This is a genomic window from Streptomyces sp. NPDC006384, assembly GCF_042870695.1.
Taxonomy (GTDB): Bacteria; Actinomycetota; Actinomycetes; order Streptomycetales; family Streptomycetaceae; genus Streptomyces.
In genome coordinates this window covers 53,863-111,533 of record NZ_JBIAHR010000010.1, presented here as the reverse complement: position 1 = coordinate 111,533, position 57,671 = coordinate 53,863, and the positions used below count along the sequence as shown (strand labels likewise).

At 74.1% G+C, this 57,671-nt stretch carries 43 protein-coding genes and 1 pseudogene (1 of these 44 running past the window's edge); 26 read left to right on the top strand and 18 right to left on the bottom strand.

The window, feature by feature from the left end:
• Together ACFYOJ_RS15880 and ACFYOJ_RS15875 are read left to right on the top strand one after the other, a co-directional pair.
• Nucleotides 1–713, top strand: partial view of a SpoIIE family protein phosphatase gene (locus tag ACFYOJ_RS15880; protein WP_356556794.1) — the 3' end only. Its footprint begins 1,351 nt before the window's first position; 713 of the gene's 2,064 nt are visible here — the last part of the coding sequence; its start codon lies beyond the left edge, outside the window; its stop codon occupies nt 711–713.
• Nucleotides 714–902: 189 nt separating this feature from the next.
• The gene (locus ACFYOJ_RS15875) at nt 903–2,954 is read left to right on the top strand and encodes a SpoIIE family protein phosphatase (RefSeq protein ID WP_356556793.1); all 2,052 of its coding nucleotides are present in this window, start codon (nt 903–905) and stop codon (nt 2,952–2,954) included.
• A 58-nt stretch (nt 2,955–3,012) separates the two neighbouring features.
• On the opposite strand, the gene ACFYOJ_RS15870 is transcribed toward ACFYOJ_RS15875, so the two are convergent.
• Complete coding sequence (locus tag ACFYOJ_RS15870) at nt 3,013–4,353, bottom strand: APC family permease (protein ID WP_356556792.1); 1,341 nt, start codon at nt 4,351–4,353, stop codon at nt 3,013–3,015.
• Nucleotides 4,346–5,275, bottom strand: coding sequence for a carbon-nitrogen hydrolase family protein (locus tag ACFYOJ_RS15865; protein WP_356556791.1), 930 nt, complete (start codon nt 5,273–5,275; stop codon nt 4,346–4,348). The genes ACFYOJ_RS15870 and ACFYOJ_RS15865 overlap by 8 nt, the downstream gene beginning before the upstream one ends.
• A 329-nt stretch (nt 5,276–5,604) precedes the next feature.
• On the opposite strand from ACFYOJ_RS15865, the gene ACFYOJ_RS15860 reads away from it, so the two are divergent.
• Nucleotides 5,605–6,246: a helix-turn-helix domain-containing protein gene (locus ACFYOJ_RS15860; protein ID WP_356556790.1), complete on the top strand. Its 642-nt coding sequence runs from the start codon at nt 5,605–5,607 to the stop codon at nt 6,244–6,246.
• A gap of 170 nt (nt 6,247–6,416) precedes the next feature.
• Nucleotides 6,417–7,646, top strand: a complete 1,230-nt coding sequence (locus tag ACFYOJ_RS15855; protein WP_356556789.1) for an amidohydrolase family protein — start codon at nt 6,417–6,419, stop codon at nt 7,644–7,646.
• A gap of 33 nt (nt 7,647–7,679) precedes the next feature.
• Here the strand turns inward: ACFYOJ_RS15855 and ACFYOJ_RS15850 are convergent, their stop codons facing one another.
• Nucleotides 7,680–9,497: a thiamine pyrophosphate-dependent enzyme gene (locus ACFYOJ_RS15850; RefSeq protein WP_356556788.1), complete on the bottom strand. Its 1,818-nt coding sequence runs from the start codon at nt 9,495–9,497 to the stop codon at nt 7,680–7,682.
• A gap of 262 nt (nt 9,498–9,759) precedes the next feature.
• Between ACFYOJ_RS15850 and ACFYOJ_RS15845 the strand changes: the two genes are divergently transcribed.
• On the top strand, nt 9,760–10,134 hold the full coding sequence (locus ACFYOJ_RS15845; protein ID WP_356556787.1) for a VOC family protein: 375 nt from the start codon (nt 9,760–9,762) through the stop codon (nt 10,132–10,134).
• A gap of 66 nt (nt 10,135–10,200) precedes the next feature.
• On the opposite strand, the gene zwf is transcribed toward ACFYOJ_RS15845, so the two are convergent.
• Complete coding sequence (gene zwf / locus ACFYOJ_RS15840; protein ID WP_356556786.1) at nt 10,201–11,640, bottom strand: glucose-6-phosphate dehydrogenase; 1,440 nt, start codon at nt 11,638–11,640, stop codon at nt 10,201–10,203.
• A gap of 54 nt (nt 11,641–11,694) precedes the next feature.
• The gene (locus ACFYOJ_RS15835) at nt 11,695–13,143 is read right to left on the bottom strand and encodes a sugar porter family MFS transporter (RefSeq protein WP_356556785.1); all 1,449 of its coding nucleotides are present in this window, start codon (nt 13,141–13,143) and stop codon (nt 11,695–11,697) included.
• A 409-nt stretch (nt 13,144–13,552) separates the two neighbouring features.
• On the opposite strand from ACFYOJ_RS15835, the gene ACFYOJ_RS15830 reads away from it, so the two are divergent.
• On the top strand, nt 13,553–14,635 hold the full coding sequence (locus tag ACFYOJ_RS15830; RefSeq protein WP_356556784.1) for an FUSC family protein: 1,083 nt from the start codon (nt 13,553–13,555) through the stop codon (nt 14,633–14,635).
• A 346-nt stretch (nt 14,636–14,981) separates the two neighbouring features.
• Complete coding sequence (locus ACFYOJ_RS15825) at nt 14,982–16,013, top strand: DUF4073 domain-containing protein (RefSeq protein ID WP_356556783.1); 1,032 nt, start codon at nt 14,982–14,984, stop codon at nt 16,011–16,013.
• Between the two features lie 67 nt (nt 16,014–16,080).
• On the opposite strand, the gene ACFYOJ_RS15820 is transcribed toward ACFYOJ_RS15825, so the two are convergent.
• Entirely contained in the window at nt 16,081–18,516 is a 2,436-nt protein-coding gene (locus ACFYOJ_RS15820) for a polysaccharide lyase 8 family protein (protein WP_356556782.1), read from the bottom strand.
• 240 nt (nt 18,517–18,756) lie between these two features.
• Between ACFYOJ_RS15820 and ACFYOJ_RS15815 the strand changes: the two genes are divergently transcribed.
• Both ACFYOJ_RS15815 and ACFYOJ_RS15810 read left to right on the top strand, forming a co-directional pair.
• Entirely contained in the window at nt 18,757–18,957 is a 201-nt protein-coding gene (locus ACFYOJ_RS15815) for a DeoR family transcriptional regulator (RefSeq protein ID WP_356556781.1), read from the top strand.
• Nucleotides 18,958–18,983: 26 nt separating this feature from the next.
• Entirely contained in the window at nt 18,984–20,747 is a 1,764-nt protein-coding gene (locus ACFYOJ_RS15810) for a beta-galactosidase family protein (protein ID WP_356556780.1), read from the top strand.
• A 58-nt stretch (nt 20,748–20,805) separates the two neighbouring features.
• On the opposite strand, the gene ACFYOJ_RS15805 is transcribed toward ACFYOJ_RS15810, so the two are convergent.
• The 6 genes from ACFYOJ_RS15805 to ACFYOJ_RS15780 form a co-directional block, all read right to left on the bottom strand.
• Nucleotides 20,806–22,077, bottom strand: coding sequence for an alpha-L-fucosidase (locus ACFYOJ_RS15805; RefSeq protein WP_356556779.1), 1,272 nt, complete (start codon nt 22,075–22,077; stop codon nt 20,806–20,808).
• A 44-nt stretch (nt 22,078–22,121) separates the two neighbouring features.
• Nucleotides 22,122–23,723, bottom strand: a complete 1,602-nt coding sequence (locus ACFYOJ_RS15800; RefSeq protein ID WP_356556778.1) for a beta-N-acetylhexosaminidase — start codon at nt 23,721–23,723, stop codon at nt 22,122–22,124.
• Nucleotides 23,724–23,775: 52 nt separating this feature from the next.
• Entirely contained in the window at nt 23,776–24,642 is an 867-nt protein-coding gene (locus ACFYOJ_RS15795) for a carbohydrate ABC transporter permease (RefSeq protein WP_356556777.1), read from the bottom strand.
• Entirely contained in the window at nt 24,639–25,631 is a 993-nt protein-coding gene (locus ACFYOJ_RS15790) for a sugar ABC transporter permease (protein WP_356556776.1), read from the bottom strand. Before ACFYOJ_RS15790 ends, ACFYOJ_RS15795 begins: the two co-directional genes overlap by 4 nt.
• Nucleotides 25,628–26,998 carry an extracellular solute-binding protein gene (locus tag ACFYOJ_RS15785; RefSeq protein WP_356556775.1) on the bottom strand — a complete coding sequence of 457 codons (1,371 nt, stop codon included), beginning with the start codon at nt 26,996–26,998 and terminating at the stop codon, nt 25,628–25,630. Before ACFYOJ_RS15785 ends, ACFYOJ_RS15790 begins: the two co-directional genes overlap by 4 nt.
• A gap of 97 nt (nt 26,999–27,095) precedes the next feature.
• Nucleotides 27,096–28,256 (bottom strand): ROK family transcriptional regulator, encoded by a 1,161-nt coding sequence (locus ACFYOJ_RS15780; protein ID WP_356556774.1) that lies wholly within the window; start codon nt 28,254–28,256, stop codon nt 27,096–27,098.
• Nucleotides 28,257–28,493: 237 nt separating this feature from the next.
• On the opposite strand from ACFYOJ_RS15780, the gene ACFYOJ_RS15775 reads away from it, so the two are divergent.
• Nucleotides 28,494–28,844 (top strand): tetratricopeptide repeat protein, encoded by a 351-nt coding sequence (locus ACFYOJ_RS15775; RefSeq protein ID WP_356556773.1) that lies wholly within the window; start codon nt 28,494–28,496, stop codon nt 28,842–28,844.
• Nucleotides 28,845–28,938: 94 nt separating this feature from the next.
• On the opposite strand, the gene ACFYOJ_RS15770 is transcribed toward ACFYOJ_RS15775, so the two are convergent.
• Entirely contained in the window at nt 28,939–30,372 is a 1,434-nt protein-coding gene (locus tag ACFYOJ_RS15770) for an NAD(P)/FAD-dependent oxidoreductase (RefSeq protein WP_356556772.1), read from the bottom strand.
• A gap of 119 nt (nt 30,373–30,491) precedes the next feature.
• Between ACFYOJ_RS15770 and trxA the strand changes: the two genes are divergently transcribed.
• A complete protein-coding gene (gene trxA / locus ACFYOJ_RS15765) occupies nt 30,492–30,893 on the top strand; it encodes a thioredoxin (RefSeq protein ID WP_356556771.1) in 402 nt (133 codons plus the stop codon).
• Between the two features lie 118 nt (nt 30,894–31,011).
• On the opposite strand, the gene ACFYOJ_RS15760 is transcribed toward trxA, so the two are convergent.
• Nucleotides 31,012–31,704, bottom strand: coding sequence for a helix-turn-helix domain-containing protein (locus ACFYOJ_RS15760; RefSeq protein ID WP_356556770.1), 693 nt, complete (start codon nt 31,702–31,704; stop codon nt 31,012–31,014).
• Nucleotides 31,705–31,861: 157 nt separating this feature from the next.
• On the opposite strand from ACFYOJ_RS15760, the gene ACFYOJ_RS15755 reads away from it, so the two are divergent.
• From ACFYOJ_RS15755 to ACFYOJ_RS15745, 3 genes are all read left to right on the top strand, one after another.
• Nucleotides 31,862–32,425 carry an NAD(P)H-dependent oxidoreductase gene (locus ACFYOJ_RS15755; RefSeq protein WP_356556769.1) on the top strand — a complete coding sequence of 188 codons (564 nt, stop codon included), beginning with the start codon at nt 31,862–31,864 and terminating at the stop codon, nt 32,423–32,425.
• Between the two features lie 205 nt (nt 32,426–32,630).
• Nucleotides 32,631–33,845: a polysaccharide pyruvyl transferase family protein gene (locus ACFYOJ_RS15750; RefSeq protein WP_356556768.1), complete on the top strand. Its 1,215-nt coding sequence runs from the start codon at nt 32,631–32,633 to the stop codon at nt 33,843–33,845.
• Nucleotides 33,846–33,859: 14 nt separating this feature from the next.
• Entirely contained in the window at nt 33,860–35,302 is a 1,443-nt protein-coding gene (locus tag ACFYOJ_RS15745; protein WP_356556767.1) for an FAD-dependent oxidoreductase, read from the top strand.
• A 256-nt stretch (nt 35,303–35,558) separates the two neighbouring features.
• Here the strand turns inward: ACFYOJ_RS15745 and ACFYOJ_RS15740 are convergent, their stop codons facing one another.
• Complete coding sequence (locus ACFYOJ_RS15740) at nt 35,559–37,568, bottom strand: BTAD domain-containing putative transcriptional regulator (RefSeq protein ID WP_356556766.1); 2,010 nt, start codon at nt 37,566–37,568, stop codon at nt 35,559–35,561.
• A 199-nt stretch (nt 37,569–37,767) separates the two neighbouring features.
• Between ACFYOJ_RS15740 and ACFYOJ_RS15735 the strand changes: the two genes are divergently transcribed.
• The 5 genes from ACFYOJ_RS15735 (at nt 37,768) to ACFYOJ_RS15715 (ending at nt 45,348) form a co-directional block, all read left to right on the top strand.
• Nucleotides 37,768–38,646: an alpha/beta hydrolase gene (locus ACFYOJ_RS15735; protein WP_356556765.1), complete on the top strand. Its 879-nt coding sequence runs from the start codon at nt 37,768–37,770 to the stop codon at nt 38,644–38,646.
• Nucleotides 38,647–38,863: 217 nt separating this feature from the next.
• Complete coding sequence (gene lanKC / locus ACFYOJ_RS15730; protein ID WP_356556764.1) at nt 38,864–41,479, top strand: class III lanthionine synthetase LanKC; 2,616 nt, start codon at nt 38,864–38,866, stop codon at nt 41,477–41,479.
• Between the two features lie 32 nt (nt 41,480–41,511).
• Entirely contained in the window at nt 41,512–41,640 is a 129-nt protein-coding gene (locus tag ACFYOJ_RS15725; RefSeq protein ID WP_003972313.1) for a SapB/AmfS family lanthipeptide, read from the top strand.
• A 142-nt stretch (nt 41,641–41,782) separates the two neighbouring features.
• Nucleotides 41,783–43,558: an ABC transporter ATP-binding protein gene (locus tag ACFYOJ_RS15720; protein ID WP_356556763.1), complete on the top strand. Its 1,776-nt coding sequence runs from the start codon at nt 41,783–41,785 to the stop codon at nt 43,556–43,558.
• Complete coding sequence (locus ACFYOJ_RS15715) at nt 43,555–45,348, top strand: ABC transporter ATP-binding protein (protein ID WP_356556762.1); 1,794 nt, start codon at nt 43,555–43,557, stop codon at nt 45,346–45,348. Before ACFYOJ_RS15720 ends, ACFYOJ_RS15715 begins: the two co-directional genes overlap by 4 nt.
• 29 nt (nt 45,349–45,377) lie before the next feature.
• On the opposite strand, the gene ACFYOJ_RS15710 is transcribed toward ACFYOJ_RS15715, so the two are convergent.
• On the bottom strand, nt 45,378–45,974 hold the full coding sequence (locus ACFYOJ_RS15710; RefSeq protein ID WP_356556761.1) for a response regulator transcription factor: 597 nt from the start codon (nt 45,972–45,974) through the stop codon (nt 45,378–45,380).
• 574 nt (nt 45,975–46,548) lie between these two features.
• Entirely contained in the window at nt 46,549–46,974 is a 426-nt protein-coding gene (locus ACFYOJ_RS15705) for a PPOX class F420-dependent oxidoreductase (RefSeq protein ID WP_356556760.1), read from the bottom strand.
• A gap of 396 nt (nt 46,975–47,370) precedes the next feature.
• Between ACFYOJ_RS15705 and egtA the strand changes: the two genes are divergently transcribed.
• The 4 genes and pseudogenes from egtA to egtD all read left to right on the top strand — a co-directional run bounded on the left by egtA (nt 47,371) and on the right by egtD (nt 51,885).
• On the top strand, nt 47,371–48,666 hold the full coding sequence (egtA, locus tag ACFYOJ_RS15700; protein ID WP_356556759.1) for an ergothioneine biosynthesis glutamate--cysteine ligase EgtA: 1,296 nt from the start codon (nt 47,371–47,373) through the stop codon (nt 48,664–48,666).
• Nucleotides 48,663–50,057: an ergothioneine biosynthesis protein EgtB gene (egtB, locus tag ACFYOJ_RS15695; RefSeq protein ID WP_356556758.1), complete on the top strand. Its 1,395-nt coding sequence runs from the start codon at nt 48,663–48,665 to the stop codon at nt 50,055–50,057. The genes egtA and egtB overlap by 4 nt, the downstream gene beginning before the upstream one ends.
• Nucleotides 50,057–50,755 (top strand): annotated as a pseudogene (egtC, locus tag ACFYOJ_RS15690) (ergothioneine biosynthesis protein EgtC); the annotation flags it as partial. The gene egtB and the pseudogene egtC, both read left to right, overlap by 1 nt.
• Nucleotides 50,668–51,885, top strand: a complete 1,218-nt coding sequence (gene egtD, locus ACFYOJ_RS15685; protein ID WP_388597137.1) for an L-histidine N(alpha)-methyltransferase — start codon at nt 50,668–50,670, stop codon at nt 51,883–51,885. The pseudogene egtC and the gene egtD, both read left to right, overlap by 88 nt.
• 189 nt (nt 51,886–52,074) lie before the next feature.
• Here egtD and ACFYOJ_RS15680 read toward each other — a convergent pair whose 3' ends face one another.
• Nucleotides 52,075–53,340 (bottom strand): extracellular solute-binding protein, encoded by a 1,266-nt coding sequence (locus tag ACFYOJ_RS15680; protein ID WP_356556755.1) that lies wholly within the window; start codon nt 53,338–53,340, stop codon nt 52,075–52,077.
• 266 nt (nt 53,341–53,606) lie between these two features.
• Between ACFYOJ_RS15680 and ACFYOJ_RS15675 the strand changes: the two genes are divergently transcribed.
• From ACFYOJ_RS15675 to ACFYOJ_RS15665, 3 genes are all read left to right on the top strand, one after another.
• Nucleotides 53,607–53,822 carry a dodecin gene (locus ACFYOJ_RS15675; protein WP_356556754.1) on the top strand — a complete coding sequence of 72 codons (216 nt, stop codon included), beginning with the start codon at nt 53,607–53,609 and terminating at the stop codon, nt 53,820–53,822.
• Nucleotides 53,823–54,096: 274 nt separating this feature from the next.
• Nucleotides 54,097–55,116, top strand: coding sequence for an LLM class flavin-dependent oxidoreductase (locus ACFYOJ_RS15670; protein ID WP_356556753.1), 1,020 nt, complete (start codon nt 54,097–54,099; stop codon nt 55,114–55,116).
• Between the two features lie 92 nt (nt 55,117–55,208).
• On the top strand, nt 55,209–57,671 hold a 2,463-nt coding region (locus ACFYOJ_RS15665; protein ID WP_388597037.1), incomplete at its 3' end, for an ATP-binding cassette domain-containing protein.

Below are 57,671 nucleotides of genomic sequence, written 5' to 3'. Positions count from 1 at the left end.
ACGACGCCAAGGACCACCTCGCCCACCGCCTGCAGTCCGCCCTCCTGCCGCACACGCTGCCCCGGGTCCCCGGTCTGAGGGTCGCCGCCCGCTATCTGCCGGCCGCCCGGGGCCTGGGCATCGGCGGCGACTTCTACGACCTCATCCGCCTCGACGCGCGCACGGCCGGTGCCACCATCGGCGACGTGCAGGGGCACAACGTGGACGCCGCGGCCCTCATGGGGCAGGTCCGTACCGCCGTGCACGCGCACGCCACCGTGGGCGTCTCCCCCGACCACGTCCTGGCACGCACCAACCGCCTGCTCACCGACCTCGACCCCGGCCTGTTCGCCAGCTGCGTCTACGTCCACCTCGACCTGGCCTCCCGCCGCGCCTGCCTGGCCACCGCCGGGCACCCGCCGCCCCTGCTGCGGCACGCCGACGGGCACACCGAACTGCTGCGGGTCGCGCCCGGCCTGCTGCTGGGCATCGAGCCGGACGCCGTCTACCCGGCCCTGGAGTTCCCGCTGCCGCCCGGGTGCGTGCTCGCCCTCTACACCGACGGGCTGGTCGAGGCTCCCGGCGTGGACCCGGACGACGCGACGGAAGCCCTCGCCGGACTCCTCGAGCACGCGGACCCGGCCGACCTGGACGCCATGGCCGACACCCTCATCCGGCACGCTCCCGCCCCCGGCGACGACATCGCCCTGCTCCTGATCGGCCCCGCGGACTGACGGGACCCGGCCTCCCCGCACTCCCCCGGCCGGCCCGCGCTCCGGCGGGCCCGTGCCGTGCGGGAGGACGTCCTCCGGCGGCCGGTGCGGCATATGTCGCATATGTTGGCCGAGGCGGGGGCCACGCGGTACGGAGGCGGATCGCCGGTGAGGGGTCCGGCGAGGCCGGTAGGCGCCGGAGGGTGCGTGATGGGTGAGGAGCCACAGCGTCTGGTGAGCGGGATCGGGCTGGACGTCTTCGACGCGGCCCCCGTGGGGGTCCTCGTCTCCCGCGGCCCCGAGCACCGGCTCGCCTACCTCAACACCGTCTACCGGGGCATCTTCGGCGACCGGCCGCTGGGCCGTCCGCTGCGCGAGGTGTTCCCCGACCTCGCGCAGACCGGCTACTTCGACATCTTCGACCGCGTCCTCGCCACGGGGCGCGCGGAACGGCTCTCCACCGCCCCCGTCGACGTGGCCTACCCGGGCTCGGCGGCCGGACGGACCCGCTACTTCGACTTCAGCGTCTCCCGGGCCACGCTCGGGGCCGGCGAACGCGGTGTGCTGGCCGTCGTGGTGGAGGTCACCGAACAGGTCGAGTCGGCGGAACGCATCCGGGTCCTGGCCGAGCAGCGCCGCCGTGCGCTGCTGCGCTACCGCAGCCTGGTCAACGCCGGTTCGCAGATCGTGTGGGTGACGGGTCCGCGGGGCGGGGTGATCGAGCCGAGCCCCGCCTGGGAGCGGGTGACCGGGCAGACCTGGGAGCAGTTCCGCGGCGAGGGATGGCTCGACGCCGTCCACCCCGACGACCGGCAGGCGACCGCCCGGGCGTGGCAGCGGGCGCTGGCCGAGGTGCCGACGGACTTCACCTGTGTCTACCGGCTCCGTCTGGCCGACGGCCGCTACCGGCACTTCGCGATCTACGCCGCCCCCGTCCACGACGGTGACACGCTGGTCGAATGGGTGGGCACCTGCGCCGACATCGAGCAGGAGTGGCAGGCCGGCCGCCGGGAGGAACTGCTGGCCCGCGCCACCGACGCCACGGCCGACACGGCCGGCCTGGAGGAGATGCTCGACGCCCTCAGCCATGTGATCGTGCCCGACATCGCCGACACCTGCTGCCTCTATCTCCTGCCCCAGACCCTGGAACGGCCCCCCGGGGCCGCGCTGACCGCGGAACGCCTCGTCGCCGTCACCCGCCCCGGTCTGCCCGACCTGGCCCCCCATCACGAGGAACACCTGCGGCCGGGCACACCGCTCGCCCGCGCCGTGGAACAGGGCCGCCCCGTGCTCTCCGTGTTCCCGCCCGGCGAGCCGCCCCCGGACCTCGCCGCGGCGGGGACCGCTCCCTGGCTGCCCGAACGGGCCAACAGCGTGGTCCTGTTCCCCGTCGTCGCGGACGGCTCGACCGTCGCGCTGCTCGTCGTGGCGACCAGCGGCGACCGGCCCCCGCTCGACCGCCCCGACATCGACCTGCTGCGCGAGCTGGCCGACCGGGTCCACACGCCCCTGCACAACGCCTTCGAGTTCCAGCGCACCCGGCACACGGCGCTCGCCCTGCAGCGCAGTCTGCTCACGTCCCCGCCCGACGTGCCCGGGGTGGAGATCGCGGTCCGCTACCGGCCGAGCGCCGCGGGCGCCGAGGCCGGCGGCGACTGGTACGACGTCTTCGTGCTGCGGGACGGGGCCACCGTGCTGACCGTCGGCGACGTGGCCGGGCACGATCTGTCCGCCACCGTCACGATGGGCCAGGCGCGCAACATGCTCCGGGGGCTGGCCCTGGACCGCGAGGAGCCGACCTCGGCGATCCTCCACCGCCTGGACCAGTCCCTGCAGCTCCTCCGGCCGGACACCACCGCCACCTGCGTCCTGGCCCGGCTGGAACAGCGGGCGACCGGCCGCTTCCGGCTCCAGTACTCCGTCGCCGGGCATCCGCCGCCCCTGCTCGTCGGCCCCGACGGCACGGCCCGCTTCCTGTCCGGGGCGCGCGGCCCCCTCATCGGCGTCCTCCCCGACCCCGGGTACACCAGCGCCCGCGAGCCGCTGCCGCCGGGCTCCACCCTGCTCCTCTACACCGACGGGCTCGTGGAGCGCCGGGACGAGGACATCGGGACGGGGCTGGAACGGCTGCGCCGCCGGGCCGCCGAAGCGGCCCGGCGGCCTCTCGAAGTGTTCTGCGACGACATCCTGGCCGGCATGCTCCCCGCCGGCGGTGACGACGACGTGGCCATGCTCGCCGTGCGCGTGACCACCGGCCGGTGACACCCCTCCCCCGCGCTCCGGGCGGCGGCACCGCACACGCCGGCCGGCGCGTGCGGTGTCACCCCGCCGGTACCGGCTCCTCCTCCGGCTCGAGCCCGGGGGTCGGGCGGCGGAATCCGCGGGTGAGCCAGAACAGGTAGCCGCAGCCGGCCGCGAGCCACACCAGGCCGATGGTGAGCGCGTCCGCGCTCAGCCGGGTGAGCAGGTAGACGGTGACGCAGGCGCCGAGCGACGGCACGACGACGTACCCGAGGACGCCGCCGCCGGCGGCCTCACGGTTGCGGAGGTAGAAGACCACGACGCAGACGTTGACCGCGGTGAACGCCGTGAACGCGCCGAAGTTGATGAACGACGTCGCGGTCTGCAGGCCGATGTCCAGCCCGGTCAGGCACATCGCCCCCGTCAGGAGGAGGCTGAGCACCGGTGTCCGCGTGCGGGGGTGCAGCGCGCCGAAGAACCGCCGCGGCAGGACGCCGTCCCGGCCCATGCTGTACAGCAGGCGGCTGGAGCTGAGCTGCACGGCGAGACCCGAGGCGAAACCGGCGATGATGGTGGCCATGTTCGTCCAGTCGGCGAAGGTCTGACCGCCGACCTGCACGGACATCGTGTACGAGACGATGTCCGGGTCCGTGAACCGGCCGCCCGGGTGCACGAGTTGCATGATGTAGGCGACCGCGGCGAACAGCAGGCCTCCGATCGCGACGACGAGGACGACGGCGCGGGGGATGGTGCGCCGCGCGTCACGGGTCTCCTCGGAGAGCGTGGTGACGGCGTCGAAGCCGAGGTAGGAGTAGGCGGCGACGGCCGCGGCGGCCGATATGCCGGCGAGCCCGCTGTCCGCGTTCCACAGCGGCGCCGTGTACGACCGCGGCTCGTGGTCCGTGAGGTGGACCAGGCAGTAGGCGACGAACAGCAGCACCAGGAGGACCGCGAACCCGGTCAGGAGCTTGTTGACACGGTCGGCCAGCGAGACGCCGATGATGTTGACCAGGGTGGTCAGTCCGGCGTTCAGGAGCATCCACGCCCAGACCGGGACGGCCGGGAACTGCGCGTTGAGGTACACGGACTGGACGAGCCAGGCGACCATCGGCAGGAACAGGTAGTCCAGCAGGACGAGCCAGCCGACGAGGAACCCGGCCCGCCCGCCCAGCACCTTGCGGGCGTAGCCGTACGCCGATCCGGAGACCGGGAAGTGCCGGGCCATCTTGGCGTAGCTGAGGGCGGTGAGGCACATCGCGCCGGTGGCCACGAGGAACGCGGTCGGGGCGGTGCCCGCGCTGGCCGCGGCGATGACGCCGAACAGCACCATCACGAGGCTGGGCGCCATGTAGGCGAGCCCGAAGGTCACCACGGAGGCCAGTGACAGTCTGGGGGCGAGCCCCGCGGAGGTCTCACTCACGGCCGGCACCGTCCTGGGCGGTGCCGGCCTGGGCGGCGGGGCGCGGCGCGGCGGCCGCCTCGGGCGCGACGGCCGGGCGCCAGGTGGCCGGGTCGATGTAGCCGTTGTACAGCGGGAGTTCGAGGCGGCTGTCGCCTTCCCGGAAGTGTTCCCAGGGCCAGGAGTCACCGCTCGTGCCGTGGGTGCGCGCCGCGCCGACCCGGTCGAAGTCGACGACGCCCACGAAGGTGGCGTCCTCCATGCCGGCGGCCGGGATCTGGAAGTGTCCCTCCGGGTCCACGAGCAGGGTCCCGCCGTGGGCGGTGGGGGACGCGCCGTTGACGCTGGCCACCCAGATCTGGTTGACGATGGCGTTCGCCTGGTTGAGGGGGATCTCCTGCGTCCGGCCCGTCGTCGGGGTCTGGACCAGGTTGATCACCAGTTCGGCGCCCATCCACGCCAGATGCCGGGTGACCTCCGGGTACCAGCTGTCGTAGCAGATCGACAGGCCCACCCGGCCGTGACCGGGCATGTCGAACACGACGAACTCGCGGCCGACGCAGAACGGCTCGTAGGGGCGCCAGGTGAAGATCTTGCGGTAGGCGGCGACCCGCTCCCCGTCCGGGTTGTAGACCACCGCGGTGTTGTACACAGAGCCGTCCTCCGCGCGTTCCAGGACCGTTCCGGGGACGAGCCAGACGCCCAGTTCGCGGGCGAGGGCGCCGAGCGCCCGGCCGCGCGGGCCGTCGAGCGGTTCCGCGTACAGGCCGATGGCCTCCTGCTCGGACATCGACTCCACGCCCAGTGAGCACAGGTGCAGTTCCGGATAGACGACGAGCTGGGCGGCGTTGGGGGACTTCATGCGCCGGCGCAGTCCGTCGGCGAAGTCCTCGAGGGACTCCGCGGACGTCTGGACGAGGGCGATGCGCAGATACCGGCTCATGGGGACTCCTGGGACGACGGACGGGCCGCGGCGGACGGGCCGCGACGGAAAACGGGAACGCGCAGGGGCTGCCGCTCGCGGCCGGGCCCGGCGGGCGAGGCCGGCGGCGGCGCGACCTGCGACACGGAACCCGATTCGCCACCCTGTTGTCAACGGTGTTGGCAACAGAGTTTCCGGCCCGTTGGTAAGGTCGTCACCCGGCCCCCGACCGAGAAGACCGAGTCCCCATGGCGAAGAACACGGCATCCACGTCCCCGGCAGCGCCCAGGACGGGCACCGCCCGCAGGAGCGGGCCGCGCCAGCGCAGAAGCGTGCGGCGGGAAGCCGCCGTGAACGCCGCGTTCCAGCTCGCCGAGCGGGAGGGCGCGGCCGGTCTGACCATGCGCAGGCTGGCCCAGGAGCTCGACGTGGACGTCTCCGTCCTCTACCGGCTCTTCCGCGACAAGGACGAACTCGTCCTCGCCCTGTGCGAGCGGACGATCGAGATCGAACTCGACGAGATCGGTGACGTGCCCGAGGAGGAGGCCTGGCAGGACACGCTGCGCCGCATCGCCGACGTCACCTGGGCCTACCAGACCCGTTTCCCGGCCATCACCCTGCTCAGCTTCGCCCGCACCACCGGCGGTCCCGCCGAGCAGCGCATGGTGGAGCTGCTGCTCTCCGCCTTCGAACGCGCCGGTCTGCCGCCCGCCCGGGCCGTGCTCTTCTACCGCACCTTCATCGACACCGTCCTCGGCCTGTGCGCCCACTCCGCCTCGCTCGGCTCGCTCGCCCCCGAGGACCGCGAGAAGGACGACTCGGCCTGGACCCGCGTCTACTCCCGCCTGTCCGAGAGCCGGTACCCGGCGACGGCGAAGCACGCCGGCGAGCTGACCGCCGTGTCCCAGAAGGCGATCTACACGTCCGCCGTCGAGGCGATCCTCTCGGCCGCCGCACAGGCCGCGGCCGAGCACGCGCCGGCTCCCCGCTGACCCTTCGCCGGGGAATCCGCGGGCAGTGGGCACCGCACCCGTTCCGCCCCGGCTTGCCGACGGTGGCGGGCGGTGTCCTGATGGAAGTGGGGGAAGCCGTTGGTGCCGGGCGCTCCGACGGGCGGCTCGCCGTCCCGCCGACCGTACGGCCCCGTACGGAAAGGACTGCGATGACCACACTGCTGACCGGTGCCACCGTGTGGGACGGAGTGAGCGACACGCCCGCCGGGGTCCGCGACGTCCTGGTGGAGAAGGGCCGGATCTCCAGGATCGACGAGAGGATCCCGGACCCCGGCGGCGCCACGGTGATCGACCTGACCGGGCACACGGTGACCCCCGGGTTCATGGACTGCCACACCCATGTCACCGTCGACCCGTCGATCTTCCCGGTCCTGACCCGCTCGGCCACGGCGACCGCGCTGGCGGCGATCCCGGTGCTGAGGACGATGCTGCTCAACGGGTTCACCACGGTCCGGGACCTGATGACCGCCGACACCGGGTACAACACCGTCGATCTGCGCGACGCGATCGCCGCGGGACTGATCGAGGGCCCGCGCATGCTGGTGGCCCCGCACCTGATCTCCGCGCGGGGCGGGCACGGCGACTTCTCCGGTGTGCTGGACGGCCAGTACCAGGGCCGGCACCGGCTGATGGAACTGGCCTCGGCCGACGGCTGCGACGAGATCCGCAGCCGGGTCCGCACCGAGATCCGCGCCGGTGCCGACTGGATCAAGTTCGGTGCCACCGGCGGGTTCTCCAGCCCCTCCGACGATCCGGCGCAGACGACGTACAGCCAGGAGGAGATGGACGCCCTGGTCGCGACCGCCCGCGATCTGGGCCGGCACGCGACCCCGCACTGCTACGGCGACGAAGGCGTGCGCCGGGCGGTGCGCGCCGGGGTGCGCAGCATCGAGCACGGCAATCTCGCCACCGCCGAGACACTGCAGATCATGATCGACAAGGGCGTCTACCTGGTGCCGACCCAGTTCACCACCCTCGACGACGCCCGCCACGTCGACGACGACGCCTTCTGGGCGGACCAGCCCGCCGTGAAGCGCCACAAGTACAGGGTCCATCAAAAGGCCCTGCTGGACGGCGCGGACCATGTCGCGGACTCCGACGTCAAGGTCGCCTTCGGCACCGACGCCGGCATGTTCCCGCACGCGGAGAACTGGAAGGAGTTCCCCACCATGGTCTCCACCGGCATCACCCCGGTCCGCGCCCTGAGGGCCGCGACCAGTGTCGCCGCCGAGCTGCTGGAACTCGACGACCTCGGCGTGCTCGCGCCGGGCCGGAGAGCCGACGTCGTCGCCATGCCCGGCGACCCGTTCAGCGACATCGCGGTCACCGGCAGGGTCGACTTCGTGATGAAGGAGGGCGTCGTCCACAAGCGCCCGTGAGCGGGAGGCTGGCTCGGCGGCCGGTCAGCGCGGTCAGCGGTAGCGGGCGAGGTCGTCGTGGTGCTGCTGGAGGGCCGGGGAGAGGGCGACACGGCCGGGTTCGAGCAGGTTGCGGGCCATCGCCCGGGCGGCGGGCTCGCCCCGGCCGAACGCCTGGGCGATGTGCTGGGCGTGGGTGGGCTGGAGGCTCTCACCGAAGGGGGCCTCGTAGGGGTCGGTGACGCATTCGATCAGGCAGGGACCGTCGGTCGCCATCGCTTCGGCGAACACCCCGGCGGCCTGCGCGGGCTCCTCGATGCGGAAGGCGCGCAGCCCGCACGCCCGGGCGACGGCGGCGAAGTCGACGGGGTGCAGCCCGCACTCCGACTGGGGGTTGCCCAGCAGAGCGGTCTGCTCCCACACCTCCAGCGCCAGGGCGTCGTTGCGCAGGACGACCACCTTGACGGGCAGGTTGTACTGGGCGAGGGTGGCCAGCTCGCCCAGGCCCATGCTCATCGAGCCGTCGCCGGTGAAGGCGACGACCGGCCGGTCCGGGTGGGCGCACTGGGCGCCGATGGCGTAGGGCAGGGCCGAGCCCATGGTGCACAGGGTGCCGGAGAAGGAGTACTGCATTCCCCGGCGCAGCCGCAGCCGGCCGCCCCAGGCGGTGACCGTGCCGGCGTCGCCGGTGACGATCGCCCGGTCGGGGAGCGCCTTCGACAGTTCCCAGGTGACCACCTGCGGCCGCATGGGGGTGCCGGAGCTCGCGGCCTGCTCGCCGATCAGCTCCCACCACCGCCGGTAGGTCTCCTGCGCGGTGTCGAGGAACGAACGGTCGGTCTTGCGTTCCAGCAGCGGCAGCAGGCGCTCCAGCACGCCCCGGGCGTGTCCGACGAGGCCGGCCTCGACGGGGTAGCGCATGCCGATGCGGTCCGCGTTGAGGTCGATCTGCACCCCGCGGGCCTGGCCCGGCTTCGGCCAGAACTCGTAGTAGGGGGTGGAGGAGCCGACGATGAGGAACCCGTCGCAGGTCTCGAACGCCTCGTGGGAGGCGCGGGTGCCGATGAGCCCCATGCCGCCGGTCGTATAGGGGCTGTCGTCCGGTACGCAGTCCTTGCCCAGTCCGGCCTTGACGATCGGCGCCCCGAGCACGTCGGCCACCCGCTCCAGCACCTCGCCGGCCCCGCGGGCGCCCGCCCCCGCGCAGATCGCGACGCGCTCGCAGCCGTTGAGGACCTCCGCGGCGGCACGCAGCTGTTCCTCGTCGGGTACGACCGTGAAGGGCTGCGGGGCGAGCGAGAGGTGGCCGGCCACGTTCTTCGGGGACGCCGTGTCCTGTCCGAGGGTGAAGGACTGGACGTCGATGGGGACGGCCAGGTGCGAGGGCGTGCGGTTCATCATGGCGCTGCGCACGGCCAGGTCGGTGGCGGTCTGCGCGTGGGCGGGGCCCATGACGCGCTCGGAGAACAGGCAGGCGTGCTCGAGCAGCCGGTCGGAGGGGAGGTCCTGCAGGAAGTGGGCGCCGATGGTGTCGTGGTAGGACAGTCCGGTGATCGCGATCACCGGCGCGCCGTCGATCCGGGCGTCGTACAGGCCGTTGAGCAGGTGCACCGCGCCGGGGCCGGCGGTGGCCACGCACACGGCGGGCCTGCCGGTGAACTTGGCGTAGCCGACGCAGGCCAGTGCCGCGTTCTCCTCGTGCCGGACGTGGACGAACCGCATCCGCGGGTGGGTGCGCAGCGCCTCGAAGAAACCGTTGATCTGGTCACCGCAGATGCCGAAGCAGGTGTCGATGCCCCAGTCGAGCAGTCGTTCGACGATCAGGTCGGACGTCGTCCTGGCGGCCGATCCGGTAGTGGGCCTGTCGCCCATGAGGAGCCTCCCGTTCCGTGGCACGTCTCGAGGGTCCGCGCCGGTGCCGACGCGGATCCCGCTACCGGGGCGTACCCCTTCCGTCCCGGGCAGGTCGGCTCCCCCGCCGCCTTTCATCAGGTCGGCCCATCCCCCGCGTCCGCCGCCGCACGCCGTGCGGGCGGGGCCGGGCGTGTCGCCGCGCATGTCCGGCGCGGTGGCGGGTACGCCCCCTGCGGTACGGGGCGTCGCGCGAGCGGCCGAAGAGCGAGAGGTGTCGGAAGTGATCCGAAAACTGCAGGCGGTGGCGCTGGACTGCGCCGACCCGGTCCGGCTCGCCGGGTTCTACGCGGAGCTGCTCGGCGGCCGGGTGGTCCCGGACCCGGACGATCCCGACTGGGTCGAGGTGCACGGTTTTGAGGGGACCCCGCTGGCCTGCCAGCGGGTGGACGGCTACCGGCCGCCCGAATGGCCCGGGCAGGAGCGCCCGCAGCAGCTCCATCTGGATTTCGACGTGGACGACCTCGACGCCGAGGAGAAGCGGGCGCTCGCTCTCGGCGCGAGCGTGCTGGAGCGGACGGACCAGCTCCGCGCGGAGGCCAACTGGCGGGTCTACGCGGACCCGGCCGGTCATCCGTTCTGCCTCTGCCTCCACTGAGTCCGCCGGACCGCCTCCCCTCGCCCGGCTCGGTGAGGGGCGGCGGTCCGGGCGCGGCGAGGGCGTTCAGGTGGCAGGGGGCAGGTGCCGGGGGAAAAGGGTCGGGCCCAGGGGGTGCCAGCCGGAGGGGCCGGGCAGGTGCGCCGCCGGCTCCGGGCCCCATGTGCCCGGGTCGTACGGCAGCGGCGGCTCCTGCGGTGCGAGCAGCGGTTCGACGATGCGCCAGCATTCCATGATCGTCGGGTAGAAGGCGAAGGACTCCGGGTCGCCGTTCACGGCGTTCGCGAGGATCGTCTCGTAGGGCTGCTCCAGCCGGCCGGGGAGCTTTCCGTAGTCCACCCCGACCGGTGCCAGGGACGGGACTCCGTCCGCCTCGGCCTTGCGGACGAGCAGGTCCGTGCGGATGCCCATGTCCCCGTCGATCCGGAAGCGCACCAGATTCGGCGGCACCTGGCCGTGACGGCCCCGGAACAGCTCCAGCGGTGGCTGCTTCAGCTCGACCACCACCTCGGTGGCCGACACCGCCAGCGCCTTCCCGCTGCGCAGGTGGAACGGGACGCCCGCCCAGCGCCAGTTGTCCACGTACAGGGTGGTGGCCAGGTAGGTCTCGGTGCGGGAGTCCGGGGCGACGCCCGGCACGTCGAGGTAGCCGCGGTACTGGCCCCGCACCGTCACCGCCGGGTCCATCGGCCGCACCGCGTGCAGCACCCGCCATTTCTCCAGGCCCTGCGCGGTCGGGGTGGCCGTGCTGGGCGGGTCCATCGCCAGCAGTGCCAGCACCTGGAGCATGTGGTTCTGCACCACGTCCCGCAGGCAGCCGACCGCGTCGTAGAACGAGCCGCGGTCCGCGACGTCGAAGTCCTCCGCGAGACTGATCTGCACGTTGTCGACGTACGAGCGGTGCCAGACCGGTGCGAGCAGCGTGTTCGCGAAGCGCACGACCATCAGCGACTCCACCGCCGCGTTGCCGAGGAAGTGGTCCACCCGCAGCAGGTGGTCGTCGTCGAAGTACTGATGGAGTTCCGCCTGCAGGGCGCGTGCCGACGCCCGGTCGTGTCCGAACGGCTTCTCCACCACCAGCCGGGCGTTCCGGTTCAGGCCGGTGCGGCCCAGTGCCGCGGCGACCGTGGTGAACAGGCCCGGCGGGACGGCCAGGTAGTGGGTGACGAAACCGAGTCCGGTCACCTTGTCGCGCAGTTTCCCGAACGTGGCGTCGTCGGCGAGGTCGCCGGTGACGATCGACAGTCCGGCGGCGAAGCGGGCGAAGGCCTCTTCGTCGACGGCCGTGCCGGTGGCGGTGACCGCCTCACGGGCCCTGGTGCGCAGCGTCTCGTCGTCCCAGTCGACGGCGGCCACCCCGATCACCGGCACGGTCAGCCGGCCGGCGGCGCTGAGCTGGTAGAGCGCGGGCAGCAGCATCTTGCGGGCGAGGTCCCCGGAGATGCCGTACAGCACCAGGGCGTCGGAGGGTTCCAGGTCGGTCGGGGGCAGTGCGGTCTCGGTCATGTCGGTTCGGTGTTCCGTTCCGGGGGTCGGTGCCTGATGAGGGGTCGGGGGACGTCAGGTGGGGTTCGCCGTGACCGGTGGCTTTGGGTCCCGGCCGAAGCGCCGGTCCAGGTCCCGCTCGATCTCCTCCGGTCCGCGGCCCCGCGTCTCCGGCACGAAACGCGCCACGAACACGCAGGCCAGCGTGCAGATCCCGGCGAAGATCCAGAACGTCTCGCCCTGTCCCAGCACGTTCGCCAGCGGCAGGAACATGAGGCTGACGACGAAGTTGGAGATCCAGTTCACGGCGGTGGAGGCGCTGGAGCCCTCCGCGCGGACCGACGGCGGGAAGATCTCACCGATCAGCGTCCAGAACACCGGTCCCAGCCCGCCGGCGAACGCCGCGATGTAGACGACCATGAACAGCAGGGTGAGCCCCGAGGACAGCTCCGCCACGAAGGCCAGGCCCAGGAGGAACACCGACACCGCCATGACGGCCAGCGAGACCAGCACCATCGGCCGGCGTCCGGCACGGTCGACCAGTCTGAGGGCCACCAGGGTCATCACCAGGTTGATGACTCCGATCGCGACCGAGTAGAAGATCGAGTTCGAGGCGGTCAGTCCCGTCTGTTCGATGATCGTCGGCGCGTAGTAGATGATCGTGTTGATGCCGCCGAACTGCTGCACCGCCGCCAGCGTGAGTCCCACCACCAGCGCCGGGCGGACGTCCGGCGCCCACAGCCGCCGCCCCCGGTGCGACGAGGACCGCTTCGACTGCTTCGCGCGTTCGTCCGCGATACGCCGCCGGGCCTCCTCCACGACCCGGTCCGCCGTCGCGGCGTCGGTCACCGACGCGATCGCGGTCCGTGCCCGGCCGGCCTGTCCGTGCGTGATCAGCCACTGCGGCGACTCCGGCAGGAACCACAGGGCGGCGGCCAGCAGGACGACCGCGGGCACGGCGCCGCAGGCGAACATCTGCCGCCATCCGCCGCTGCCGGCGAACAGCAGGTTCACCAGGTAGGCGACCAGGATGCCCACCGTGATCATGAGCTGGTTCAGCGTCAGCAGCTGACCGCGGACCTGCTTCGGCGAGATCTCCGACAGATACACCGGCACCAGCGCGGAGGCGACGCCCACCGCGAGGCCCAGCACGACCCGCCCGGCGAGCAGCATCGCGTAGCCGGTCGCGAAGACGGCCAGTGCCGTTCCGGCCAGGAACACCGCGCCGGCCACGCCCAGCAGCCGGCGGCGGCCCCAGCGGTCCGCGAGTCTCCCCTCCGCCATCGCCCCGATCACGGAGCCGATGAGCAGCACGCTGACGACGCTGCCCTGCTCGAAGGAGTTCAGGCCGAGGTCGTCGCGGATGTACAGCAGCGCCCCCGAGACCACACCCGTATCGAAACCGAACAGGAATCCGCCCACGGCGATCGTGATCGCCCATCGTCTGATCTTCCGGAGGCCGGCCGCGGGCACTGCTGTCAACGGCCCCTGCGTCCCCGGCTCGCGGGAGTACCCCTGCACCATGTCGTGTCCTCGCGCTTCGTGTGGACATCCGGCCCGGCCGGGCCGGGTCCGCGTCAGCCGCCGCCGTCACCCCCGGCTGCCCGTGCACGGCCTCTGCGGTGCCGGCAGCCTCGCGTCGGTGCCGCATGGCCGTGCGGTGATGCATAGCCCTGCGCGCACCGCTCCTCACCGGCTCGCACGAGCCGTCGGCGGGTCGGGTGAACGGCTTGGCCCGTCCGGTCCCCGGCCCGCACGTCCGGGGATGCGGATGCGGCAGGCTTCGGGGCGGGAGATCCGTCCCCTGTCCGCGGAGGCCGGAAGGTCCCCGCGGGAGCCGGGAGCCGGAAGCCGGGAGCCGGATGCCGGGAGCCGGAGGGCCGCCGCGGAGGCCGGGACAGAAGTGCGGACGGGCACAGGACCGGAGGGCGCGATGGTCGCCGGGGCATGGCAGCGGGCGCGCGGGCAGATGTGGCCCCTCGTGCAGCAGGCGGTGGCCTGCGGTCTGTCGTGGTGGGTGGCCCGGATCCTGTTCGACCACCACGTGCCCCTGTTCGCACCGGTCTCCACGCTGGTGGCGCTCAACTCCCCCCTCGGCGGCCGGGGCAGCAACGCGGTCCGGGTGGTCATCGGCGTGGTGTGCGGTGTGCTGATCGGCCAGGCCGCCTACGAGGTGCTCGGTCACACGGCGGGATCCCTGGCAGTGGGCTGCGCCGTGTGGGCCGCCCTGCTGGTCGCCCTGGTCCTCGACGGCGAACGGGTGACCATGGCGCAGGCCGGCGTGAGCGCGGTGATCGCGGTCGCGTCCGGGAGGCTCGCCGGGATCGACCGGATCCTGGACGTGCTGGTCGGCGTCGCGGTCGCGCTGGTCTTCAGCCAGCTGTTCTTCCCCGTCCATCCGCTGAAGCTGCTGCGGCGCGCCGAGGCCGCCGCGCTGGAGGGGGTCGCCAGGATCCTGCTGCTGGCGACCCGGACGCACGGGAGCGACCCCGGGCAGCTCCTGCCGCTGGAGACCCGCTCGCTGTACCAGCTGCTGCACGATGTGGACCAGGCCCGTACCGACATGGTGAGCGTGGCCCGGCGCACGCCCCGCTGGCGTCTGCGCCGGGGCGTGGTCCAGGAGATGAGCGATGCCGCGCTGCGGCTCGGGATGCTCGGCAACAGCTGCCTCACCCTGGCCCGGCTGACCGCCGACGCCTCTGCGGACACCGTGCGGCCGTCCGGCGCCGGGCCGCGGCCGGACGCGAGCGCCAAGGCGCTCGCCGACGCGCTGGAGACGTACGCGGCGTCCCCGCCCGACGTCGCCGCGCGCCGCCGGTGCGTGCGCACCGCGCTCGCCGTCGCGGCGCGCGTCCCGCCGGCGGAGGAGACGGGGCCCGAGGCGGAGGCGGTACGGCTCGCCGTGGAGCTGACGGTGCGGGACCTGCTCGTCGTCGTCGGCGTCGCGGCCGCCGACGCGGACCGGGCCGTGCGCGAACGCGCCCCGGACGCACCCCTGACAACCGCTCACGTGTGAAGGCCGGCCGCCGTGGACCATGGCCGTGGCACCGGACGCCGCCTACGCTGTCACCCCGGCGGCGGACGGCGCCGGCCCGGCCGGGGGCTACGGGACCACCGCGGAGGATCACGACGACAACCGCACGTCGACGACCGGCGCCGGGTTCCCGGACGACGGTTCCGCCTGGCGGCCCGGGCCGGCCGGTCCGCCGCAGCGCGTACGGGCCGGATGCGGGGAGGGCGGCCGGGCCCGCACGTTCATGTCCGGTACACGGACGTGTCCTTCGCAGATGGGACGGAGTGCACCCGACGGCGTGATCTTGATCGTTCGCACACCCGCACGCTTCACGGACACGGAGTCGCAGATGGACCGCAGATCTCTCCTCGCCGCCGCGGCCGGCGGCACCCTGGTGACCGCCGCCGGCACCGCACAGGCGCACGCCGCTCCGGCCGCCGCGCCCGAGGCCCTCGCACAGCGGCCGCACGGGCGGGACGTCGTACGGTTCAACGTCATCAGCGACATCCAGGGAGACCTGCGCGACTTCGGCCGGGCCCTGGACGACATGGCGGCCGTCAACCCGCGCAGCGCGGGGCTCGCCGTCGCCGGTGACATCACACCGCGCGGCTACGACTTCGAGTACGCCGAGGTCACCGCCGAACTGCGGCGCCACTCCCACCCCTCGCAGGTGGCCTGGGCGATCGGCAACCACGAGTTCTACGTGCCGAAGTGGCGCGACCCGGACACCCTGTCCCAGGAGACCTGGCCCAACGGCACCACCGAGGAATCCCTCTTCCGCAGCTTCTACCGCTTCGCCCGGCGCGGCCGTGTGTACGAGGAGAGGTCCTTCGGCGGCGTCCCCGTCCTCACCCTCGGCACCGAGCGCTACTCGCACTACCACGACGCGAAGCTCTGGGACGAGGTGTGGATCAGCGACGAGCAGTTCGCGTGGCTGGAGGACCGTCTGTGGTACTGGTCGCGCCGCCGCAGGCCGGTCATGGTGATCACCCACCACCCGCTGCCCAACACGGTCTCCGGCACCCGCAACAAGCTCTACACGGGCGACTACCTGCAGGCCGACCGTCTCCTGGGCCTGCTCGGCCGCCACCCCGACGTCTTCCTCTTCTCCGGCCACACCCACTGGGACCTGGACCTCTCCGACTGGGTGGTGCGCCGTGTCGTGCCCGGCACGGCGAACCTCAGCGGGTTCACCGTCGTCAACACCGGGGCCATCCAGACCGGTTACCGGGACGACGGCAAGGGCGGCGAGGTCGCCGTCGGCGGTGCCTTCAACCAGGGCCTCCAGGTCGAGGTGGACCGCGACAGCGTCGTGATCAAGGCCCGCGACTTCGCGCGCGGCGCCTGGCTGAAGGAGATCACCGTGCCGCTGGCACGCTGAGGCCCCGACGCGCCGGGCGGTCCTCGGCGGTACGGCCCCACCGGGCCCCCGGGCGGCGGCTCCGCCGTCAGCCCAGGGTGAGCGTCGCCCTGTGCGTGGCGCCCAGGGTGCCGGGGGTGATGCGCAGTTTCACCGCCGCGCCGGTGGACAGCACCTGGACGGTGGGGTCCTTCGAGGTGACCGCCGAGACCGCCCGGTTCCAGGTGAGGTCGATGGCCGCCCCGTCCCGCAGCGGCCCGGAGACGCACACCGTGGCCGTGGCCCCCGAGACCCGGATCATCACGGCGGCGGGGGCGCCGGCCGTCACGTCGCCCACCGTGCCCGCGAACCAGAAGTTGACGCCGGTGAAGCCCAGCGACGGTACGAAGACCCCTTGCTGGTTGTCGGTGTTGGCGAGGACGCACAGCCAGCCGGGGTCGGCGGCGCGGGCCGCGGTCCGCGCGGCGGAGGCGCCGGGCATCAGGACGTACGCGTAGCCGGCGGCGGTCGGGTCGGTGCCGTGGGCGAACCACAGGGTCAGGTAACGGCGGGTGATCGCGTCGGTGGTGCCGCCGGTGTTGATGCGGGACCAGGAGCCGGTGCGCGCCTCGCGCAGCGCCCTGAGCGGGGCGCCGCCCGGGAAGACGTAGCCGCCGTGGCCGTCGATGTGCGCCCACCCGGCCGCGCCGAAGGCGGCGGTCCAGCCGAGGGTGCCGGGCTGCGCGGTGCCGTCGACGGTGAGCGTGTGCGTACCGCTGTCGCCGAGGTTGCGGTTGTCGACGACCGACTCGACGCCGGCGCCGTCGCGGCAGTGGATGCCGGCGCCGAGGCAGACGATCGCGTCGTCGAGGAAGAACCAGGACTTCTTCGCCCGCAGCGTGGAGGACAGTCCCTTGAGGTACTGGCCGACCGCGGCGAAGGTGCCGTCGGTGGTGCCGCCGACCCAGCGCACGTCGGGCCGGGGTGCGCCCCAGGCGCCGCCCTCGCCGTCGGCGAGGGGCTTCCTCGAGGCGGTGGTGCCGGGCAGCCGGTAGGGGTCGACGGTGGGCCAGAAGCTGTCGCTGTACTGGTCGTTCGCGAAGTCCCCGCCCCACCAGTAGAGCATTCCGGAGCCGCTGTGCCAGGCGCGCAGGTTCTCGCCGTTGCCGTTCTCGTAGAAGGTGATGCGGTTCGAGGCCATGGAGACGTTCGCGGCCCAGCCGGGGCGGCGGTGGACCGCCCTGTCCATGCCGGGGAAGAGCCTGTGTCCGGTGGGCTCCGGCACGGCCGCCGCGCCGCCGTCGGCCACCGCCTTGAGGCGGGCGAGCTGGGCCACGCTCAGCAGCGGGTCGCCGAGGACCGGGCTGACCGAGTCGCGGGCGATCCAGCCCTTGACCATGCCCTCCCAGCGGGTTCTCTCCGTGTCCGAGGCGCTCCGGGCCAGCAGCGCGACGGCCGCGATGATGCCGTGACCGCGCAGGTGGTCGTCCTGGCGGATCCTGCGGGTGTCGCCCTTCTGCACGCCTCGGCTGGGGGCGCGGCCGGAGACGCTGTCCATGGCCAGGCCGTTGAAGAGGAAGGGCGCGTACGCCTTCTCGACCGAGTCGAGGACGATCTGGCGGTTCGGGTCGGTGATCTCCCAGTCGGATCCCCTCAGCAGGGCGAGGAGGAGGGAGAGCCCGCCGAGCATGACCGCGCCGTAGGAGCCCGCGTACGGCACGTGGGTGTGCTGGATGAACGAGCCGTCCGCGTACAGTCCGTCGCCCGAGGTGACGTACGGGAAGACCGGCGAGAGCGCGTCGCGGGCGAGGGCGAGCTTGGCGGGGTTCTTCCCGACGACGCCGCGCAGGGCGAGGACACGGCACAGGTCGACGCGGTTGGCGCCGGTGGAGGTGCCCGTGTAGGAGGCGACGGCGCTGTCGGGCACGAAGTGGTCGATAGCGGCGACGTGGTCCGCGATCCGCGTGGCGCCGAGGTCGTCGTAAAGGTGCGCGCAGATGTCGAGGAGGGCCTGCGGGATGCCGATCTGCCAGTCGTACCAGTTGCCGTACCGGGTCCGGCCCGCGTGGTACGCCTCGTCGTGGAGCCGGTCGAGGCCGGCCAGGATCTCGGTCAGCAGGGTGCGGTTCCCGGTGAGTCCGGTGCCGGGCTGGACGTACGCCTCGGTGAGGGTGCGCAGCCGCTGGTGGCTCACGGCCAGGTGGCCCGAGTACGCGTAGGACTCGGGGTCGGTGTCCGGGTCGGGGTCGGTGTAGGGCAGGTCGGGCCACAGCGATCCGGTGGTGGGGGCCATGGCCGAGCGCAGGGCGGTCGCGGTGGTGCCGAGGGCGGCGAGCTTGCCCCGGTACGGTTCGGCGGCGGCGTCGAAGCCCGAGCCGAGGGTCAGGTCGCGCCACCGGGAGCGGAGGGTGTCGTACGCGTCGGCCGCGACGGCGTCCGGGGCGGCGAGCGCGGTCAGGGAGGCGGCGGTCGTGGCGGCCGCGAGTGCGCGCAGCAGGGCGCGGCGGGACGGGAAGGCGGGGCCGGCGGCAGGTGTGGGGGGCACGGGGGAGGTACCTCCGGGGGAAGAGGGGACGCGTCGTCGCATCCGGTCCGGGCGGGGCGTCGGGGGGACGCCGGTCACGGGAATCGCGCTCGGTGGTGGGTTTTTCGCACAAACGAAAGACAACGTCAACACTTCGCTCATTAACACAGAAAATTGATCGTACGTTCAGAACCGTTCACGAACGATCCGTCGGTCACTACACTCCGGCTCAGGCCGGAACCGGGAGAGGGGACACTCCGCATGCACGCCGGGGAAAGGCACCGGGCGATACTGCGCCGGCTGCGTGAGCACGGCTCGCTGCGGGTCGCGGACCTCGCCGATGAGCTGAGCGTGTCGGCCGTCGCCGTCCGCCGCGACGTGGCGGCGCCGGCCGGTCCGCCGGGGCCCGGCCACCGGCTGTCCGTCCTGTCCGAACCGCGCGTCAGGGACTCCACCGCCTGACGCCGGGCCACCACCGGGAGAAGCCCGTGTTCCAGATATCGCCCGAGGGTTTCGTGCTCGACGGCCGTCCGCTGCGGATCCTGTCCGGGGCCATGCACTACTTCCGGACGCTGCCCGCCCAATGGCCGCACCGGCTGCGCCAGTTGCGCGCCATGGGGCTCAACACCGTGGAGACCTACGTCCCGTGGAACCTGCACGAGCCGAGGCCCGGGACGTACGACTTCACGGGCCCGGCCGATCTCGACGGGTTCCTGCGCGCCGCGCGCGAGGCCGGCCTGTACGCGATCGTGCGCCCCTCCCCCTACATCTGCGCCGAGTGGGAGAACGGCGGTCTCCCCTGGTGGCTGCTGTCCGACCGGGGAGCGCGGCTGCGCTGTTCGGACCCGGGGTTCCTGGACCGTGTCGACCGCTGGTACGACCGGCTGGTCCCGCTGATCGCCGGGCACCAGGTCACCCGGGGCGGCCATGTGCTGATGGTGCAGATCGAGAACGAGTACGGCTCGTACGGCACCGACACCGCCTACCTGGAGCACCTCGCCGGCGCCCTGCGCGCCCGGGGCGTCGACGTACCGCTGTTCACCTCCGACGGCCCGGAGGACCACTTCCTCACCGGCGGCACCGTCCCCGGCCATCCGGCCACCGTCAACTTCGGCAGCCGCGCCACGGAGGCGTTCGCCGAACTTGCCCGGATCCGTCCGGACGACCCGCCGATGTGCATGGAGTTCTGGTGCGGCTGGTTCGACCACTGGGGCGAGAAGCACACCACGCGCGAGCCCGCCGACGCCGCCGCCACCCTGCGCGAACTGCTCGGCACGGGCGCCTCGGTCAACCTCTACATGGCGCACGGCGGCACCAACTTCGCCACCTGGGCCGGGGCCAACACCGGGAACCCGGTCACCGGTGAGCCCTACCAGCCGACCGTGACCTCCTACGACTACGACGCGCCCCTCGACGAACGCGGCGCGCCCACGGCCAAGTTCTGGGCCTTCCGCGAGGTCCTCGAGCAGTACGCCGAAGGGCCGCTGCCCGACCCCGAGCCGCTGCCGCCGCTGCTGCCGCCGGGCCGGGTCCGCCTCACGGAGTCCGTCCGGCTCCTCGACGCGCTGGACCGGCTGTCGCCGGGCGGGGCCGTCCGCTCCCCCGAGCCGCCCTCCTTCGAGGAACTCGGCCTGGAGCACGGGCTCGTGCTGTACGAGACGCGCGTCCCGGGCCCGCGCCGGTCCCGCCCCCTGACCGTGCCGCGCCTGGCCGACCGGGCCCATGTGTTCGTGGACGGCACACTCCTCGGCGTACTCGAACGCGACGGGGGGACGGACGCCGTGGACATGGCGGTCGAGGGCGCCGGGGCGCACCTGGCGCTGCTCGTGGAGTCGATGGGCCGGGTCAACTACGGGGCGGCGATCGGCGACCGCAAGGGCGCCGGGCCCGTCCTGCACGCCCAGCAGACGCTGCACGGCTGGTCGGCGCGGACCGTGCCGCTCACCCACGGCACGCCGGACGGACTGCCGTGGACGACGGGCGCGGAGGGGCCCGGGCCGGTGTTCCACCGCGGTTTCCTGGACGTGGCGGAGCCCGCCGACGGCCATCTGGCGCTGCCCGGTTTCACCAAGGGCTATGTGTGGGTCAACGGCTTCTGCCTGGGTCGCCACTGGGAGGCGCGCGGCCCGCAGCGCACGCTGTACCTGCCGTGGCCGCTGCTGCGTGCGGGCCGCAACGAGATCGTGGTCCTGGAGCTGGACGGCTGCCTCACGCCGGTCGTGGAGGTGCGCGAGGAGCCCGACCTGGGCTGAGTCGCGCCCGTCCGCGGTGACGAGAACGTGCCGGGCGCGGTGCCCGGCACGGTGGAGGTCACGTGGCTTCTCGTCCGTCCGTCTTTTCGGTCATGAAGGCGGGCTGGTCCTCCAGTGCGGGCGGCGAGGTGTGTCCGGTGCGGAAGGCGCGCACGGACCGGATCGTTCCGCCGCCGGTGAGGCGGATACGGAGTTCGCGTGCCTCCGTGGCGGCGACGGCGTGGACGCGTCGTGCTCCGACCGTGCCCCCGGTGGCCACGGGCAGGCCGTCGACGAGCACTTCGTGGCCGGTGATGTGCTGGCCCCCGGACAGCTCCTCGCGCAGCTCCAGGTGATCGAACTCGACGGGCGCGGGGAAGCGGGCCAGCAGCTCGCCGTCGCCGCCCGGACGGAGCGTGGCCCGGTGCGGCTCGGCGAAGCGGCGCCGGAGCTCGGTGGTGAACTCGAGCAGCCGGGCACGGTCGGCGTCGTCGAGGAGTCCGCGCCGGTCTGGCGGTACGTTCAGGAGCAGCCCCGCGCCGAGGCCCACCGACCGGTACCAGACGGCGAGCAGGTGGTCCCGGCTCTTGAGGGTGTGCAGATCGTCGGGCTGCCAGAACCAGTGGCGCCGGATGGGCACGTCGCATTCCGGCGGCAGGTAGTGCAGGGCGCCCAGGCCGCGGGGGCCGGCGTCGTAGATGCTCAGGCCCGTCGCGTCGGTGACGTACCAGCAGGGGTCGTCGGCGAGCCCGTCCTCGTTGCCGGCCCAGCGGAGCGTGGGCCGGCCCATGTTGAAGACCATCGCGTCCGGCTGGTGCGTGTCGATCACCGCCATGACCGCGTCCCAGTCGTAGCGGCGGTTCTCCGATCCGGCGCCGTCGAACCAGAGCTCGGTCAGCGGTCCGTACCGGGTGCACAGCTCGGTCAGCTGGCGGACGTAGAAGGCGTCGTACGCCTCGAGGTCGTCGTAGCAGGCCGCGTTGCGGTCCCACGGGGACAGGTAGAGACCGAGGCCGATGCCTGTGTCGCGGCAGGCCTGCGCGAGGTCCGCCACGACGTCGCCGCGGCCGCCGCGCCACGGGGAGGACGCCACGGAGTAGCCGGTGGTGCCGGTCGGCCACAGGCAGAAGCCGTCGTGGTGCTTGGCGGTGAGGATCACGTGACCGGCGCCGGCCTCGACGGCGGTGGCCGCCCATTGGCGGGCGTCCAACTCGGTCGGGTGGAAGGTGGCCGGGTCGAGCGTGCCGTCGCTCCATTCCTTCCCGTGGAAGGTGTTGATGCCGAAGTGCAGGAACAGCGCGAAGCCGGTCTCCTGCCAGGCGAGCTGGGCTGCCGTGGGTACGACGGACATGGGCGGCCGGTCCTTTCGGGGCGGGCGTGGCAAAGGGGCGGTGGTCAGGCGGAGTCCCGGAAGACGTCGGTCATGATGTCGTCCCGTTCGCGTGGCCAGCCCTTGACGTCGGGGCGTTGCTGCCACGGGTGCGGTCCGTCCGCGGGCCGGTACTCGACGCCGAGCGCGTCGAGCCGTTCGAGGTGCCCGCGGAGCCGTGCGCCGAAGTCCTCGAAGTCCCGCTCCGGGCTTGCCCACACGGTCTCGGCGAAGGCCACGAGCCGCGGGAAGACGAGGTAGTCCCTGACCCGGGACGAATCCATGTGTTCGGTCCAGACGGCGGCCTGGGCGCCGATGACGAGCCGGGCCCGGTCGTCGGTGAGCCCTTCGGGGACCGGGTCAAATCCGTAGACGTCCTCCAGGGTGACGACGCAGCCGACCGGCACGGGTTCGTCCGGGCGGGACGACTGCCGGTAGTCGAGGTACACGCGGTCGAGGGGGCAGGTCACCACCTCGTGCCCGAGCGCGGTCGCCCGGTGCGCGGCAGAGCTGCCGCGCCAGGCGGCGACGGTGGCGCCTTCGGCCAGTCCGCCCTGCAGGATCTCGTCCCAGCCGAACAGCTTGCGGCCCCGCTCGCCGAGGTAGCGGTCGAAGCGGTTGATGAACCAGGCCTGCAGCTCGTGCTCGTCCGCCAGGCCGAGTTCGCGGATCCTCTCCTGGGTGCGGGGGTCGGCGCGCCATTGCGTCTTGACGCACTCGTCGCCTCCGACGCACACGTACCGGGACGGGAAGAGGCCGAGGACCTCGTCGAAGACCTCCTCGAAGAACCGGAGCGTGGACTCCTCGGCGTTGAGCACGTGCGGGGACGGACCCCAGTCGGTGGCGACCTCCACCGGTGTGCCGGTGACGCCGAGCGAGGGGTAGGCGGCGATGGCGGCCTGGGTGTGGCCCGGGATGTCGATCTCGGGGACGACGGTGATGTGCCGGTCGGCGGCGTAGGCGACGATCTCGCGGATGTCGTCCTGGGTGTAGTAGCCGCCGTGGGGCCGGTCGTCGTAGGTGTGGTGCGGGCCGCGGCCGATCATGGTCCGGCTGCGCCAGGCGCCTCTCTCGGTGAGCCGTGGGTGGCGCTTGATCTCCAGCCGCCAGCCGTGGTCGTCGGTGAGGTGGAGGTGCAGCACGTTCAGCTTGTGCAGTGCCAGCAGGTCGACGAAGCGCAGCAGTTCGGCCTTGGGGACGAAGTGCCGGGCGACGTCGAGCATCGTGCCCCGCCAGCGGAAGCGGGGGCCGTCCTCGACAGTCACGGCGGGGATCCGCCACGGGCCGCGGGTCACGCCGCCCGCCCGGAACGCCGGCGCGGGGAGCAGCTGGCGCAGCGTCTGGGCACCGTAGAAGGCACCCGCCGGGCCACCCGCCTCGACCGTCACCGTCGTGGGGGTGACGGTCAGCCGGTAGTCCTCGGCGCCCAGTCCGCCGTCGAGGACCAGGGCGATGCCCGCCTCGCCCGTGCGCGCTGTCGGCAGGTGGCATCCGGTGGCCGGGCCGAGGGCGCCGCGCAGCCAGCGGGCGGCGCCGTCCAGCTGCGGGTCGGACGCCAGCGTGGTGGACGCGTCCAGGACGAAGGTGCCTTCCGCGGTCCGGATCAGCCTCGGTCTGGGCACGATCATGAAGCGGTTCTCCTTGCCTTCGGTGCGGCGAACGGCTGGTGCGGCCCGGTGGTCACAACTTGACCGCTCCGGCTTCGATGCCCTTGTAGAAGTAGCGCTGGGTGAGGAAGAAGAGAATCAGGACCGGGATGACGGAGATCATCGATCCGGCCATGACCACGCGCTCGTCGATCCCGAAGGCCGAGGTCTTCAGCTGGGCCAGGCCGAGGGTGAGCGGGAAGTTCTCCTCGCTCTGGAGGACGATCAGCGGCCACAGGAAGTCGTCCCAGGCTCCGATGACGGTGTTGATGCCGACCACCATCAGGCCGCCGACGCCCGCGGGCAGAAAGATGCGGAAGAACCGCTGCCACTCGTTCGCGCCGTCGAGCAGAGCGGCTTCCTCGATCTCCCGGGGTACCGCCAGGAACGCGGCGCGCATCACGAGGACGTTGATGGAGCCGACGATGCCGGGCAGCCAGACCCCGGCGAGCGAGTCGACGAGTCCGAGATCCCTGACCTGGAGGAACAGCGACACCATGATCGACTCGAAGGGGAACATCATGGCGATGACGAGCAGCAGGAAGACGGCCTTGCGGCCACGCCAGCCGGGTCGCGACAGCATGTATCCGCCGGCAGTGGCGAAGATGAGATGGCTGACGAGAGACAGCACCACCAGGATCAGGCTGTTGCGTACGTAGGTGGGGATCGGGATCGACGTGACGACCTCCGAGTAGGCGTGCAGCGACCAGTCCTGCGGCAGCAGGGAGGCGCTGCTGCCGAACAGGTCCTCGCCCCGGCTCTTGAGCGAGGTGAGCAGCTGCCAGGCCAGGGGGCCGACCATGAGGATCAGGACGGCCAGCAGGAGGAGATAGCGGCCGGCCAGTCCGATGTGACGGAAGACCGGGTACTTGGTACGCAGTTCCGGCGATATCGGTGTCATCGGTCTTCGTCCCCCTTCGAGAGCCGGCGCCCGAGCAGGGTGAAGCCGACGGTCATCAGGAACAGGGCGATGCTCACGGCCGCCCCGTAGCCGGCGTTGCCGTCGAGCGGATCGAGGCCGGTGTCCCGGATGTAGAACGGAATGGTGCGGGCCTCCCCGCCCGGACCGCCGGAGGCGCCGCCCAGCATGTAGATCTCGGTGAACACCCGCAGGGAGCCGATGGCGGACAGGGTGCCGACGAGCAGCATGGTGGGACGCACGCCGGGCACGGTGATGTGCCAGAAGCGCCTCAGCCAGCCTGCCCCGTCGACCTCGGCGGCCTCGTGCAGCTCTTCGGGGACGTTCCCGAGAGCCGCGAGGTAGAACACCATGTACCAGCCGAGCCCCTTCCACACGGTCATGGCCATGCTGGACATCAGCAGCAGGGTCGTGTCGGTGAGGAACGGCAGCGGTTCCTGCAGCACCTTGAGCTCGACGAGCAGGGTGTTGACCATGCCGTCGTCCCGCAGCAGGTACTGCCAGGAGAAGCCGACGACGACGGCCGAGGCGACCACCGGTGTGTAGAAGGCCGAGCGGAAGAACCCGATGAACGGGATCTTCTTCTCCACCAGGGTCGCCAGGAGCAGCGGGAGGAGCATCATCGCGGGGACGACGCAGACCAGGTACAGCACGCTGTTCCTGGTGGCCAGCCAGAAGGCCTCGTCCGCGAGCAGCCGTTCGTAGTTGGCGGCTCCCACGAATCCGGCGGCTCCTCCCAGAGGCTTGGCGTCGGTGAAGGAGAGGGCGACGGTGTTGAGGAAGGGCACGACGCCGAACGTCACGGCGGCCGCGACCGCGGGGGCGACCCACAGCCATGGCACCCACCAGGGGCGGTGCAGCGCGGCGCCGCTCGCGTCGGCGGCGTGCCCCCGCCGTGGCCGGGATGCGCGGGAGGGGCCGGTGCCGGCGGTGGCCGCCGGCACCGGTTCCACGGTGTGCGTCGCGGTCACTTCGACTGCTCCAGTACCGTGTTGGCCGCCTCCTGGGCGTCCTTCAGTGCCTGGTCGACGCTCTTGTCGCCCTTCATGGCGAGCTGGAACTCGGCGCTCACCCGCTGCCCGATGACCGGGGTCCACTTCAGCTTCACCGAGGCGAGCTCGGCCCCGACGGCTTCCTCGGCGGCGACTTTCCGCGCCTTCCCGAAGGCGCCGGGTGCGTCGGACGGAGCGGTGAAGAAGGGGTCCTTCAGGGACTCGGTGGTGGTGGGGAACACGACGACCTTGGGGTCCTTGCTCCAGTTCGTCTGGTTCTGCGGGTTGAGCAGGAAGCGGGCGAAGGCGACCGCGGTGGCCGGGTTCCCGGACGTCTTGGGCACGGTGATGTACTGACCGTCGTAGGACGCCCCCTGGGCGAAGGGGTACGGGGCCACGTCGGTCTTGGGGTAGAGCTTCGGGCTGTTCTGCTGGACGTTGCGCAGGAAGCTCGGGTTGGGGGATCCCCAGACGAGCTTGCCCTCACTGAACCGGATGCTCGGGTCCTCGTCCGACGCCAGGGTGTCCTTGGGCATCGCGCCGCTCCGGTAGAGCTCCTTCAGCTTGGTCAGCCACTGCTTGACCCTGGGGTCGTCGGCGAAGACGAACGACTTGCCGTCGTCGGCGACCGCCTCGACGCCCATCGCGTTCCAGTGCGGAATGGTCAGTGCGCGCGGATTGGCCAGCATGGCGTGGTACTTGCCGCCGGACCTCTTCCCCACCTGCGCCGCCTGGTCGAGCCATTCGAGGACCGTGGCCGGCGGGTCGTCCGGGTCGAGTCCGGCCTTCTCGGCCAGTTCCGTGTTGTACGTCAGCACGTCGGGAGCCCAGTACCAGGGCAGGACGGTGTGGCCTCCCGCTCCGGGTATCTCGACCGACTCCCAGATACTGGGGACGAAGGAAGCGCCGATGCCGGGGACCTTCCTGTCGAAGTCGAGCAGGAACCGGGCCCTGGTCAGGGCCATCGCCGTCTCGATGTTGACGTTGACCACGTCGGGGAGTCCGCAGGCGTTCGCCTTGGCCACCAGCTTCTGGGTGAAGTCCTCGGCGCCCGGGTCGTCGAGCCACTCGATCTCGGTGCCCGGGTGCTGCTTCTCGAACGCGTCGATGACCGGTTCGAAGTAGCCGGCGAAGTCCTTCTTGAGGTTGGTCGTCTGGAAGGTGATCTTGCCTTTGACCTGGCCCTTCAGCGGGGCGTCGCCGACGGTTCTCTCGTCGACCGCGCAGTTCCCGACCTTCTCGGACCCGGACGCGGAGTCGTCCGACGAGCCGGACAGTCCGCAAGCGGCTGTCGTGGCCAGCAGGGCGGCGACGGCGATCCCTGTCCGGGTGATGCGCTGGAGCATGGGGTTAACCTTTCTCCTGATGTGGACGGTCGTCCGAGGAGCCGCGGTCGTCGGGAGTCTGGGGAGACGACACGACCGCGGCACGCCGGGGAACCGCTCATGTCCTTCCGGCCGGCGCGAAGGCGCCGGCCGGGCCGAAGACCTCGGCACGGGCGCTGTCCAGTGCGGTCAGCAGGGCGCCGGCGAGCACGGCGTCGCCCTCGACGGCGGTGGTCCTGAGCTGTACGGGGATCGGTGAGGTCTCCACCGCGGCGGCGGAGATCTCCTCGGTCAGCCGGGCGCCGACCGCCCGGCCGACCGGGCCCGCCAGGACGACGACCCCGGGGTCGAGGACCGCGCAGACCGAGGTGATGCCCATCGTGATCCGGTCGACGAGTTCGGCCAGGAACGCGCTGCCCTCGGGGGCCGCGGCGACGGCTTCGGCCGCCGAGGACCGCGGCATGCCGTGCCGCCTCGCCAGTTCGACGATCGCGGCCTCGCCGGCCAGTCCCTGGAAGCCTCCCGTGTAGGGGGTCCCCGGCTCGGGCAGCCGGCCGAGGCCGGCCCCGGGCAGCGCCAGGTAGCCGATCTCCCCTGCGGCACCGGCGTCCCCCCGGTGCAGCCGGCCGCCGAGGACCACGGCCATACCGATGCCGTGTCCCATCGCGAGCAGCGCGAAGTTCTCCCGGTCCGCGGCGGCTCCCACGCGGTGCTCTGCGACCGCGCTCAGATTGACCTCGTTCTCCAGGGTCACCGGACATCCCAGGTCCGACGCCAGAACCTCGCGCAGTCCCCCGTACCAGCCCGGCAGGTCCCAGGCGAGACCGATGTCGCCGGTCTGCGGGTCGACGGTGCCGGGGGTGCCGACCACGGTGGCGCGCAGCCGCCCGGGGGCGATGCCGGCGCCGGCCACCGCGCGGGCGAGCGTCTCGCGCACCAGCTCGACGGAGTTGCCGCCCGCGTCCGCCGTGGCGGCGGCCTCGCCCACGACGCGCCCGGTGATGTCGGCGACGGACGCGTTGACCTCCGTGCCGGTGATCTCCGCCCCCAGCACGTACGCCCGCGAGGCGACCACCGCGTACACCCGGGCGCTGGGGCCGCGCGTGCCGTGTCCGCCCTCGCCGGCCTCCTGTACGAGTCCCGCCGCGACGAGGCGGTCGATCAGCTCGGCGACCGTCTGCTTGGAAAGGCCCGTCGCCGTGACGAGCTGGGCCCGGCTCAGCGGCCCGCGCTCCACCAGAAGGTCCAGCGCCAGTCGATCGTTGATCGCTCGGATCAAGCCTGCGGAGGCCGCCGTCACTGTCGCCCCTTTCATCTGACTGGGAACCAGCCAGTTAGTTTGTGCCGCGACTGTAGGGCTCGGATTCCGACGGCGTCAACGGGTCGTACGCGGGCCGTACGCCCGGATCCTCGGCCCGCGGAAGGGGGGCGGTGCGCAGGCGGCGTCCCGGCGGCCGGCCAGGTCGTGGAATGTTCAACCAAGTCCTGTGGTTGCACTGCTCCGAAGGAGGTCAGAGTGGACACGACGTACTACGACCACGGCACACCGGCGGAGCGCTGGGAGCGGGCGCGGATGTTCTTCGACGCCAAGGACTACGCCGCCGCCGCGCGCGTCCTGGGCGGGCTGGTCGAGGAGGTGCCCGAGCAGACGGGGCCGCGGCTGCTGCTGGCGCGCGCCTACTACCACTCGGCCCAGCTGCGGCGCGCGGAGGCCGAGCTGCGCGTCCTCGTCGAGCGCGATCCGGTGGAGCACTACGCCCGGCTGATGCTGGGCCGCACCCTCGAACGGCAGGGGCGTCAGGAGGAGGCCGACTCGCATCTGCGGATCGCCTCCGCGCTCGCGGGCGACTTCCCCGAAGGCGTCTGAGCCGCTCCGCCCGGCGGTACGGCCACGGTGCCCGGTTCCCCTCGCGGGAGCCGGGCACCCGCGTGTGCACCCAGGGGCTCCCGTGGGGCACGCGTCAGCTGTCCCGGTACGCCTCCAGCAGCCGCAGCCACACCTCGCTGATCGTCGGATAGGACGGCACCGCGTGCCAGAGGCGGCCGACCGGCACCTGTCCGGCGACGGCGACCGTCGCGGAGTGGATCAGCTCGCCGACGCCCGGGCCGACGAAGGTGACGCCGCGGACGATCTCGTCCTCCAGGTCGACGACCATGCGGGCGCGGCCCTTGTAGCCGTCCCCGTACAGGCTCGCGCCGGCCACGGTGGACAGGTCGACGTCGACGGCGCGGACGCGGTGGCCCGCCTGTTCGGCCTCGGCCAGGGAGAGACCGACGGAGGCCGCCTCGGGGTCGGTGAAGACCACCTGCGGTACGGCCTCGTGGTCGGCGGTCGCGGCGTGCGCGCCCCACGGTCCGGACTCCAGGGCCGGCGCGCCCGAGGCCCGGGCGGTGATGGCGGCGCCCGCGATCCGCGCCTGGTACTTGCCCTGGTGGGTGAGGAGGGCACGGTGGTTGACGTCGCCGACGGCGTAGAGCCAGTCGTGGCCCTCGACGCGCAGACTGTCGTCGACGGGGAGCCAGGAGCCCGGTTCCAGGCCGACGGTCTCCAGACCGATGTCGTCGGTGCGCGGGGCGCGGCCGGTGGCGAAGAGGATCTCGTCGGCCTCGACGCGCTCGCCGGTGCCGGTGACGGCGACGACGGTGCCGTTCTCGCGGGTGACGGACTCGACGGAGGTGCCGGTGCGGATGTCGGCGCCCGCCTCGGTGAGCGCCTCGGCGACGAGTTCGCCGGCGAAGGGCTCCATGCGGGCGAGGAGCCCCTTGCCGCGGACCAGGAGGGTGACCTCGGTGCCGAGGGCCTGCCAGGCCGTGGCCATCTCGACGGCGACCACTCCCCCGCCGACCACGATCAGCCGCCCGGGGGCGCTCTTCGCGCTGGTCGCCTCGCGGCTGGTCCAGGGGCGTACGCCGGCGAGGCCCGGCAGGTCCGGCAGGGCGGCGCGGGTGCCGGTGCAGACGGCGACGGCGTGCCGGGCGGTCAGGACGCGGCGGGTGCCGTCGGGGCCGGTCACCTCCACCGCGCGCGGTCCGGCGAGGCGCCCCTGGCCGCGGTACAGGTCGGCGCCGATGCCCTCGACCCACCGGACCTGGCCGTCGTCCTTCCAGTGCGAGGTGAAGTCGTCGCGGTGGGCGAGGACGGCGGCGGCGTCGAGGGGGCCCCGCACGGCCCGGTCCAGTCCCGGTGTGCGGCGCGCGTCGGCGCGGGCGATGACCGGGCGCAGCAGGGCCTTGCTGGGCATGCACGCCCAGTAGGAGCATTCGCCGCCGACCAGTTCGCTCTCCACGATCGCGGTGGACAGTCCCGCCGCCCGGGTGCGGTCGGCGACGTTCTCGCCGACCGGGCCGGCTCCGATCACCACGACGTCGTACGCGAGGGATTCCGTTTCCGTCATGGGGGCAGTCTGGCCGGTGGTGTGCGGCGTGGCCACAGGGGTACGCGCGCGGAACACCCGCGCGCCCGGCCGCGTTGCAGCAAGGGCCTGTCGCCGACACCGGAAGTAGGGATCACGTCATGAGCAGCACCGTGGAGCTCACCAAGGAGAACTTCGACCAGACGGTCACGGACAACGAGTTCGTGCTGATCGACTTCTGGGCGGAGTGGTGCGGGCCGTGCCGGCAGTTCGCCCCGGTCTACGAGAAGGCGGCCGAGGACAACCCCGACCTGGTGTTCGGCAAGGTGGACACCGAGGCGCAGCCCGAGCTGGCCCAGGCCTTCGGCATCCAGTCGATCCCGACGCTGATGATCGTGCGTGACCGGGTGGCCGTCTTCGCGCAGCCGGGTGCCCTGCCGGAGGCCGCGCTGGCGGACGTGATCGGGCAGGCCCGGAAGCTGGACATGGACGAGGTCCGCAAGGCCGTCGCCGAGCAGCAGGACCAGCAGCAGGGCGGCGGGGCCGGGCAGGGCGGGCAGTAGGCCGGACGAGTCCGCCGGCGTACCCGGGGGCACCGCAGGCCGTTCCGGCCGGCGGTGCCCTTCCCGTGCCGGGACCGGGAGGGCGGCGCAAGAGGACGCGGAGGTGCGGGCGGCGGGGTCAGGCCCCGGTTCCGCCGGGGCCTTCGTCCGCCGGGTCCGTGCGGGTCACCCGTGCCACCAGGTCCAGCCAGCCCGCCTCCAGCCGTGCCACGGGCACCCCGCACTGCTCGGTGAGGTGGTGGATCAGGGCCGGGTCCAGATAGGCCATCAGCGTGTGGGAGAGGAGCTCCGCGTCCGCGTCCGGGGCGGCCCGGCGCAGCAGCAGGGCCACGTGGCCGCGCAGGAAACGGCGCGGGGCGGCGGTGTGCCGGCGGTCCGCGCTCGGCTCGGCGGCCAGTTGCAGGGCGAGTTCGTCGGCGCTGCGGCGCAGGGCCGCGCAGCCGAAGGCCCGCAGCCGGTCCACGGCGGGCGCGCCGGGTCCCAGGGGCGGCGGTCCGGAGAGCAGGGCGGCCTGGAACTTCTTCTCCGAGTGGTCGAGCAGTGCCATGAGCAGGCCGGTGCGGTCGCCGAAGCGCCGGAAGACCGTGCCCTTGCCCACCTGGGCCGCCGCGGCCACCGCCTCCATGGTGAGGCCGGCGGCGCCGTGCTCGGCGACCAGCCGCGCGGCGGCCTCCAGCAGCCGGGCACGGTTGCGCGCGGCGTCGGCGCGCAGGCAGGGTCCGTCCGCGTCGGACCGGGTGCCGAGCTGCAGCAGCTCGGGCGGGGCGGCGGACTCCTGGGGGCGGGGAAGGGGCGGCGGGGCGGCGGACATGACGTCAGCGTAAAGCATCGGGAAGAAAACTGGACCGCGGTCCGTTTAGGATGTTAGAAATTAAACGGACTCCGGTCCGGATGATTCCGGGCCGTTCCGGCGGTGCCCCGTCACCGGTCTTTTCCCCTGTAGCCCCGTACCAGTAGTGGGAGTACTCATGTCTGTCCGCATCCTCGCCCTCGTCGGCAGCCTTCGCGCCGGTTCGCACAACCGCCAGCTCGCCGAGGCCGCCGCCAAGCTCGCACCGGAGGGCGCCGAGGTGCAGGTGTACGAGGGCCTGGCCGAGATCCCGTTCTACAACGAGGACATCGACGTCGAGGGCGGCGTCCCGGCCGCCGCGGCCGAGCTGCGCGAGGCCGCCCGTGCCGCCGACGCCTTCCTGTTCTTCTCGCCGGAGTACAACGGCACCATGCCGGCCGTGCTGAAGAACGCCATCGACTGGCTGTCCCGCCCCTACGGCGCGGGCGCCTTCGCCGGCAAGCCGGCCGCCGTGATCGGCACCGCCTTCGGCCAGTACGGCGGCGTGTGGGCCCAGGACGACACCCGCAAGGCCGTGGGCATCGCCGGCGGCAAGGTGATCGAGGACATCAAGCTGTCCATCCCCGGTTCGGTCACCCGCTTCGCCGAGGTCCACCCGGCGGACGACGCCGAGGTCGCCGCCCAGCTGACGGAGGTCGTCACCCGCCTGCGCGGCCACGCCGGCGAGGCCGCCGCCGCCTGACCCGCACCGCGACGACACATCGGGGCCGGAGCTCGACGAGCTCCGGCCCCGATGTGCTGACGGGCACCGGAGAGATCCGCGCAAAGCGTCATCAATGGTGTGTTTCCGAGGGATGGCACGGGCAACCCGGGACCGTGCGCGGGCGACGGCCGCCCGCATGCCACGGCCGGCCGCCGGCCGACTCCGACGTGACAGGAGCCCCCGGATGACCACTGCCCCCTCCCGTCCGCACCCCGGCCGGCCGGGCCCCCGTATCGGCGTGCTCGGCTCGTACGGCGGGTTCAACACCGGCGACGAGGCGATCCTCACCTGCGTGCTGAGCTGTCTGCGCGCCCAGCGGCCCGACGCACACCTCGTCGTCCTCAGCCGCAACGCCGAGCACACCCGGGCCCATCACCCGGACGCCGACGAGGTGGTGCCGTGGGAGGGCGTGCGCCGCGACCACGTGCTGGACGTGCTGCCCGGCCTCGACCTGCTGGTGCTCGGCGGCGGCGGCATCCTCTACGACGGTGAGGCGCGCCGGTACCTGCGGCTCGTGCGCGCCGCGCAGACCCGGGCCGTGCCCACCTTCGCCTACGCCGTGGGCGCCGGGCCGCTCACGGAGGCCGAGGACCGGGAGGCGGTGCGCACCGTGCTCGCGGACATGGACGACGTCGTGGTGCGGGACGAGGAGTCCCGGCTCGTCCTGGAGGAGGTCGGCCTGGAACGCGACGTCACCGTCACCGCCGACCCCGCGCTGCTGCTGGAACCGGTGCCGTTCACCGAGGCGATGATGCGCGACGAGGGCATCCGCACGGACGTCCGGCTGGTGGGGATGTCGGTGCGGGAACCGGGGCGGGCCGCCGAGAAGCTCGACGAGGGCGACTACCACGCGCTCCTCGCCGACGTCGCCGACTTCCTCGTACGGCGGCTGGACGCGCACGTCGTGTTCCTGCCGATGGAGCGGCACGACGTACGGCACGCGCACGCCGTGCTGTCCCACATGACCGCGCCCGACAAGGGGCGGATCCTGCACGGCGACTACAGCCCGGGGCAGGTGCTCGGCTTCATGCGCCATCTGGACCTGGCCGTCGGCATGCGGCTGCACTTCGTGATCTTCGCGGCGCTCACCGGGGTGCCGGTGCTGCCGCTGCCCTACTCCGGGAAGGTCTTCGACTTCGCGCGGCGGCTCGGCGCGCCGGCCCTGGTGGGTGTGGCCCGGGAGCAGGCGGGGCTGCTGCTGGCCGAGGTGGACCGGCTGTGGGACGAGTATCCGCAGCGGCGCGAGGACCTGCGGTCGCGGATGCGGGAGCTGTCCGCGGCGGCGCGGGAGACCTGTGTGCGCTGCGGTTCGCTGCTCGACGCGATCGGCAGCGGGACCGCGGCGGCGGAGGCCGGATACCCGCCGGCCGCCCCCGAGCCGCGGCCGCTGCACGCCTGAGACCGGGGAGAGCGATGCCGATCCTGGAGGAGCCGGGCGAGACCCGCACGGTCACGCTGCCGCCACGGCCCGCCCGGCACGGCGGCCGCTGCGACGTCCTGGTGGTGGGCGGCGGCCCGGCCGGGTTCGCGGCGGCGGTCGGCGCGGCGGACGCCGGGGCCGACGTGGTGCTGGTCGAGCGGTACGGGTTCCTCGGCGGCAACGCGACCGTGGCGCTGGTGATGCCGCTGATGTCGTTCCACAACGAGCACAAGCAGGCCGCGTTCACCGAGGCCGGGGACACCTCCCGGCTGCTGCCCACCGACCACGGCGAGGGCGAGCCGGTGGTCGCGGGCGTGCTGTGGCAGCTCCTCGACCGGCTCCTGGGACGCGGCGGCTGCCTGCCGCCGTCCCCGAAGACCGGGTACACGGTCCCCTTCGACCCGGAGCTGTTCAAGCTGGCCCTGCTGGAGATGATGGACGAGTCGGGGGTGCGGATGCTGTTCCACGCCTTCGCCTCCGGCGCGCTGCCGCTGGAGGACGGATCCGGCCGGCGGGTGGTGTTCGAGACCAAGTCGGGGCCGGTGGTGATCGACGCCGGGGTGGTGGTGGACGCCACGGGCGACGGGGACGTCGCGGCCGCCTGCGGGGCGCCGTACGAGATCGGGCGGCCCGAGGACGGGCTGGTGCAGCCGATGACGCTGATGTTCCGCGTCGCCGACTTCTCCCGGCCCGACTTCGCCGACTACGTGCGCGCCCATCCCGACCAGTGGCGCGGCGTGCACGGCCTGTGGGACCTGGTCGAGGAGGCGCGGGCGGCCGGTGAACTGCGGCTGCCGCGCGAGGACATCCTCCTCTTCGGGACCCCGCACCCGCGGGAGGTCGCCGTCAACAGCACCCGGGTGAACCGTGTCCTCGGCACCAGCGTGTGGGACCTGACCCGCGCCGAGTACACCGCCCGGCGCCAGCTCGCGCAGATCGACCGCTTCCTGCGCACCCGCGTGCCCGGCTTCGAGGAGTCGTACGTCGTGCAGAGCGGCACCCACATCGGTGTGCGGGAGAGCCGGCGCGTCCTCGGCGACTACCAGCTCACCGGCCACGACATCCTGGCCGCGCGCGCCTTCCCGGACGTCGTCGCGCACGGCGCCTACCCGGTCGACATCCACAATCCGCGCGGGTCCGGGACCACCCTGAAGCGGGTGCCGAGGGGCAGTTTCTACGACATCCCGCTGCGCTGCCTGGTGCCCCGGGACACCGAGCGGCTGCTGGTGGCCGGGCGCTGCATCTCGGGGACGCACGTGGCGCACTCGTCGTACCGGGTCATGCCCATCGCCATGGCGACCGGGCACGCGGCCGGGGTGTGCGCCGCGCTGACCGTCCGGCACGGGAGCGGACCGCGCGGCCTGCCCTACCGGCTGGTGCAGCGGGAGCTGCTGCGGCAGGGGGCCATGCTGCGGGTGCCGGGAAGCGGCGGCTGAAGGGGCGGAAGCCGAAGGGCGGAGGCCGAAGGGCGGAGGCCGAAGGGGGCGGCCGGGGCTCGGCCCGCCCGGTCCGGCAGGCGGTGCCGGTTCCCGTCGGCGCTTCGTACGCCGTCGGGTGCCCGGCACGGTGCGGGGCGACCACCGGCGGGGCGCCGCTCGCACCCCGTCCGGCGACGCCCCGCAGGCCCCGTGCGGCACATCCACCGCAGTGGGCGACACGGCCCGCCGCCGGAGGGCACGGGCGCGTACGGCGTCACCCGTGCGGCGCCGCGGGAGCGTTCGGCGGTGTGCCGGCCAGACCGAGTGCGCGGCGGATCGCGGCGAGCCAGTCGTCGACGGGACCGAAGGTGAGCAATCCGCTGCCCGCGCCCGCGAGTTCACCGGCCGCGGGGAGCAGCCGGCGGTACGCCCGCAGCAGCACCGTCCGGTCGTCGAGGGCGAGGGCGAGCGCGGCCTCGGCGCAGTACAGGGCCTCGAGGAGGAGGCCGGGCGGCGGTTCGGAGAGCGCGTGCAGCGCCGACCGGGCCTCGGCGTCGCGGCCCTCGCGCAGCAGCGCGAACGGTTCGGCCCACGGGCGGTACGGGCCCCAGTCCTCCCGCCGGTCCACCTCGGCGGGCCGTCCGTGGGCCAGGCGCAGGCCGAGCAGTGCCAGGGGCAGCAGCCCGCTCTCCAGGCCGGGCATCCCCGCGCCGTCGAGGCGGGCGGCGGCGGCCCGGTATCCGGCCTCGGCCCGGTCGTGGGGGCTGCCGGTGGCGGCCTGCCGCAGGGCCCGGTACCAGGAGGTGAACACCGCCGCCAGGGGCCGTTCGTACCGGTCGGCCAGGCGGTCCACGGCGTCGGCGTGCTCGTCGGCCGCGGTGAAGTCGGCGAGGGCGGACCGCGCCTGGAGGCGGACGAGGTGGCCGAGGACCTCATGGCTGTGCAGGCCGTGCCGGCGGGCGAGCGCGACGAGTTCGGCGCCGATCGCGTCGCGGCGCGGGGCGAGCCCTGCGGTGGTGCAGGACTGCAGGAAGGTGCCGTTGAGGGCGAACGCCAGCAGCGCGGGGTCGTCCAGGCGGCGGGCGATCCGCTCGGCCTCGGCGGCGGCCTCGGGTCCGCGCGGGGAGCGGACGCCCCGGGACTCCAGGGCGACGGTGGCGAGCAGCCGGCAGCGGGCCGGGTCGGCTCCGGCGTCGTCCGGCAGGGCGGCGAGGGTGCGTTCGGCCGCCGCGGCGATCCGCCGGGCCGCCTCGGGATCGTCGCTGCGGGTCCACAGGGCCGGGACGTCGTAGGCACCGATCACCCGGGCGGCGAGTTCCGCGTCGCCGGTCTCCTCGGCCGCGACGACCGCCGCCGTGCGGTGTTCCCGGGCCGCCTCCAGACCGCCGCCGCCGGTGACCGCGAGGTCGCGCAGCAGGCCGACGGCCGACCCCAGGCGGGCGCGGGCCCCGGCGGCGACCGCGCGGTCGTACGCCTCGGTCGCGCGGGACCACAGACGGGCCGCCGCGTCCGCGGGTTCGGCGGGCGGGTCGAGGGACGGGTCCTGGGCGAGGATGCCGGCCTCCAGCCTGCGCAGCCGGGGCCCCGGGTCGATGCCCAGCTCCCCGGCGAGCAGGGCGCGGGCCCGGCGCAGTACCGCGAGGGCGTCCGCCTGGCGGCCCGTCCGGTACAGGGCCAGGGCGAGCAGCCGCCAGGCCTCCTCGCGCCGGGGGTGCCCGTCCAGGTGTGCCTCCAGGTCGGGGACCGCCTCGGCGGCCCGGTCCAGGCCGATGAGCAGGTCCGCCCGCCGCTCGACCGCGTGGAGCCCGAGCTCGGTCAGCCGGGCGCGTTCGCCCCGGGCCCAGCCCTCGTCGCCGAACTCCGCGTAGGCGGGTCCCCGCCACTCCCCCAGGGCCGCGCCGAGCCGGGCCTGTGCCCGGTCGGCCGGCAGCCGGCCGGCGAGGGCGACGGCCTCCTCGAAACGCCAGGCGTCCACCGCCTCCGGTGCCGCGCGCAGCGCGTAGCCGGGGCCCTCGGTGACCAGCAGCCGGGCCGGTGCGCGGCGCGGGCGTCCGGGTTCCAGGACACGGCGCAGATCGCCGACGAAGGTGCGCACCGTTCCCACGGCCCGGACGGGTGGTACGTCCCACAGGTCCTCGACCAGGCGGGCGACGGGGACCACGTGCCGCCGGGCGAGGAGCAGCCGGGCCAGCAGGGCCCGGTGCCGGGGTCCGCGCAGGTCGAGCGCGTCCGAGTCCCGTTCGGCCGTGACGGGCCCGAGCACCCCGAAGGTGACCGTCTCCATGTTCCGTGTTCCGTCCGCCCTGCTCCGCGCCGTCGCGCCCGTGGTCCGTGACCACCACGGTACGCGCGCTGATCGGTTGCTGATCCGCGCCCGGCAGCCTGGGAGGCGTCCTGATCCGGACACCTCGAAGAGCACCGGGCCGAAGAGCACCGGGTGGAAGAGCACCGGGTCGAAGAGCACCGAAAGGCACCGATCAGTCATGGCACCGACCATTCCCGGCTTCACCTACGACCGGGTCCCCGTCGCCGACGGCGTCACGCTGAACGTGGCCGTCGGCGGCTCGGGCAGCCCGCTCGTGCTGCTGCACGGTTTCCCGCAGACCCACCTGATGTGGCGGCACGTCGCCGCCGACCTCGCCGCCGAGCACACCGTCGTCTGCCCCGACCTGCGCGGCTACGGCGACAGCGACAAGCCCGCCGACCGCGACGGCACCGCGTACGCCAAGCGGACCATGGCCGCCGACGTCGTCGCCCTGGCCCGGGCGCTCGGGCACGACAGGTTCGCGCTGGCCGGGCACGACCGGGGCGCCCTGGTCGCGGTCCGGGCCGGGCTCGACCACCCGGACGCGGTGACACACCTGGCCGCGCTGGACGTGCTGCCGACGCTGGACATGTGGGACGTCCTGCACGGGACGACGGCGGCAGTGGGCTTCCACCTGTATCTGATGGCGCAGCCGCCCGGGCTGCCGGAGCGGCTGATCGGCGCCGCGCCGGACGCGTTCTTCGGCCACTTCCTCGACGTCTGGACCCGCGCCCCGCAGGCCCTGCCCGCCGACGTCCGCGCCGCCTACCTGAAGGCCTCGCGCGAGGCGGTGCCGTCCATCGTGGCCGACTACCGGGCCTCCGCGGGCATCGACGTCGACCACGACCGGGCCGACCGCGAGCGCGGCAACCGGCTGCGGATGCCGGTGACCGTGCTCCAGCAGGACTGGGGCGCGGCCCTCGGCTACGACGCCACCGCGCTGTGGCGGGCCTGGGCCCCCGACCTGCGGCACCTCACGGTGGACTGCGGCCACTTCATGGCGGAGGAGGCGCCCGGGGAGGTCGCCGGGGCCCTGCGGGACCTGCTGGCCCGGTAGCGGCGCCGCCGTGACGCCGCTGCCGGCCGCGGCGTCACGGCGGCGGTGGCCGGCGCGGGGGCCGGCGCGAGGGCCGGCGCCGCGGGCACCCCGGGCGCCGGCACGCGTGAAGTTACCTGTGCGTTCCGCACGTTCGAGAGGTGACAGCGGTGACTGTCCCGGGCACGGCGGCGCGTGGCAGCGTCTTTCCCGGCACCGACCGGTGGAGGGAGAGGGCGTGAACAAGGGCTACGCCGTGTACTGCGACGCGGACCCGTACTTCTACGACGCGCCGCACCGCACCGCTCCCGGCACCGCGGCGGCCGGCACCCGGTACGCGGCGGCCACCGCGCCCGTCCCGGCCGGATGGCAGCGCGGCGAGAGCGGCGACTGGCTGTCCCTGCGGCCGCTGGACGCCGAACTGCCCGCGCAGGGCTGGAAGATCCACGTCTCCGCCTGCCTGGACAACGCCGAGTCCGTCCTGGAGCGCGTACGGCGGCACTGCCTCGAGCACGGGGTCGCCTTCAAGTTCGTCCCGAGCCGCTATCTGCTCCACCAGCGCAACGCCAAGTACGCCGACCGGGCGGGCAGCGGCAAGTTCATCACCGTGTACCCGGCGGACGAGGAGCGGTTCGAGCGCCTCGCGGGCGAGCTGGGCGACCTGCTGGCCGGCGAGCCCGGACCGCACATCCTGAGCGACCTCCGGCTCGGCGACGGCCCGGTGCACGTGCGCTACGGCGGCTTCACCCGCCGCAACTGCTACGACGAGGACGGCGAGCTGCGGCCGGCGATCGCGGACCCCGACGGGGTGCTCGTCCCGGACCCGCGCGGGCCGGTGTTCCGGGTGCCCGACTGGGTGAGCGTGCCGGAGTTCCTGCGGCCCCACCTCGAGGCGCGGGCCACCGTGACCCTGGAGGGCATCCCCTACGCCGTCGAGTCGGCGATCCACTTCTCCAACGGCGGCGGCGTCTACCGGGCGCGGGACACGCGCACCGGTGAGCTCGTGGTCCTCAAGGAGGCACGCCCGCACGCGGGTCTGGCGGCCGACGGAGCGGACGCGGTGGCCCGGCTGCGGCGCGAGCGCCGGGCCCTGGAGAGGCTGTCCGGTCTGGACTGCACCCCCGAGGTGCGGGACGCGTTCACCGTCGGCGAGCACCACTTCCTGGTCCTGGAGCACCTGGACGGCAAGCCTCTCAACACCTTCTTCGCCCGGCGCCACCCGCTCATCGAGGCCGATCCGGACGAGGGCCGGCTCGCCGAGTACACCGCGTGGGCACTGGACATCCACGCCCGGGTCGAGCGGGCCGTCACGCGGGTGCACGAGCGGGGCGTGGTCTTCAACGACCTGCACCTGTTCAACATCATGGTCCGCGACGACGGGCGGGTGGCCCTGCTGGACTTCGAGGCCGCCCACCACGTCGGCGAACCGGGCCGGCAGACCGTCGCCCATCCCGGGTTCGTGGCGCCGCCCGGCCGGCGGGGCCCGGCCGTGGACCGGTACGCGCTGGCCTGCCTGCGGCTGGCCCTGTTCCTGCCGCTGACCAGTCTGCTGGCGCTGGACCGGCGCAAGGCGGAGCATCTCGCCGACGTGGTGGCGCGGCAGTTCCCGGTCCCGCGGGACTTCCTGGACGCGGCGGTCGCCGAGATCACCGGTGAGCCGGCCCGTTCGGCGGCACGCCGGAGCGACAACGGCTTCGTCCCGGTCGAACCGGGCGACTGGCCCCGCAGCCGGGACTCGATGGCGGCGGCGATCCGCGCGTCGGCGACCCCGTCCCGCGACGACCGTCTGTTCCCCGGCGACGTCGCCCAGTTCGCCACGGCGGGCGGGGGCCTGACGTTCGGGTACGGAGCGGCCGGCGTGCTGTACGCCCTCGCCGAGAGCGGTGCGGGGCGTGACGAGGACGGGGAGCAGTGGCTGCTGGAGCGGACGAAGCAGCCGCCGTCGGGCATGCCGCTGGGCTTCCACGACGGGATCGCGGGGACCGCCTGGACGCTGGACCGCCTCGGGCACCGGGCCAGGGCACTCGACCTGACCGGAACACTCCTCGAGCATCCCCTCGACGGGCTCTCCCCGGACCTGCACGGCGGCACGGCCGGAATCGGCCTGGCGCTGGACTCCCTGGCCGCCTCCACCGGCGACACCGCCCTGCGCGCCGCCGCCCTGCGGTGCGCCGAGCTGAGCGCCCGGAGCATCCCGCCCGGCGCGCCGGGCCGCGGTTCCGGCCGCAGGCCCCGCGCCGGTCTGCTGCACGGCGCGACGGGCGGCGCCCTGCTCTTCCTGCGCCTGTACGAACGCACCGGGGACACCGCCCTGCTGGATCTCGCCGGTGACGCGCTGCGCCAGGACCTCGCGCGCTGCGTCCGGGGCGCGGGCGGCGCCCTCCAGGTGGACGAGGGCTGGCGCACCATGCCGTACCTGGGGGCCGGCAGCGTGGGCATCGGCATGGTGCTCGACGACTACCTGGCGCACCGCGCCGACGAGGAGTTCGAGCGGGCGCGGAGCGAGATCGTGCGCGCGGCGCAGGCCATGTTCTACGCCCAGCCCGGGCTCTACCGGGGTGTCGCCGGCATGGTGCTGTACCTCGGCCGGACGACGGCGCCGGGACCGGGCACCGGACCTGAGGCCGTCCGGCGCCAGATCGACGCGCTGGCCTGGCACGCCATGTCCTACCGCGGCCTGCTCGCCTTCCCCGGCGAGCAGATGATGCGCCTGTCGATGGACCTGTCCACCGGGACGGCCGGCTGTCTGCTGGCCCTCGCGTCCGTGTGCGGCGACCGGCCCGCCGGTCTGCCGTTCCTCCCCCCGCCGCGGTCCGGACCGCGGCCCACGAGCCGGTCCCACGAGGGGCCGTGAACAACCCGTTGTCCGTACGAAGGGATGAGCACATGAACCTGTTCGACCTGCAGTCGATGGAGACCCCGAAGGAAGAGGCCATGGGGGACGTCGAGACCGGCAGCCGCGCCAGCCTCCTGCTCTGCGGCGACAGCAGCCTGAGCATCACGACCTGTAACTGACGTCCGAGGCGGCCCGTCGCGGTCACCGCGGCGGGCCGCGCGGTCCGGTACCGGCGTCCCGGCCTCACCGCCGGGGCGCCGGTGCCGTGTCCCGCCGCCGCGCGCGGCACCGATCCGGAGGCCTGGAGGAGGGGGACGGCCGGTGGACATCGTCCCGGTCCGGCGACGGCGGAAGCGTCCTGCGCCCGGCGCGGACCCCGGCCGGGTGCCCGAACTGCTGGTGCTGGTGTGCTCGGTGGCCGCGGCCGCCGCCGCGGTCGCGCAGCCCCTGGCCCTCGGCCGGGCACTGGACCTGCTGCTGTACGACGGTGAGGCCGGGGTCTGGCTCGCGGTGAGCGTGGCCCTGCTCGCCGGCGAGGTCCTCCTCGACAGCCTGACCGCGCTGCTCACCGGCCGGTGCACCGCCGGCTGGACGGCGTCGATCCGCTCCCGCGCCCTCGCCGGCCTGCTGCACGCCGTACCCGAGGCGACGCGTCCGTACCCGGCGGGAGACGTCGGGACGCGGCTGACGCTCAACGCCTCCGACGCGGGCGGCGCCCCGGCCGCCCGGGCCGCGCTGGCCGCCTCGCTGATCACCCCGGCCGGCGCGCTCGTCGCGCTGGCCCTCGTCGACGTGTGGGTCGCCCTGTGCGTCCTGGCCGGACTGCCCGCCCTGGCACTGGTGCTGCGGGCCTTCGCCCGCGACACGGGGGCCTCGGTGCGCGCCTACCAGAGTGTGCAGTCGGACATCGCGGGCCGCCTGCTGGAGGCCCTGGAGGGCGCGGAGACCATCGCCGCCGCCGGGACGACGGACCGTGAACGCGAGCGGGTGCTCCGGCCGCTGACGGAGCTCGGCGCGCTGGGCGAGCGCATGTGGGTGCTGCACGGGCGGGCGCTGGCCACCGGCGGTGTCCTCGTCCCGCTGCTGACGCTGGCGGCCACGGCCGTCGGCGGGCTCCGGCTGGGCGCGGGCGCCCTGAGCGTCGGCGAGCTGCTGGCGGTGTGCCGCTACGCGCAGCTGGCCGCCGGGTTCGGCGGTGCGGCCGCGCTGCTCGGCGCCCTGGTCCGGGGCCGGACGGCGCGGGAGCGCACCGCGGTCCTGGAACGGCTGCCCGCCCTGCCCCACGGCGACCGGACCCTGTCCCCCGGCGGCCCGGGCGTCCTCGAGCTGCGCGGTGTGCGCGTCCTGCGGGAGGGGAGGCAGGTGCTGCGGGCGGACCACGTGGTGGTGCCCGGCGGGGCGACGGCCGCGGTCGTGGGCCGCAGCGGGGCCGGCAAGTCCGTCCTGGCCGCCGTGGCGGGCCGGCTGATCGATCCCGACGAGGGCGAGGTCCTGCTGGACGGGACCCCGCTGCGCTCCCTGACCCGTGCGAGCCTGCGCGCCGAGGTCGGTTTCGCCTTCGCGCGCCCGGTGCTCGGTGACGGCACCGTGGCCGAGGCGGTCGCGGCCGGGGCGCGCCCCGTGGCGGAGCACCGGGTGCGGGAGGCGGTCCGTGTCGCGGGCGCCGACGCCTTCGTACGCCGCCTGCCGCGGACGTACGACACCCCGCTCGCCGACGTCCCGCTGTCCGGTGGGGAGTATCAACGCCTGGGGCTGGCGCGGGCGTTCGCCCACGCGGGCCGGCTGCTCGTGATGGACGACGCGACCTCCAGCCTCGACACCGCCACCGAGCACGCCGTGGACCGGGCGGTGCGTCACGCGCTCGAGGGCACCACCCGCCTGGTCGTGGCGCACCGCCCGTCGGTCGCGGCGCGGGCGGACCTGGTGATCTGGCTGGAGGACGGGCGGGTGCGGGCGGTCGGCCCCCACCGGCGGCTGTGGGAACGGGCCGCCTACCGGGCGGTGTTCGCCACCGGCACGGACCCGGGCGCCGGCGAGGCGGATGCCGGGGCCGCGGGCGGCCGGACGGTCTCCCTGCACGGCGAGGTGCGGCCGTGACGGCCGACGGCGGCGGCCGGGCGGCGGCCGGGCGGCGCGGCCGGGAGCCCGGTCCGCTGCGCCGGGTCCGGCCGGACGCCCGGCGTTTCCTGGCCGGACGCAAGGGTGTCCTCGCACGGCTGGGGGCGTGGTCGGTGGCCGAGTCGGCGCAGACCTTCCTGGTCGGGTACGGCGTCGCCCGGTCCGTCGACCGGGGGTTCCTGGCGGGGGACACGGCCGCGGGGCTCGGCTGGCTCGCGGTCGCCGCCGTCGCCGTGCTGCTCGGGGCGCCCGTGGTCAGGGGCGTCTTCGCCCAACTGGCCGGTCTGACCGAGCCGTTGCGGGACGGCCTGGTGCGGCGGGCGGTCGTGCGGTCCATGGCGGACGCGCAGGTCCGCCCCGGTGGCCGGGACCGTGCCGCCGTCTCGCGGCTCACCAACCAGGTGGAGATCGTGCGGGACAGCTTCGCCGGACTGGTGCTGACCCTGCGCTCGTTCGTCTTCACCGCGGCGGGCGCGCTGCTCGGGCTGTTCTCGCTGGATCCGGCGCTGCTGGCGGTGGTCGTGCCGCCCCTCGCCGGGGGCCTGGCCCTGCTCCTGGTCACGCTGCGGCCCATGGCGGCGGCGCAGCGGCGGGCGCTCGCCGCCGACGAGGCGCTGGGCGATCACGCGGCGCGGACCCGGGGGGCGCTGCGCGACATCACCGCCTGCGGCACGCAGGAGGAGGTGGCGCGCAGCGGTGACCGGCTCGTCGCGGACGCCGCCGCCACCGCGCGCGTTCTCGCCCGCTGGGCCGCGGTGCGCACCCTGGCCCTCGGCGTCGCGGGTCAGCTGCCGGTCCTGCTCCTGCTGGTGAGCGTGCCGTGGCTGCGCGGCCAAGGGGTCACCACCGGCGCGCTGCTGGGCGCCTTCACCTACCTCGCCCAGGCCCTGCTGCCCGCTCTGCACACCCTCATGACGGCGATCGGCGCCGCGGGGACGCGGCTGCTCGTGGTCCTGGAACGCTTCACCGGCACGGAGCCGCGCCCGGTCCCGGCCGGCACGCCGCCGGCCGCGCCCGCCGAGGACGCGGGCCTGCGGACGGGACCGCCGGCACCCGCCGTGGAGCTGCGGTCGGTGACGCTGTCCTACGGCGTGCGGGCGGAGCCGGTCCTCGACGCGCTCGACCTGCGGATCGAGGACGGCGAGCACCTGGCCGTCGTCGGCCCCAGCGGCATCGGCAAGTCGACCCTCACCCGTCTGGTCGCCGGGACGCTGGCGCCGAGCGGCGGTGCGGTCGAGGTGGCCGGCCGCGCGGTCACCGGCCGCGACCCGGCCGAGCTCTCCGCGCTGCGCGTCCTGCTGCCCCAGCAGGCGTACGTCTTCACCGGGACGGTCCGGGACAACCTCACGTATCTGCGGCCGGACGCCTCCACGGCCGATGTCCGGGCCGCCGTGCGCGAGCTCGCCGCCGGTGCTCTCGTCGAGCGCCTGGGCGGGCTCGACGCGCCGCTCGGCCCGGGAGATCTCTCCCAGGGCGAACGCCAGCTGCTCGTACTGGTGCGGGCGCACCTGTCCACGGCGCGTCTGCTCCTGCTCGACGAGGCGACCTGCCACCTCGACCCGGCCGCCGAGGCACGGGCCGAGGAGGCCCTCGCCCGGCGCCCGGGTGCGCTGGTCGTGGTGGCCCACCGCATGTCGTCGGCGCTGCGGGCCGACCGCGTCCTCGTCCTGGACGGTGCCGGCGCGACGTGCGGGACGCACCGTGAACTCCTGGGCCGTTCACCGCTCTACCGCGATCTGGTGGGGCACTGGGGCGAGACGCGGGGGTGACCCCGAGGGTGCCCCCGTGCCCCGACGTCTCACATCCAGCCGGCGCTCTGGACTATGCGTATGGCGTCCACCCGGTTGCGCGCGCCGACCTTCCGTATCGCACTGGCCATGTAGTTGCGGACGGTCCCCCGCGACAGGTGCAGGGCTCCGGCGATCTCGGCGACGGAGGCGCCCTGCGCGGCCTGCGCCACCACCGCGAGCTCACGGGCCGTCAGCGGCGTCCGGGAGGCCTTGAGGAGAGGGACGGCGAGCCTCTCGTCGAGGAAACGCTCGCCTTTGGCCACGGTGTGCACGGCGCTGATCAGACAGTGGGACGGGGCGTCCTTGGCGACGAAACCGAGCGCTCCCGCGTCGAACGCCCTGCGCAGCACGCCCGGCCGTTCCGGGGCCGCGAGGACGACCAGCCGGGCCCCGCACCGGCTCCAGTGGGGCGCGCGGCGGAGCTCCTCGGTCCCGCCCAGACACTCCCCGTCCACGACGCACACGTCCACGGGCAAGCCGTCCTCGCCGGACGTCTCCCCCCGGGAGGACGTGGCGGAGACCTCGAATCCGTCGGCGGACAGGAGCAGGTGTGCCAGTGCCGAACGCAGCAGCAGCGCGTCGTGCACCACGAGAACACGGACCATGTACGACCCCCAAGGTCTCCCGGCCGCCCTCGCGGGCCGCCGGGCTCGTCCCCCAGTTTCCCCAGCCGTCTGCCCCGGTGTCCCGCCGAAGAAGCACGCAGGACGGAGCACCCGGGGGGCAACGACGCCAACACGCCGTTCTCGGCGGCCTCGGACGCCGCGGCCCGGGCGGGCCGGCAGGCCGGATCACGCCCCCGGCACAGGGGGCGGGCGCGGGCAGCCCACGGCGGACGCGCCCAACTCACCTACAGCGACGGGTCGTTACGCTCCGAAAGCGGGGGTGGGTACGGAGAGGGCTGCGGAAGGGACGCCTCCGTCCCGGGCCTCACGGACCGAAAACCGTCGAAATGAATATGGCCCGAAAAACGCGTGCCCGGCCCGCTCGGGCTTGCCCCGCACGGCCCTCCCCAGACCGCACCGGCCCTCTCCGGTCCACGCCGGTCCGCGTACGGCGCACGTACGGCGCGCGTACGGCGCGAGCCCGGCGAGCCGGCCGCGGCCCCTGCGGCGCGGCGGCCGTCGCGGGCCGTCCCCGGCCGGTCCCGGCCGGCACGGGACCGGCCGGGGACGGTCCTCAGACCGAGGCCTGGTCGCTGTCCTTCAGCGAGCCCCAGCCGTGCCAGCGCTCGATCTCGATCCACGCGCTCACCCGGGCGCGGGCCCGCTCCGGGTAGGGGCTGCCCGTGTAGTGCGTGGAGATCCGGTCGATGTCGGCCAGGCCCTCGTCGTCGCGCATCGCGGTGACGCGGCCGATGAGGGTGACGTGCGTGTACCAGTCGTCGCCGTCGAGGACGGTGAGGGTCACGCGCGGGTCGCGGCGCAGGTGCTTGAGGCGTACGCGGCCCTCGTCGAGGCTGATCAGGACGCGGCCGTCGTCCTCCCACACGTACCAGGTGGGCGTGGAGACGGGGCCGCCGTCCGCGCGGAGGGTGGCCATCACGCACGGGTTGGGGCGGCGCAGCAGGTCGACCGCCTCGGGCGGCAGCGGGGGCTTGGACATGGGAACTCCTCCACTCGTGAGTTTCGCGGGTTTCGCGAGGCTACTGCGGCGTTCCGTCTCCGCCGGGTATCCGGTACCCCGGCGCGCTCGTCCGCACCGTCTCTCGTCCCGGCAGGGGGGGAGCAGGAGCCGCCCGGCCTCCGTGGACGACCTCTCCGCCGTGCCCGTTCGGGAGTCCTGGGCGATGCTGGTGAGGCGGCGCAACGGTGTGTCCCGGGCCGGGAAACGACGGGGAAAGCCCCCGGAAACGTCCGGAACACGGAGGTCACCGGGCCGGAAGGCCCCGGTATGTGCCCTTGTGCGGAGCGGCACGAGGGTCTTGGCTGGGACGAGTGTGCCGACCCGGCCCCGGATAACGGGACCGGCGACATGGTGGCATCTCAGGAGGATCCCGACATGTCCGATGCGGTAAGCGGCTGTACGCGGCCGCGCGCCCCCCTCACCGAGACCGAGGCCGAGGCGCTGGTCCACGGCATCTGCTTCAAGACCGGACCACCCACACGCCTGGGCGTCGAGGTGGAGTGGCTGGTCCACGAGCCGGGGGCGCCGCGACGCCCCGTGCCGCCCGGGAGACTGGACGCGGTCTACGCCGCGCTGCGGACCGTGCCCCTGGGTTCGGCGCTGACCGTGGAGCCCGGCGGCCAGCTGGAGCTGAGTTCGCTGCCCGCCGCCTCCCTCATGGAGTGTGTCGACGCCGTCTCCGCCGACCTGGACGCCGTCCGCGCGGTCCTCGGCGAGGACGGTCTCGCCCTCGCCGGCCTGGGCCACGACCCCTGGCGCCCGCCCCGCCGCTATCTGCGGCAGCCCCGTTACGACGCCATGGAGGCCTGCCTCGACCGCGAAGGGCCGGCCGGCCGCTACATGATGTGCGCCTCCGCCTCCGTACAGGTGTGCGTGGACGCGGGGCACGAGGAGCCGGGTCCGCTCGGTCATGTGCGCCGCTGGTGGCTGGCCCACCAGCTGGGCGCGGTCCTGGTGGCCGCGTTCGCCAACTCGCCGCTGGCCTGCGGCCGGCCCACCGGCTGGCGCTCCACGCGGCAGCTGCGGTGGGCGCAGATCGGCACCGGCCGGGCGGGCGGTCCCCCGCTGGACGCGGACCCGCGCCGCGCCTGGGCCCGGCACGCGCTGGACGCCCCGGTGATGTGCCGGCGCCGGGACGGCGGCCCCTGGGACGTGCCGCGGGGGCTGACCTTCCGGGAGTGGACGCGGGCACCGAGCCCGCCGTCGCGGGAGGACCTCGACTACCACCTCACCACGCTGTTCCCGCCGGTCCGGCCGCGCGGCCACCTGGAGCTGCGCATGATCGACGCGCAGCCCGGGGACGACGGCTGGATCGTGCCGCTCGCCGTGACGGCGGCGCTGTTCGACGACCCGGAGGCCTCCGAGACCGCCTACCGGGCCGTGAAGCCCCTCGCGGAACGCACCCTCGGGCGGCGGGCCCCGCACAACCCGCTGTACCGGGACGCGGCACGGGACGCCCTGACCGATCCCGAGCTGCGCGAGGCGGCCGTCGACTGCTTCACGGCGGCGCTCGCCGCGCTGCCCAGGCTCGGCGCCGCCGGCCGGGTGACGGACGCCGTCGCGGCACACCTGGACCGCTACGTCGCCCGGGGCCGCTGTCCCGCCGACGACCTGCTGGACGCGCACCACGGCGCGGGCCGCGGCCCGCGCGGGAGGGAGACCCGCCCATGACCGACCCCGCCACGGACACCACCGGCGGCCGGACCACCGGCCCCGCCGCCCCGACCGCCGGTCCCGCAGCCGCCGGTCCCCCGGCCGCCGACCCCGAGGCGCTGCGCGAGCGGGCCCTGACCGCGCTCGTCACCGCCCGTGACCGCACCACGCTGCTGACCGGCTGCGTGGAGGATCCCGACCTCACCGCGCAGCACTCCCCTCTGATGTCCCCGCTGGTGTGGGACCTGGCGCACATCGGCAACCAGGAGGAGCAGTGGCTGCTGCGGGCCGTCGCCGGGCAGGAGGCGATACGGCCCGAGATCGACAGCCTGTACGACGCCTTCGAGCACCCCCGCGCCGAGCGCCCCTCGCTGCCGCTGCTGCCGCCGGACGAGGCCCGCCGGTACGCGGCGGACGTGCGCGGCCGGGCCCTGGACGTGCTGGAGAGCGCCGCCTTCCACGGGACGCGGCTGACGGAGGCGGGCTTCGCCTTCGGGATGATCGCCCAGCACGAGCAGCAGCACGACGAGACGATGCTGATCACCCACCAGCTCCGCAGGGGCCCGCGGGCCCTGACCGCGCCGGACCCGGACCCCCTGCCGCTGTTCACGGGGCCGTCCGAGGTCCTGGTGCCCGGCGGGCCGTTCACGATGGGCACCTCCACCGAGCCGTGGGCCCTGGACAACGAACGGCCCGCGCACCGGCGGGAGGTGGCCCCGTTCTTCATCGACACCACACCGGTGACGAACGCCGCGTACCAGGCGTTCATCGACGACGGCGGCTACGACGACCCGCGCTGGTGGGCCCCGGAGGGCTGGGAGCACGTCCGCCGGCACTCCCTCACCGCCCCGCTGTACTGGCGCCGGGACGGCGGGCAGTGGCTGCGGCGGCGTTTCGGCGTCACCGAGGTGGTGCCCCCCGACGAGCCCGTGCTGCACGTGTGCTGGTACGAGGCCGACGCGTGGGCCCGCTGGGCCGGCCGGCGGCTGCCCACCGAGGCCGAGTGGGAGAAGGCCGCCCGCCACGACCCGGCCGGCGACCGCTCCCTGCGTTACCCGTGGGGCGACGCCGACCCGGGCCCGGCCCACGCCAACCTCGGCCAGCGGCACCTGCGCCCGGCCCCCGCGGGCAGCTACCCGGCCGGTGAGTCGCCGCTCGGGGTACGGCAGTTGATCGGTGACGTCTGGGAGTGGACGTCGAGCGACTTCACCCCGTACCCCGGGTTCCGGGCGTTCCCGTACCGGGAGTACTCGGAGGTGTTCTTCGGGCCCGAGCACAAGGTGCTGCGCGGCGGTTCGTTCGCCGTGGACGCGGTGGCCTGCCGGGGCACTTTCCGCAACTGGGACTATCCCGTCCGGCGCCAGATCTTCGCCGGGTTCCGCACCGTCCGCTCCGCGGAGGGTGCCTGATGTGCCGTCACCTGGCCTACACGGGTCCCGTCCGGCCGCTCGGCCGGCTGCTGCTGGAGCCGCCGCACTCCCTGTACCGCCAGTCCTGGGCGCCCCGGCGCCAGCGGTACGGCACGGTCAACGCCGACGGCTTCGGCGTCGGCTGGTACGCCGAGGACGACCCGGTGCCGGCGCGGTACCGGCGGGCCGGGCCGGTCTGGGCCGACCAGTCCTTCGCCGACCTGGCCCGCGTGGTGCGCTCCGGGGCGCTGCTGGCCGCGGTGCGGGACGCGACGCTGGCGGGCGCCGACGCGGAGGCCGCGGCGGCGCCGTTCGCCGCGGGGCCCTGGCTGTTCAGCCACAACGGCGCCGTGGCGGGCTGGCCCGGCTCGCTGGCACGGGCGGCCGCCGCCCTGCCGGCCGTGGAGCTCCTGTCACTGGAGGCCCGCAACGACTCGGCCCTCGTGTGGGCGCTGGTCCTGCACCGGCTGCGTGCCGGTGACCCGCAGGAGCCGCGACGGCGCGCGGGGGCCCGGGCGCTGGCCGACACGGTGCTGGAGGTCGCCGCGGCCGCCCCCGCCTCCCGGCTCAACCTGCTGCTCACCGACGGCGGCACCATCACCGCCACCGCCTGGGGCGACACCCTGTGGTACCTGACCCGGCCGGGCGGCGGCACGGTCGTCGCCTCCGAGCCGTACGACGACGACCCGCACTGGCGGGAGGTCCCCGACCGCACCCTGCTCTCCGCGAGCGGTACGGACGTGCTGCTCACCCCGCTCGGGCCCCGCGACGGGGCCCTGCGCGAGACCGCCCCGACCCCCGCGGCCACGGCCGCGGCCGCCTCCCTCTCCGCCTCCGCCTCCGCCTCGCCGAAGGAGCCCCGCACGTGAGCCCGTTCCGCCTCACCCGCACGCTGCCCGAGGACGCCACGGACGCCGCCCTGCGCGCCGACGTGCTGACGGGCCTGACGAGCACGCCCAAGTCGCTGCCGCCCAAGTGGTTCTACGACGCCCGGGGCAGCGAGCTGTTCGAGGAGATCACCGCCCTGCCCGAGTACTACCCCACCCGGGCGGAGCGCGAGATCCTCGCCGGCCGGGCCGGGGAGATCGCCGCCGCGACCGGTGCCCGCACCCTGGTCGAGCTGGGCTCGGGCTCCTCGGAGAAGACACGGCACCTGCTCGACGCGCTGACCGGGCTGGCCGCGTACGTGCCGGTCGACGTCAGCGTGAGCGCGCTCACCGGGGCCGGGGAGGCGATCGCCGCCGAGCGGCCGGACCTGCACGTGCACGCGCTGCTCGCCGACTTCACCGACGGCCTCGCCCTCCCGGACACGCCGGGGCCCCGGCTGGTGGCGTTCCTCGGCGGCACGATCGGCAACCTGCTGCCCGCCGAACGCGCCGCGTTCCTCACGTCCGTCCGCGCGCTGCTCTCATCCGGCGACGCGCTGCTGCTGGGCACCGACCTGGTCAAGGACGAGCGGGTGCTGGTGCGGGCGTACGACGACGCGGCCGGGGTGACGGCGGCGTTCGACAAGAACGTCCTGGCCGTGATCAACCGCGAGCTGGGCGCCGACTTCGCGCCCGCGGCCTTCGACCACGTGGCGGTGTGGGACGCGGAGCGGGAGTGGATCGAGATGCGGCTGCGTGCGCGCACCGCGCAGACGGTGAAGATCCAGGCGCTCGACCTGGCCGTGGAGTTCGCCGCCGGGGAGGAGCTGCGCACCGAAGTGTCGGCGAAGTTCCGCCGGGAGGGCGTGCGGGCGGAACTGTCCGCGGCCGGCCTGGACCTGACCCACTGGTGGACCGACGGCGAGGGGCGTTTCGCCCTGTCGCTGAGCCGGGTGCGCTGACACCGCGCCTGCCGCCCGGCACAGCGGGCGGCAGACGGCGGGCGGCAGGCGGCAGGCGGCGGGCGGCAGACGGCGGGCGGCAGGCGGCAGGCGGCGGGCGGCAGGCGGCGGGCGGCAGGTGGCGGGCGGCGGGCGGCAGGCGGCGGGCGGCAGGTGGCGGGCGGCGGTGCGCCGGCGGTCGACGCGGTGTCAGCGGGTGGACGGGTCCAGGAGTTCGGTGATGCGCGCGGAGGCGCGCTCCGCCTCCGGCCGCGCCTCGGCGCCCTGGAGAACCCTGGTCATGTACGCCTTGATCGGGTTGTCCGCCTCGACGGCGCCCCACAGGGGCGTGCCGGGGGTGGCCCTGCCCCGCGCCGCCCCGGCGGCCATCGCCTCGACGCCTTCCCCGCCGGCGACCTCCGCGGCCAGCGACTTCCTGTTGGGGACGTAGTTCATGGTGCGGGCCAGGTCGGTGTTCCACTTGGCGCCCGTGAGGGCCTCGATCACGGCGACGGCGCCGTCGCGGTCGTCGGTGTTCTCCGGGACGACGAGGTCGGAGCCACCGGTGAACACCGCGCCGGGCACGCCGGCCTTCTTGCCGGGCACGGGGAAGAACCCCAGCTTGTCCTCGAGGCCGGGATTCTCGCGCAGGATGGTCCGAGCGAGCCCCGGCACCGCGATGATCTGCGCGACCCGGCCCTTGGCGAACACGCCGGCCTGCGGCGGGTGTTCCTCGTCGGCGTCGGCGGGGCCCTCGCCGAGGGACTGCAGTTCGCGGTAGAAGGCCATGCCGCGCAGGGCGGCCGGGGTGTCCAGCGTGCCCTTCCAGGAGCCGCCGTCCTCCTTGGCCAGGTCGCCGCCCTCGTCCCAGATGAAGCCGGAGAGCGTGTACCAGTCCTGCCCGGCCAGGTAGATGCCCTGGTCACTGCCCCGGTCGAGCTTCTCGGTGGCGGCGAGCCACTCCTCGCGGGTGCGGGGCGGCTCTGTGATGCCGGCCTGCTCGAACATGTCCTTGCGGTAGATGACGACGCGGTTGGCGGCGTACCAGGGGATGCCGAACTGCTGGGACATGTACTCTCCCGGTTCGGCGAGGCCGGGCAGCCAGTCGCGGATCCCCCAGTCCCGCATCGACTCGAGCGTGAGGTCCTCGAGCCGGCCGCCCTCCGCGTAGTGCGCGACCTGGGTGTTGCCGACCTCGATCAGGTCGGGCTGCCCGTCGCCTCCGTCGGACTTCAGCGCGGCCTGCACCTTGTCGCCGATGCCGGTCCACTCCTGGAGGCGGACGTCGAGGACGATACCGGGGTGGTCGCGCTCGAACTCCTCCGTGAAGCGCTTCAGGAAGTCCTCCGAGGCGCTGCCCTTCATCAGCCACACGGTGACGGCGCGCCGCTCACCCCCTTCGCCCGAGGGCATCAGGCCGCAGCCGCCGAGCAGGGAGGCCGAGACACAGACGAGGGCGAGGAGGCGACGTCTCACGAGGGATCCTTCTGATCGAACAGCTGCCGGTGGCCGGCCGGTCGGCCGCGCGCACACCGAAGGAGGGCCCGACGTGGGGGGACGAGCGCGGGGCTCGTGCGGGTGCCTGGAATCTTGGTATGGACCAATGCGTAGGTCAAGGGGTGTCCGGCGGGGACACCCCGGTCCGGAGGCCGACGCCTCGCGCCGGGGCGCGGCCTGGGGCACGGTGGAGTGACGCGCGACACACACCGGACTGCCGCGGCCCCACGGAAGGGAGCACCCGCATGTCGAACCACACCTACCGGGTCACCGAGATCGTCGGCACCTCGCCCGACGGCGTCGACCAGGCCGTCCGCAACGGCATCCGCCGTGCCTCGCAGACCCTGCGGAACCTGGACTGGTTCGAGGTCACCCAGGTGCGCGGCCAGATCGAGGAGGGCGAGGTCGCCCACTGGCAGGTCGGCCTGAAGCTCGGCTTCCGCCTGGAGGAGGCCGGCTGAGCCCCACCGAGCGGGGCGCGGGGAGGAGCAGCCCGCCGGACGGGAACGCGGCGGGCACCGCCCGTCGGCCGGGACGCGGCGGGACGGTCCTCCCTGGGCCCGGCCGCGGTCCCTCCCGCGGGGCCCGGCCGCGTCCCTCCCGCGTCCCTCCCACGGCCCTTCCACGGCCCTTCCAGGTCCCCGCTCGCCCGGCCGGACGTGGCGCACCGGGCCCGTCCGGGTCACCCGGCGCCGGACCCGGGAATCCCCGCGGCGCGCAGGCGTTGAACCCCGTGTGAGCTCATTGATCGCGACGACCCGCTTCTCCGTTCTCGACCGCTCCCGCATCCGCGCAGGTCACACCGGTGCCGAGGCGCTGCGCGACACCGTGGCGCTGGCCCGGGAGGCGGAGCGGCTCGGCTACCACCGGTTCTGGGTGGCGGAGCACCACGGCGTGCCCGGGGTGGCCGGCTCCGCGCCGACCGTGCTGGCCGCCGCCGTCGCCGGTGCCACCCGCCGCATCCGGGTCGGCACCGGCGGCGTGATGCTGCCCAACCACCGCCCGCTGGTCGTCGCCGAGCAGTTCGGCGTGCTGGAGTCGCTCTTCCCGGGCCGCGTCGACATGGGCCTGGGCCGGTCGGTGGGCTTCACCGACGGCGTGCGCAGGGCGCTGGGCCGGGACAAGGACGACGCCGAGGACTTCGACGCCCAGCTGGCGGAGCTGCTCGGCTGGTTCCGGGGCACCTCCCCCACCGGAGTCCACGCCCGCCCCTCGGAGGGGCTGACGGTGCCGCCGTTCGTGCTGGCGATGGGCGAGGGCGCGGCCGTCGCCGCCCGCGCGGGCCTGCCGATGGTCATCGGCGACCTGCGCGACCGCGACCGGATGCTGCGCGGCATCGACCGCTACCGCGCCGCCTTCCGCCCCTCCGCGTGGAGCCGGGAGCCGTACGTCGTCGTCTCGGGCACCGTCGCCGTGGCCGGCACCCCCGAGGCGGCCCGGCGCATCCTCCTCCCGGAGGCCTGGTCGATGGCCCACGCCCGCACCCGGGGCGTCTTCCCGCCGCTGCCGCCGGCCGAGGAGGTCGAGGCCCGGACGATGACCGCCAAGGAGCGCGGCCTGTACGAGTCCGGCCTGACCGGACACATCGCCGGCACCGAGGAGCAGGTCGCCGACGCGCTGGAGACGCTGCTGAAGGAGACGGGCGCCCAGGAGGTCCTGGTGACCACCAGCACCCACGACCGCGCGGCCCTGCTCGACTCCTACCGGCGGCTCGCCCGCGTCACCGGCACGGAGGCGCGCACGGCCCCGGCGTAGAATCGCGGGGTTTGTCCCCACCGGCCCCAGCGGCCCCACCCGCCACGCCGGCCCGCCGCCCCGCCCGAAGACCGTACGGAGAGTCCCCCGCGATGCACACCCCCCACGACCCGTACGTGCGCGTGCGCGACGCCCGTGAGCACAACCTCAAGGGCGTGGACGTCGACGTCCCCCGGGACGTGGTGGCCGTGTTCACCGGCGTGTCCGGCTCCGGCAAGTCCTCGCTCGCCTTCGGCACGATCTACGCGGAGGCGCAGCGGCGCTACTTCGAGTCGGTCGCGCCCTACGCCCGGCGGCTGATCCAGCAGGCCGGCGCCCCGAAGGTCGGCGAGATCACCGGGCTGCCGCCCGCCGTGTCGCTCGAGCAGCGCCGGGCGGCGCCGACGTCCCGTTCGTCGGTGGGCACGGTCACCAACCTGTCCAACTCCCTGCGGATGCTGTTCTCCAGGGCCGGTGACTACCCGCCGGGCGGGGCGCGGCTCGACTCGGACGCCTTCTCGCCCAACACGGCGGCCGGGGCGTGCCCCGAGTGCCACGGGCTCGGCCGGGTGCACCGGACGACCGAGGAACTGCTCGTCCCCGACCCGTCGTTGTCGATCCGGGAGGGCGCGATCGCCGCGTGGCCGGGCGCCTGGCAGGGCAAGAACCTGCGGGACGTCCTCGACGCGCTCGGGTACGACGTGGACCGGCCCTGGCGTGAACTGCCCGCCGGGCAGCGGGAGTGGATCCTGTTCACGGACGAGCAGCCGGTGGTCACCGTGCACCCGGTGCGGGAGGCCGGACGCATCCAGCGGCCGTACCAGGGCACGTACATGAGCGCCCGGCGGTATGTGATGAAGACCTTCTCGGAGTCGAGGAGCGCGACGCTGCGGGCGAAGGCGGAACGCTTCCTCACCAGTGCGCCCTGCCCGGTCTGCGGCGGCGGCCGGCTGCGGCCGGAGGCGCTCGCGGTGACCGTGGGCGGGCGGAGCATCGCCGAGCTGGCCGCGCTGCCGCTCGCAAAGCTGCCGGCGCTGCTGCCGACGGGTGACGAGACGGCCCGGGTGCTCACCGCCGACCTGACCGCCCGCATCGCGCCCGTCGTCGAGCTGGGTCTCGGCTATCTGAGCCTCGACCGTCCCGCGCCCACCCTGTCCGCGGGCGAGCTGCAGAGGCTGCGGCTCGCGACACAGCTGCGCTCCGGGCTGTTCGGCGTCGTGTACGTCCTGGACGAGCCGTCGGCGGGACTGCACCCGGCGGACACCGAGGCCCTGCTGACGGTGCTGGAGCGGCTGAAGGCGGCGGGCAACTCGGTGTTCGTGGTGGAGCACCACCTCGCCGTGATGCGCGGCGCCGACTGGATCGTGGACGTCGGTCCGCGGGCGGGCGAGCACGGCGGGCGGGTGCTGTACAGCGGGCCGGTGGCCGGGCTGGCCGAGGTCACGGAGTCGGCGACGGCCCGCCACCTCTTCGACCGCTCCCCCGCCCCGGCCCGCGAGGTGCGCGAGCCCCGGGGCGTCCTGACGGTCGGTCCGGTCACCCGGCACAACCTGCGCGGGGTGAGCGCCGACTTCCCCCTCGGTGTCCTCACGGCGGTGACCGGCGTGTCCGGGTCCGGGAAGTCCACGCTCATCGGCGGGATCACGCCGGAGCTGCCGGGCGTGGGGCGGCTCGTCTCCGTCGACCAGAAGCCGATCGGCCGCACCCCGCGTTCCAACCTGGCCACCTACACGGGCCTGTTCGACGTGGTGCGGAAGGTCTTCGCGGCCACCGACGCGGCACGCGAGCGGGGCTACGGCGTCGGCCGGTTCTCCTTCAACGTGCCGGGCGGGCGCTGCGAGACCTGCCAGGGCGAGGGGTTCGTCGGCGTGGAGCTGCTGTTCCTGCCGAGCACCTACGCGCCGTGCCCGGACTGCGGCGGGGCGCGCTACAACCCCGGAACGCTCGAGGTGACGTACCGGGGACGGAACATCGCCGAGGTGCTGGACCTGACGGTGGAGGGCGCGGCGGGGTTCTTCGCGGACACCCCGGCCGCCGCGCGCAGCCTGGGCGCGCTGCTCGACGTCGGGCTCGGCTATCTGCGGCTCGGCCAGCCCGCGACGGAGCTGTCCGGCGGGGAGGCGCAGCGCATCAAGCTGGCGAGCGAGCTGCAGCGGGGGCGGCGCGGCCACACCCTGTACCTGCTGGACGAGCCGACGACCGGTCTGCACCCGGCCGACGTCGAGGTGCTGATGCGGCAGTTGCACGGGCTGGTGGACGCCGGGCACACGGTGGTCGTCGTGGAGCACGACATGACGGTGGTGGCGGGCGCCGACTGGGTGATCGACCTCGGGCCGGGCGGCGGCGACGCGGGCGGCCGGATCGTCGCCGCGGGTCCGCCGGCCCGGGTGGCGCGGGCGGCGGGCAGCGCCACCGCGCCGTATCTGGCGGAGGTCATGGAGGGCGGGGGGGGGGGGGGGGGGGGGGGGGGGGGGGGGGCGCCGCGGGGGGGGCGGGGGGGGGGGCGGGGGGCCCCCCCCCCCCCGGCGCGCCAAGCAGAAGAGAATTTAGGGGGGGGTAAATTGATACAGCGACAC

Excerpts from the sequence above, each read along its gene's own strand:
- ACFYOJ_RS15875 (WP_356556793.1), top strand. The coding sequence starts at position 903 with ATGGGTGAGGAGCCACAGCGTCTGGTGAGCGGGATCGGGCTGGACGTC.
- ACFYOJ_RS15865 (WP_356556791.1), bottom strand. The coding sequence starts at position 5,275 with ATGAGCCGGTATCTGCGCATCGCCCTCGTCCAGACGTCCGCGGAGTCC.
- ACFYOJ_RS15855 (WP_356556789.1), top strand. The coding sequence starts at position 6,417 with ATGACCACACTGCTGACCGGTGCCACCGTGTGGGACGGAGTGAGCGAC.
- ACFYOJ_RS15850 (WP_356556788.1), bottom strand. The coding sequence starts at position 9,497 with ATGGGCGACAGGCCCACTACCGGATCGGCCGCCAGGACGACGTCCGAC.
- zwf (WP_356556786.1), bottom strand. The coding sequence starts at position 11,640 with ATGACCGAGACCGCACTGCCCCCGACCGACCTGGAACCCTCCGACGCC.
- ACFYOJ_RS15835 (WP_356556785.1), bottom strand. The coding sequence starts at position 13,143 with ATGGTGCAGGGGTACTCCCGCGAGCCGGGGACGCAGGGGCCGTTGACA.
- ACFYOJ_RS15830 (WP_356556784.1), top strand. The coding sequence starts at position 13,553 with ATGGTCGCCGGGGCATGGCAGCGGGCGCGCGGGCAGATGTGGCCCCTC.
- ACFYOJ_RS15825 (WP_356556783.1), top strand. The coding sequence starts at position 14,982 with ATGGACCGCAGATCTCTCCTCGCCGCCGCGGCCGGCGGCACCCTGGTG.
- ACFYOJ_RS15815 (WP_356556781.1), top strand. The coding sequence starts at position 18,757 with ATGCACGCCGGGGAAAGGCACCGGGCGATACTGCGCCGGCTGCGTGAG.
- ACFYOJ_RS15805 (WP_356556779.1), bottom strand. The coding sequence starts at position 22,077 with ATGTCCGTCGTACCCACGGCAGCCCAGCTCGCCTGGCAGGAGACCGGC.
- ACFYOJ_RS15800 (WP_356556778.1), bottom strand. The coding sequence starts at position 23,723 with ATGATCGTGCCCAGACCGAGGCTGATCCGGACCGCGGAAGGCACCTTC.
- ACFYOJ_RS15795 (WP_356556777.1), bottom strand. The coding sequence starts at position 24,642 with ATGACACCGATATCGCCGGAACTGCGTACCAAGTACCCGGTCTTCCGT.
- ACFYOJ_RS15785 (WP_356556775.1), bottom strand. The coding sequence starts at position 26,998 with ATGCTCCAGCGCATCACCCGGACAGGGATCGCCGTCGCCGCCCTGCTG.
- ACFYOJ_RS15770 (WP_356556772.1), bottom strand. The coding sequence starts at position 30,372 with ATGACGGAAACGGAATCCCTCGCGTACGACGTCGTGGTGATCGGAGCC.
- trxA (WP_356556771.1), top strand. The coding sequence starts at position 30,492 with ATGAGCAGCACCGTGGAGCTCACCAAGGAGAACTTCGACCAGACGGTC.
- ACFYOJ_RS15760 (WP_356556770.1), bottom strand. The coding sequence starts at position 31,704 with ATGTCCGCCGCCCCGCCGCCCCTTCCCCGCCCCCAGGAGTCCGCCGCC.
- ACFYOJ_RS15755 (WP_356556769.1), top strand. The coding sequence starts at position 31,862 with ATGTCTGTCCGCATCCTCGCCCTCGTCGGCAGCCTTCGCGCCGGTTCG.
- ACFYOJ_RS15750 (WP_356556768.1), top strand. The coding sequence starts at position 32,631 with ATGACCACTGCCCCCTCCCGTCCGCACCCCGGCCGGCCGGGCCCCCGT.
- ACFYOJ_RS15745 (WP_356556767.1), top strand. The coding sequence starts at position 33,860 with ATGCCGATCCTGGAGGAGCCGGGCGAGACCCGCACGGTCACGCTGCCG.
- ACFYOJ_RS15740 (WP_356556766.1), bottom strand. The coding sequence starts at position 37,568 with ATGGAGACGGTCACCTTCGGGGTGCTCGGGCCCGTCACGGCCGAACGG.
- ACFYOJ_RS15735 (WP_356556765.1), top strand. The coding sequence starts at position 37,768 with ATGGCACCGACCATTCCCGGCTTCACCTACGACCGGGTCCCCGTCGCC.
- ACFYOJ_RS15725 (WP_003972313.1), top strand. The coding sequence starts at position 41,512 with ATGAACCTGTTCGACCTGCAGTCGATGGAGACCCCGAAGGAAGAGGCC.
- ACFYOJ_RS15710 (WP_356556761.1), bottom strand. The coding sequence starts at position 45,974 with ATGGTCCGTGTTCTCGTGGTGCACGACGCGCTGCTGCTGCGTTCGGCA.
- ACFYOJ_RS15705 (WP_356556760.1), bottom strand. The coding sequence starts at position 46,974 with ATGTCCAAGCCCCCGCTGCCGCCCGAGGCGGTCGACCTGCTGCGCCGC.
- egtA (WP_356556759.1), top strand. The coding sequence starts at position 47,371 with ATGTCCGATGCGGTAAGCGGCTGTACGCGGCCGCGCGCCCCCCTCACC.
- egtB (WP_356556758.1), top strand. The coding sequence starts at position 48,663 with ATGACCGACCCCGCCACGGACACCACCGGCGGCCGGACCACCGGCCCC.
- ACFYOJ_RS15675 (WP_356556754.1), top strand. The coding sequence starts at position 53,607 with ATGTCGAACCACACCTACCGGGTCACCGAGATCGTCGGCACCTCGCCC.